Source organism: Mesorhizobium sp. KR9-304 (assembly GCF_040049215.1).
Classification (GTDB): Bacteria; Pseudomonadota; Alphaproteobacteria; order Rhizobiales; family Rhizobiaceae; genus Mesorhizobium_K.
Genome location: NZ_JBDZDN010000001.1, coordinates 221,960 through 278,295 on the forward strand (window position 1 = coordinate 221,960; position 56,336 = coordinate 278,295).

Annotated in this window: 52 protein-coding genes (2 of these 52 running past the window's edge); 31 read left to right on the forward strand and 21 right to left on the reverse strand. The window is 65.3% G+C overall.

The genetic code is table 11. From position 1 onward, the window contains the following. Window positions 1-863, reverse strand: partial view of an S-methyl-5-thioribose kinase gene (mtnK, locus tag ABLE71_RS01120; RefSeq protein WP_348781539.1) — the 5' portion only. The gene continues 412 nt to the left of window position 1, outside the view; only the first 863 of its 1,275 coding nucleotides appear in the window; its start codon is at window positions 861-863; its stop codon lies beyond the left edge, outside the window. 116 nt (window positions 864-979) lie between these two features. Between mtnK and ABLE71_RS01125 the strand changes: the two genes are divergently transcribed. The 3 genes from ABLE71_RS01125 (at window position 980) to ABLE71_RS01135 (ending at window position 4,804) form a co-directional block, all read left to right on the forward strand. Next, a complete protein-coding gene (locus tag ABLE71_RS01125; RefSeq protein ID WP_348781540.1) occupies window positions 980-2,488 on the forward strand; it encodes a sugar ABC transporter ATP-binding protein in 1,509 nt (502 codons plus the stop codon). Between the two features lie 223 nt (window positions 2,489-2,711). Further along, entirely contained in the window at window positions 2,712-3,707 is a 996-nt protein-coding gene (locus tag ABLE71_RS01130; RefSeq protein WP_348781541.1) for an ABC transporter permease, read from the forward strand. Between the two features lie 41 nt (window positions 3,708-3,748). Continuing rightward, window positions 3,749-4,804 (forward strand): substrate-binding domain-containing protein, encoded by a 1,056-nt coding sequence (locus tag ABLE71_RS01135; protein WP_348781542.1) that lies wholly within the window; start codon window positions 3,749-3,751, stop codon window positions 4,802-4,804. Between the two features lie 69 nt (window positions 4,805-4,873). On the opposite strand, the gene ABLE71_RS01140 is transcribed toward ABLE71_RS01135, so the two are convergent. After that, complete coding sequence (locus tag ABLE71_RS01140; RefSeq protein WP_348781543.1) at window positions 4,874-5,311, reverse strand: helix-turn-helix domain-containing protein; 438 nt, start codon at window positions 5,309-5,311, stop codon at window positions 4,874-4,876. A gap of 69 nt (window positions 5,312-5,380) precedes the next feature. Here ABLE71_RS01140 and ABLE71_RS01145 point away from each other — a divergent pair, with 69 nt between their 5' ends. Further along, on the forward strand, window positions 5,381-6,781 hold the full coding sequence (locus tag ABLE71_RS01145) for an MFS transporter (protein ID WP_348781544.1): 1,401 nt from the start codon (window positions 5,381-5,383) through the stop codon (window positions 6,779-6,781). Between the two features lie 9 nt (window positions 6,782-6,790). Here the strand turns inward: ABLE71_RS01145 and ABLE71_RS01150 are convergent, their stop codons facing one another. From ABLE71_RS01150 to ABLE71_RS01190, 9 genes are all read right to left on the reverse strand, one after another. Then, window positions 6,791-8,845, reverse strand: a complete 2,055-nt coding sequence (locus ABLE71_RS01150) for a bifunctional aldolase/short-chain dehydrogenase (protein WP_348781545.1) — start codon at window positions 8,843-8,845, stop codon at window positions 6,791-6,793. Between the two features lie 84 nt (window positions 8,846-8,929). Next, window positions 8,930-9,895: a sugar-binding transcriptional regulator gene (locus ABLE71_RS01155; RefSeq protein WP_348781546.1), complete on the reverse strand. Its 966-nt coding sequence runs from the start codon at window positions 9,893-9,895 to the stop codon at window positions 8,930-8,932. Between the two features lie 62 nt (window positions 9,896-9,957). Then, the gene (locus tag ABLE71_RS01160; protein ID WP_348781547.1) at window positions 9,958-10,557 is read right to left on the reverse strand and encodes a VOC family protein; all 600 of its coding nucleotides are present in this window, start codon (window positions 10,555-10,557) and stop codon (window positions 9,958-9,960) included. Between the two features lie 81 nt (window positions 10,558-10,638). Then, window positions 10,639-11,454, reverse strand: coding sequence for an ATP-binding cassette domain-containing protein (locus ABLE71_RS01165; protein WP_348781548.1), 816 nt, complete (start codon window positions 11,452-11,454; stop codon window positions 10,639-10,641). Beyond that, window positions 11,447-12,325, reverse strand: a complete 879-nt coding sequence (locus tag ABLE71_RS01170; protein WP_348781549.1) for an ABC transporter ATP-binding protein — start codon at window positions 12,323-12,325, stop codon at window positions 11,447-11,449. Before ABLE71_RS01170 ends, ABLE71_RS01165 begins: the two co-directional genes overlap by 8 nt. Further along, window positions 12,322-13,173 (reverse strand): ABC transporter permease, encoded by an 852-nt coding sequence (locus ABLE71_RS01175; protein ID WP_348781550.1) that lies wholly within the window; start codon window positions 13,171-13,173, stop codon window positions 12,322-12,324. Before ABLE71_RS01175 ends, ABLE71_RS01170 begins: the two co-directional genes overlap by 4 nt. Further along, window positions 13,166-14,173, reverse strand: a complete 1,008-nt coding sequence (locus ABLE71_RS01180; RefSeq protein ID WP_348781551.1) for an ABC transporter permease — start codon at window positions 14,171-14,173, stop codon at window positions 13,166-13,168. Before ABLE71_RS01180 ends, ABLE71_RS01175 begins: the two co-directional genes overlap by 8 nt. Before the next feature lie 74 nt (window positions 14,174-14,247). Continuing rightward, window positions 14,248-15,777 carry an ABC transporter substrate-binding protein gene (locus tag ABLE71_RS01185; RefSeq protein ID WP_348781552.1) on the reverse strand — a complete coding sequence of 510 codons (1,530 nt, stop codon included), beginning with the start codon at window positions 15,775-15,777 and terminating at the stop codon, window positions 14,248-14,250. 108 nt (window positions 15,778-15,885) lie between these two features. After that, window positions 15,886-17,460 (reverse strand): NAD(P)/FAD-dependent oxidoreductase, encoded by a 1,575-nt coding sequence (locus ABLE71_RS01190; RefSeq protein WP_348781553.1) that lies wholly within the window; start codon window positions 17,458-17,460, stop codon window positions 15,886-15,888. Window positions 17,461-17,576: 116 nt separating this feature from the next. On the opposite strand from ABLE71_RS01190, the gene ABLE71_RS01195 reads away from it, so the two are divergent. The 16 genes from ABLE71_RS01195 to ABLE71_RS01270 all read left to right on the forward strand — a co-directional run bounded on the left by ABLE71_RS01195 (window position 17,577) and on the right by ABLE71_RS01270 (window position 36,437). Beyond that, window positions 17,577-18,368, forward strand: coding sequence for a cyclase family protein (locus ABLE71_RS01195; RefSeq protein WP_348781554.1), 792 nt, complete (start codon window positions 17,577-17,579; stop codon window positions 18,366-18,368). 28 nt (window positions 18,369-18,396) lie between these two features. After that, window positions 18,397-19,956 (forward strand): NAD(P)/FAD-dependent oxidoreductase, encoded by a 1,560-nt coding sequence (locus ABLE71_RS01200; RefSeq protein ID WP_348781555.1) that lies wholly within the window; start codon window positions 18,397-18,399, stop codon window positions 19,954-19,956. After that, window positions 19,956-20,438: a MarR family transcriptional regulator gene (locus ABLE71_RS01205; RefSeq protein WP_348781556.1), complete on the forward strand. Its 483-nt coding sequence runs from the start codon at window positions 19,956-19,958 to the stop codon at window positions 20,436-20,438. The genes ABLE71_RS01200 and ABLE71_RS01205 overlap by 1 nt, the downstream gene beginning before the upstream one ends. A gap of 36 nt (window positions 20,439-20,474) precedes the next feature. After that, window positions 20,475-22,628, forward strand: coding sequence for an indolepyruvate ferredoxin oxidoreductase subunit alpha (locus ABLE71_RS01210; RefSeq protein ID WP_348781557.1), 2,154 nt, complete (start codon window positions 20,475-20,477; stop codon window positions 22,626-22,628). Next, a complete protein-coding gene (locus ABLE71_RS01215; protein WP_348781558.1) occupies window positions 22,621-24,261 on the forward strand; it encodes an indolepyruvate oxidoreductase subunit beta family protein in 1,641 nt (546 codons plus the stop codon). Before ABLE71_RS01210 ends, ABLE71_RS01215 begins: the two co-directional genes overlap by 8 nt. A 134-nt stretch (window positions 24,262-24,395) precedes the next feature. Continuing rightward, the gene (locus ABLE71_RS01220; protein WP_348781559.1) at window positions 24,396-26,693 is read left to right on the forward strand and encodes a bifunctional salicylyl-CoA 5-hydroxylase/oxidoreductase; all 2,298 of its coding nucleotides are present in this window, start codon (window positions 24,396-24,398) and stop codon (window positions 26,691-26,693) included. After that, a complete protein-coding gene (locus ABLE71_RS01225; RefSeq protein ID WP_348781560.1) occupies window positions 26,690-27,463 on the forward strand; it encodes an SDR family NAD(P)-dependent oxidoreductase in 774 nt (257 codons plus the stop codon). Before ABLE71_RS01220 ends, ABLE71_RS01225 begins: the two co-directional genes overlap by 4 nt. After that, the gene (locus tag ABLE71_RS01230) at window positions 27,457-27,927 is read left to right on the forward strand and encodes a MarR family transcriptional regulator (protein ID WP_348781561.1); all 471 of its coding nucleotides are present in this window, start codon (window positions 27,457-27,459) and stop codon (window positions 27,925-27,927) included. The genes ABLE71_RS01225 and ABLE71_RS01230 overlap by 7 nt, the downstream gene beginning before the upstream one ends. A gap of 23 nt (window positions 27,928-27,950) precedes the next feature. Further along, window positions 27,951-28,754: an enoyl-CoA hydratase family protein gene (locus ABLE71_RS01235; RefSeq protein WP_348783621.1), complete on the forward strand. Its 804-nt coding sequence runs from the start codon at window positions 27,951-27,953 to the stop codon at window positions 28,752-28,754. Beyond that, on the forward strand, window positions 28,754-29,911 hold the full coding sequence (locus ABLE71_RS01240) for an acyl-CoA dehydrogenase family protein (protein WP_348781562.1): 1,158 nt from the start codon (window positions 28,754-28,756) through the stop codon (window positions 29,909-29,911). Before ABLE71_RS01235 ends, ABLE71_RS01240 begins: the two co-directional genes overlap by 1 nt. 23 nt (window positions 29,912-29,934) lie before the next feature. Next, window positions 29,935-30,387: a cupin domain-containing protein gene (locus tag ABLE71_RS01245; RefSeq protein ID WP_348781563.1), complete on the forward strand. Its 453-nt coding sequence runs from the start codon at window positions 29,935-29,937 to the stop codon at window positions 30,385-30,387. Between the two features lies 1 nt (window position 30,388). Next, window positions 30,389-32,008, forward strand: coding sequence for a benzoate-CoA ligase family protein (locus ABLE71_RS01250; RefSeq protein WP_348781564.1), 1,620 nt, complete (start codon window positions 30,389-30,391; stop codon window positions 32,006-32,008). Then, window positions 32,005-33,198, forward strand: a complete 1,194-nt coding sequence (gene kynU / locus ABLE71_RS01255) for a kynureninase (protein ID WP_348781565.1) — start codon at window positions 32,005-32,007, stop codon at window positions 33,196-33,198. The genes ABLE71_RS01250 and kynU overlap by 4 nt, the downstream gene beginning before the upstream one ends. Further along, entirely contained in the window at window positions 33,195-34,034 is an 840-nt protein-coding gene (gene kynA, locus ABLE71_RS01260) for a tryptophan 2,3-dioxygenase (RefSeq protein ID WP_348781566.1), read from the forward strand. Before kynU ends, kynA begins: the two co-directional genes overlap by 4 nt. A gap of 22 nt (window positions 34,035-34,056) precedes the next feature. Further along, entirely contained in the window at window positions 34,057-34,452 is a 396-nt protein-coding gene (locus ABLE71_RS01265; protein WP_348783622.1) for a RidA family protein, read from the forward strand. Between the two features lie 68 nt (window positions 34,453-34,520). Continuing rightward, entirely contained in the window at window positions 34,521-36,437 is a 1,917-nt protein-coding gene (locus tag ABLE71_RS01270) for a 3-hydroxyacyl-CoA dehydrogenase NAD-binding domain-containing protein (RefSeq protein WP_348783623.1), read from the forward strand. Here ABLE71_RS01270 and ABLE71_RS01275 read toward each other — a convergent pair. The 5 genes from ABLE71_RS01275 to ABLE71_RS01295 are packed head-to-tail and all read right to left on the reverse strand — an operon-like array spanning window position 36,434 to window position 41,330. Continuing rightward, window positions 36,434-37,900, reverse strand: coding sequence for an aldo/keto reductase (locus tag ABLE71_RS01275; RefSeq protein ID WP_348781567.1), 1,467 nt, complete (start codon window positions 37,898-37,900; stop codon window positions 36,434-36,436). The genes ABLE71_RS01270 and ABLE71_RS01275 overlap by 4 nt on opposite strands. Then, window positions 37,884-38,879 (reverse strand): branched-chain amino acid ABC transporter permease, encoded by a 996-nt coding sequence (locus ABLE71_RS01280; RefSeq protein WP_348781568.1) that lies wholly within the window; start codon window positions 38,877-38,879, stop codon window positions 37,884-37,886. The genes ABLE71_RS01275 and ABLE71_RS01280 overlap by 17 nt, the downstream gene beginning before the upstream one ends. Further along, entirely contained in the window at window positions 38,876-39,787 is a 912-nt protein-coding gene (locus ABLE71_RS01285) for a branched-chain amino acid ABC transporter permease (RefSeq protein WP_348781569.1), read from the reverse strand. Before ABLE71_RS01285 ends, ABLE71_RS01280 begins: the two co-directional genes overlap by 4 nt. Then, entirely contained in the window at window positions 39,784-40,533 is a 750-nt protein-coding gene (locus tag ABLE71_RS01290) for an ABC transporter ATP-binding protein (protein ID WP_348781570.1), read from the reverse strand. The genes ABLE71_RS01285 and ABLE71_RS01290 overlap by 4 nt, the downstream gene beginning before the upstream one ends. Next, on the reverse strand, window positions 40,533-41,330 hold the full coding sequence (locus tag ABLE71_RS01295; RefSeq protein ID WP_348781571.1) for an ABC transporter ATP-binding protein: 798 nt from the start codon (window positions 41,328-41,330) through the stop codon (window positions 40,533-40,535). Before ABLE71_RS01295 ends, ABLE71_RS01290 begins: the two co-directional genes overlap by 1 nt. Before the next feature lie 158 nt (window positions 41,331-41,488). On the opposite strand from ABLE71_RS01295, the gene ABLE71_RS01300 reads away from it, so the two are divergent. The 4 genes from ABLE71_RS01300 (at window position 41,489) to ABLE71_RS01315 (ending at window position 44,937) form a co-directional block, all read left to right on the forward strand. Beyond that, window positions 41,489-42,205, forward strand: coding sequence for a GntR family transcriptional regulator (locus tag ABLE71_RS01300; RefSeq protein WP_348781572.1), 717 nt, complete (start codon window positions 41,489-41,491; stop codon window positions 42,203-42,205). Then, window positions 42,198-42,545, forward strand: coding sequence for a TIGR04076 family protein (locus ABLE71_RS01305; RefSeq protein ID WP_348781573.1), 348 nt, complete (start codon window positions 42,198-42,200; stop codon window positions 42,543-42,545). Before ABLE71_RS01300 ends, ABLE71_RS01305 begins: the two co-directional genes overlap by 8 nt. Before the next feature lie 10 nt (window positions 42,546-42,555). After that, window positions 42,556-43,602: an aldo/keto reductase gene (locus ABLE71_RS01310; protein ID WP_348783624.1), complete on the forward strand. Its 1,047-nt coding sequence runs from the start codon at window positions 42,556-42,558 to the stop codon at window positions 43,600-43,602. A 75-nt stretch (window positions 43,603-43,677) separates the two neighbouring features. Further along, complete coding sequence (locus ABLE71_RS01315) at window positions 43,678-44,937, forward strand: ABC transporter substrate-binding protein (protein ID WP_348783625.1); 1,260 nt, start codon at window positions 43,678-43,680, stop codon at window positions 44,935-44,937. Window positions 44,938-44,992: 55 nt separating this feature from the next. On the opposite strand, the gene ABLE71_RS01320 is transcribed toward ABLE71_RS01315, so the two are convergent. Both ABLE71_RS01320 and ABLE71_RS01325 read right to left on the reverse strand, forming a co-directional pair. Beyond that, complete coding sequence (locus ABLE71_RS01320; protein WP_348781574.1) at window positions 44,993-45,511, reverse strand: flavin reductase family protein; 519 nt, start codon at window positions 45,509-45,511, stop codon at window positions 44,993-44,995. A gap of 9 nt (window positions 45,512-45,520) precedes the next feature. Then, a complete protein-coding gene (locus ABLE71_RS01325; protein WP_348781575.1) occupies window positions 45,521-46,645 on the reverse strand; it encodes an LLM class flavin-dependent oxidoreductase in 1,125 nt (374 codons plus the stop codon). 119 nt (window positions 46,646-46,764) lie between these two features. Between ABLE71_RS01325 and ABLE71_RS01330 the strand changes: the two genes are divergently transcribed. After that, window positions 46,765-47,358 carry a winged helix DNA-binding protein gene (locus ABLE71_RS01330; protein WP_348781576.1) on the forward strand — a complete coding sequence of 198 codons (594 nt, stop codon included), beginning with the start codon at window positions 46,765-46,767 and terminating at the stop codon, window positions 47,356-47,358. A 44-nt stretch (window positions 47,359-47,402) separates the two neighbouring features. Continuing rightward, window positions 47,403-47,759, forward strand: a complete 357-nt coding sequence (locus tag ABLE71_RS01335) for a cupin domain-containing protein (RefSeq protein ID WP_348783626.1) — start codon at window positions 47,403-47,405, stop codon at window positions 47,757-47,759. A 4-nt stretch (window positions 47,760-47,763) separates the two neighbouring features. On the opposite strand, the gene ABLE71_RS01340 is transcribed toward ABLE71_RS01335, so the two are convergent. After that, window positions 47,764-48,855 carry an LLM class flavin-dependent oxidoreductase gene (locus ABLE71_RS01340; protein ID WP_348781577.1) on the reverse strand — a complete coding sequence of 364 codons (1,092 nt, stop codon included), beginning with the start codon at window positions 48,853-48,855 and terminating at the stop codon, window positions 47,764-47,766. A 121-nt stretch (window positions 48,856-48,976) separates the two neighbouring features. Between ABLE71_RS01340 and ABLE71_RS01345 the strand changes: the two genes are divergently transcribed. From ABLE71_RS01345 to ABLE71_RS01365, 5 genes are all read left to right on the forward strand, one after another. Next, window positions 48,977-49,768 carry an aldolase/citrate lyase family protein gene (locus ABLE71_RS01345; RefSeq protein ID WP_348781578.1) on the forward strand — a complete coding sequence of 264 codons (792 nt, stop codon included), beginning with the start codon at window positions 48,977-48,979 and terminating at the stop codon, window positions 49,766-49,768. A gap of 197 nt (window positions 49,769-49,965) precedes the next feature. Beyond that, complete coding sequence (locus ABLE71_RS01350) at window positions 49,966-51,171, forward strand: pyridoxal phosphate-dependent aminotransferase (RefSeq protein WP_348781579.1); 1,206 nt, start codon at window positions 49,966-49,968, stop codon at window positions 51,169-51,171. Window positions 51,172-51,247: 76 nt separating this feature from the next. Next, on the forward strand, window positions 51,248-52,045 hold the full coding sequence (locus tag ABLE71_RS01355) for an ABC transporter substrate-binding protein (protein ID WP_348781580.1): 798 nt from the start codon (window positions 51,248-51,250) through the stop codon (window positions 52,043-52,045). Between the two features lie 67 nt (window positions 52,046-52,112). Continuing rightward, window positions 52,113-52,784 carry an amino acid ABC transporter permease gene (locus ABLE71_RS01360; protein ID WP_348781581.1) on the forward strand — a complete coding sequence of 224 codons (672 nt, stop codon included), beginning with the start codon at window positions 52,113-52,115 and terminating at the stop codon, window positions 52,782-52,784. A gap of 31 nt (window positions 52,785-52,815) precedes the next feature. Next, on the forward strand, window positions 52,816-54,090 hold the full coding sequence (locus ABLE71_RS01365; protein WP_348781582.1) for a cysteine desulfurase-like protein: 1,275 nt from the start codon (window positions 52,816-52,818) through the stop codon (window positions 54,088-54,090). 46 nt (window positions 54,091-54,136) lie between these two features. On the opposite strand, the gene ABLE71_RS01370 is transcribed toward ABLE71_RS01365, so the two are convergent. Further along, the gene (locus ABLE71_RS01370) at window positions 54,137-55,564 is read right to left on the reverse strand and encodes an aldehyde dehydrogenase family protein (protein ID WP_348781583.1); all 1,428 of its coding nucleotides are present in this window, start codon (window positions 55,562-55,564) and stop codon (window positions 54,137-54,139) included. 117 nt (window positions 55,565-55,681) lie between these two features. Further along, on the reverse strand, window positions 55,682-56,336 hold the 3' portion of the coding sequence (locus ABLE71_RS01375) for an amidohydrolase (protein ID WP_348781584.1). It continues 233 nt past the right edge of the window; the window shows 655 of its 888 coding nt (coding positions 234-888); its start codon lies beyond the right edge, outside the window; it ends in the stop codon at window positions 55,682-55,684.

The window sequence follows — 56,336 nt, forward strand, 5'->3', positions numbered from 1 at the left end:
CCATCCTCTTCGTGGCCGGACTGCGAAAAATAGGCCATCCAGAAATTCGCGAGCAGCATGCCAACGTCGAATGCCATCGGGCCGTAGAAGGCAAACTCAGGATCGATGATACGGGTCTCGCTGTCGGTGACCATGATCGAGCCGGAATGCAGGTCGCCATGCACCAGTGTCTCGGCGTTGGCGGCGAACATATGCTTCAGCTTCTGGGCCTCGACCTTGAGGTCGCGATCGGCGCGCAGTTCGGCAACGAGCCCATCGAGCTGCGGCGAGGTGTGGCGGTTGAGCGTGGCCTCGTAGTACGGATCGGTGAAGACGAGGCTCTCGGTGATGTCGCAGAGTTCGGCATTGTCGGCAAAGAGAGCAAGGTCCTCCTTGCGGGCGCGCGCCTTCATCGACAGGTCGGAGCCGCGGAAGAGCGTGCGAGCCATGAACAGGCCGAGGTCGCGGGCGATCTTCGGCAGTTGCCGTCCCTCGATCAGCGCGCGCCTGAGGATGACGTGCGGCGTCAGATACTCCATGACGATGAGCGCCTGCGCCTCGTCGAAGTGGTAGATCGCGGGAACGGTCCCGGCGCCAGCGCGCGCTTCCTGGCGGGTCAGCGCGTGATATTCGAAGAAGGATCGTTTCAGTGGCAGCGGCCAGCTCTCGCCGACGAGGCGCACATAGGGCAGCGCCTGCTTGACGACCGCGCTGCCCTTGTCGCCCTTGACGATGAAAACGAGGTTGAGATTGCCGTCGCCAACCTCGCGCACATCCCAGGAAGCGGAATCGCCGCCGATCCGGGATGCAAGCGCCTCAACACCTACCAGACGGGTCGGCAGAGTCTCGACCGTCAGGGCCTGAAAAGCCGCAGCTTTGCTCATGCGATTCCTCCCTTTCGGCCTCCCAGTTCGGCGCGAAACTAGGCAGCACTCTGGCAATTGTCAATCGTATTGACAATTGCCGACTTACTTCCTAGCGTACGGTTCTGGGAGGAAGAATGGCAGATGCCGTGTTCCGCATAGCGGACCTGAGGAAATCCTTCGGTCCGACACAGGTGCTTGGCGGCGTCAGCCTGGAACTGCACGCCGGCGAGGTGACCGTGCTGATGGGCGCCAACGGCGCCGGCAAATCCACCCTCGTGCGCATCGTCAGCGGCGTCTATGCCCGCGACGGCGGCGCAATCACGCTTGATGGCAACGACTTCGCGCCGGCCACCCCCGCCGAGGCGATCCGCGCCGGCGTCGTCACCGTGCACCAGAACATCAATGACGGCGTGGTCATCGCGCTCGACGTTGCGACCAATTTGACGCTGGACCGGCTGAACGGCGCCGGCGCAAAGCTCCTTTTGAACCCGCTGAGCATGCGCAGGCAGGCGCGCGAAGTCGCCTCCCGCATGGGTCTCGACGTCGATCTCGATGCCCAAATCAGCGACCTGTCGCTCGCCGACCGGCAGATGGTGGCGATCGCGCGCGCCATGGCGCACGAACCCAAGGTGCTGATCCTCGACGAGCCTACCTCGTCGCTGTCGAGCGCAGAAGCCAACCGGCTTTTCGCTGTGGTCGACAGGCTGCGCGAGCGCGGCGTCGCGATCCTCTATATCTCGCACCGCATGTCGGATATCAGGCGGCTCGCCGACCGTATCGTCAGCCTGCGCGACGGCCGCATCACCGGCCTGTTCGACACCAAGCCGCTCGACTATGAAGGCGCGGTCAATGCGATGCTTGGCCAGAAGATCAACCTCGCCCAGGTCGCCGTAAAGGATGCCGACAAGACTGTGTTTTCGGTCGAGAAGCTGTCACTCGCCGAACACGCGCGGCCGTTCTCACTGAAGCTCGGCGACGGCGAGATCGTCGCGATCACCGGTCTCGTCGGCGTCGGCAAGACGGCGTTCGCCGAGACGCTGTTCGGCCTCAGACAGCCGGTCGCCGGCACGATGAACCTTCGCGGAACGCCATTCGCCCCTCGCTCGACGGCGGACGCCATTGCGGCGGGCGTATTTCTCGTCGCCAAGGACCGCGCCGAGAACGGCATCGTCAAGGACTTCAATCTCTACGAGAATATGAGCCTGCCCTTCCTCGACCGCATCTCGCGCTTCGGCATTTCAAGGCGGCGCGCCGAAAGAGCCGTCGCGCGCGCGGCAATCGCTGATCTCGGCATCGTCTGCCGCTCCGAGAAGGACGAGATGGCTACGCTGTCGGGCGGCAACCAGCAGAAAACGATGGTGGCGCGCTGGATGTCGCAGCCTGCGAATCTCTTCATCCTCGACGAGCCGTTCCAGGGCGTCGACATCGCGGCGCGGCGCGACATAGCGGCGAAGCTGCGCGCGAGCGCGGCCGGCCGCGCGACGCTGATCTTCGTCACCGAGCTCGACGAGGCGCTGGAGACGGCCGACCGCATCCTCGTCATGTCGGAGCACACGATCGTCGGCGAGCACCGCAATGCCGAGGTCGACATCGACAGGCTGCTCGCCGAGATCGCCGGCCAGCATCTAAAGGGTGCGGCATGATGTCGGCATTCGTCCGCGCAAGCACCCCCCTCTGGCCTACCGGCCATCTCCCCCTCAAGGGGGGAGATTCACCTTCACGTGGACTTTTGCCAATCGCCAACCTGTTGAGGAAAGCGGCATCGCTGAAGCTGCCCATCTCCCCCCTTGAGGGGGAGATGTCCGGCAGGACAGAGGGGGGTACTCCCAGGCGCAGACGTGGCGCCGGAAATCCTCAGGCTTCTTCATGACCCTTCGCGACTTCGCCATAAAATACGGCTTCATCGCCCTGCTTCTGGGACTGATCGTCTTCTTCACGCTGGCGACGGACGGTTTCGCCTCGCCGCAGGCTGCCGTGTTCATCTTCCAGTCGGTGGCGATCACCGGCGTGCTGGCGCTCGGCGTGACGGCGACGCTCGTGGTCGGCGGTTTCGACCTGTCGATCGGCTCGGTGGCGACGACGGCGATGATGGCAGCCGCCTACGCCATGGTGGTGCTGGAACAGAACGCTATTGTCGCGGTGGCGATCTGCCTCGTCATCGGCGTCGTGGTCGGGCTGATCAACGGTTTTCTCATCGTCTACATGCGCGTGCCCGACCTGCTCGCGACACTCGGCATGATGTTCCTGCTGGTCGGCCTGCAGCGCATCCCGACCGAGGGCCGCTCGATCGCCACCGGCATGACCATGCCCGACGGTTCGGTGGCAAACGGCACGTTCAGCCCTGGCTTCCTGGCGCTCGGACGGCACCGCTTCGACTTCTTCATCCCCAACCTGATCCCGGTGTCGGTCGTGGTGCTGCTTATCCTCGCGGTGCTGATCTGGTTCTTCCTCGAATACACACGCTTCGGCCGCATGATGTATGCCGTGGGCAGCAACCCGAAGGCCGCCGAACTCGCGGGTGCGCCTGTCAAGGCATATAAAATCTGGGCCTATGTAATCTCCGGAGTTTTTGCCTCGATCGGCGGCATTCTGCTTGCCGCCAGGCTTGGACGCGGCGACATCGCGTCCGGTAATAATCTGTTGCTGGATTCAGTCGCCGCGGCCCTCATCGGCTTCGCGGTGCTGGGTGCGGCAAAGCCGAATGCATTCGGCACCGCAATCGGCGCGCTGTTCGTCGGCGTGCTGCTGCAGGGCCTGACCATGATGAACGCACCTTATTACACGCAGGATTTCGTGAAGGGCGTCGTGCTGGTCGTGGCTCTGGTCTTCACCTTCGCCCTTTCCAACAGGGGCAGGAGCTAGATTACCAACCGACTAAACTGCAAATGAGTGGAGGAAGAAAAATGAAGTTTACGCGTAGAACTCTCGGCAAGGTGGCGATCGGTCTCGCTGCCGCAACCTTTATGACGCAGATGCCTGTCATGGCGCAGGACAAGCCGGCGCCATTCGACAACCCCGGCGCCGTCAAGATCGCGCTGGTGCGCTATCTGTCGACCGGCGATTTCTTCCAGGCCTATCTGTCGGGCGTCGAATCGCAGGCCAAGGCGCTCGGCGTCGACCTGCGCGTGCTCGACAGCCGCCAGGACGCTGCTCTCCAGGCCGACATGGTCGACCAGGCGATCGCGCTCGGCGTGCAGGGCATCATCATCCAGCACGGCCTGACGGAATCGATGAAGGAAGCCGCGCAGCGCGCGGTCGACGCCGGCATCAAGGTCGTGGCCTTCGACGTCAATGTCGAGAACGACAAGATCCCGCAGATCGAGCAGTCCGACCGCGACCTCGCGCGCCTGGCGCTCGAGCAGGCGATCAAGGACAATGGCGAGAGCTGGAAGGCCGGCTATGTCTATGTCGCCGGCATCGCGCCGCTCGACCGCCGCAACGAAACCTGGGTCGAATTCAAGAAAAAGTATCCCGGCATCAACGAAGCGGCGATGTTCGGCACGCTCGACAACCCGATCGCCAACTCGGTCGCCAACCAGGCGCGCTCCGTGCTGACCGCGAACCCTGATATCAAGGTGATGTTCGCGCCCTATGACGAATTCGCCAAGGGTGTGAAGATCGCGGTCGACGAGGCCGGCCTGTCCAAGGATATCAAGATCTATTCGGCCGACATCTCGACCTCCGACATCGCGGCAATGCGCGAGCCCGACAGCGCCTGGGCGGCGACCGCGGCGACCAACCCGGCCGTCGTCGGCCAGGTGTCGGTGCGCGCGCTGGCGCAGCTTCTGGCCGGCGAGGACCCGGGCAAGAGCGTCATCGTGCCGCCGACGCTGATCACCCAGAAGGACCTGATCGACAACGACATCAAGAACATGGAAGAGCTGTCGGCCAAGCTGCCGCAGTTCGCGCATGCCGATGTCGCGATGCCGGCCTGGATGCCGAACCCGAACGCGAAGTAATTTCAGCGGCAAAGCTGGAAGAGAGAGGGCGCTCTTAGGGCGCCCTTTTCTGTTTTTCTCCCATGTTCGCTATCTCCGCCTTGTTTTGACCTCCGGCCGGGCTGTGACAGGTGCCTGCGAATGGGGTGCCAATCGCAGCAGAGCCTGGAATTTAGGGCATTCCATATGCGAAGGCGCCGAGCATTCGGCGACATGTCTTAACACGTTCCTCAAAGTGGTCAGTTTGCGTATCTGGGCGTCGATGTCGTCGGCGCGCTTGTGAAGCGCCTGGCGCGGCAGGCTGGTTACACCGCGCTTGCCGAAGGCGTCCTTGATTTCCTCGAGCGAGAAGCCGGCAGTCTTGCCGAGCGAAATCAAGGCGAGTTGCGTCAATGCCCCCGGGCCGAACTGGCGCCGAAGCCCGCGCCGCCCGAGCGACTCGATCAGGCCGATCTCCTCGTAGTAGCGGAGAGTCGATGCGGGTACGCCGCTCTTTTCGGCGAGCACGCCGATGTCGAGAAGAATCACACTTGACCTCAAGTTGGCTTGAAGTGGCAAACGTAGCAGCCACCATCAACAACGACAAGAGGTGTGGCCATGACGATCATCGCGACAGACGAACTCGAAGCAGAAAAGTCGAGGCCAACATGGCCCGTACTCACCACCCTTGCGGCAGCGACGTTGCTTGCTTCCCTCGGCACCGGCATCGCCTCGGTGGCGCTGCCGACGCTTGCCCAGGCATTCTCGGCATCCATCCCGGACATAAGGTGGGTGGTGCTCGCCTATCTGACGACCGTCACGGCGGCAATCGTGCCGGCAGGCTGGTTCGGCGATCTATTTTCTGCACGACGCGTGCTGATCGCGGGCTTCGTGGTCTTCGCCGCAGCCTCCACGCTATGCGCGCTTGCTCTAACACTTTCCGTGCTGATTGCAGGGCGCACGCTGCAGGGCGCAGGGGGCGCGATCCTCATGGCGCTGCCGATCGCGATTGGACGGCAGGTCGTCGCCAGAGACCGAATGGGAAGCGCCATGGGAATGCTCGGCACCATGTCGGCGATCGGTACAGCGCTTGGTCCGTCAGCTGGCGGCATGCTGATCGCAGGCTTCGGTTGGCGCTCGATCTTCATCCTGCTGGCGGGCGTCGCCGCGCTTCTGAGCGCCTTCGCATCCTTCACGGTCCCCGCTTCGCCGAACCTCGCGCGCGGCGGTATGAACCGTCTCGATTGGCCCGGCGCGGGACTGCTCGCAGCCGCGCTGCTGGGCTACGCAGCAGCGATGGCCGGGACGAACTCCAGCCTCATGGCGCCACTGGCGATCGCAACGCTCATCGCGTTCGTCGTCGTCGAGCACAGGTCTAGGGCGCCGCTGCTGCCCCTGCGCATGTTGCTGGCCCGCGCGACCGCGACCGCGCTCGCTATGAACGTGCTGGTCGCCACGGTGATGATGGCGACGCTGGTGGTGGGGCCGTTCTTCCTGTCCATTGCGCTCGGGCTCGGCGTCGCCAAGACCGGAATGGTCATGGCGGTGGGTCCCGTGATCTCGGCCGTTTCGGGCGTACCGGCGGGCCGCGCCACCGACAGGTTCGGAGTTTATCGTACGCTGATGGTCGGCCTGTTCGTGATCCTAGCCGGTTTACTCATGCTGGCTACGCTGCCCCGCTTGTTCGGCGTTGCGGGTTACATCGCCGCGCTGGCTTTCCTGACGCCGGGCTTCCAGCTTTTCCTTGCCGCGAACAACACCGCCGTGATGGTGGATGCGCCGGAAGAGCGGCGCGGCACGATGTCGGCCTTGCTGGGCCTGTCGCGAAACCTGGGGTTCATGACGGGCGCAGCGGCGATGGCCGCCATATTCGCGATCGCCGCTGGAATTGGCGCGGAAGACACTCTCGCGGCCGCCGACGCCGCGAGCGCCTTTACCACCACATTCCTGGCGGCTGCGGGATTGGTCCCGATCGCCATCGTCCTCGCGAGGATCGGCCGCCCCGGATCGAGACGCTGAACGGCCGGCTCAGCGCAGCGCCGCCGCGATGTTGCCGCCGTCAACGGTGGTTACATCGGCTGTGGTGCGGTCGGCGAGCGCGTGGTGCAGGAAGGCCTGCGCCACGTCATGCGCGGTGACTTCCTGGCCGAGCAGGTTGCCCGACATGTAGTCCTTTTCCGACAGACCGCGCGCGCCGGAGCGGCTGGCGATCATCTGGTCGGTGAGCAGGCCCGAGCGGATGCGGTCGGCGTTGACGGCGTTGGAGCGGATGCCGTCGGCGCCGTAATCGAGTGCGTACTGCCTGGACAGGAACAGCGTCGCGGCCTTGGGCAGGCCGTAGGCGCCGAATTTCGGGCCGGGGTTGACCGCCTGCTTGGAGGTGTTGAAGAGCAGCGCGCCGCCGGTGCCCTGCTCCTTCATGATGCGCACGGCGTTCTGCGCCGCCGACTGGTGGGCGAAAAAGTTGAGCTCGAAGCTCTTCCGCAAGAGCGCGTCGTCAATCTCGCCGATCTTGCCTTCCCATGCGGCACCGGCGTTGGAGACCAGGATGTCGACGCCGCCATAGACGGCGACAGTCTTGTCGAACGCGGCGCGGACCTCAGCCGGGTTCGTGATGTCGGCGCCGACGCCGATCGAGTTGTTGCCGGCCTTCCTGGCCGCTTCCGCCGCCTTGTCGGCGTCGAGATCGACCACCACGACATGCGCGCCGTAGTCCGCGAAGAGCTTTGCGGTCGCAGCACCAATCGCGCCGGCGCCGCCGGTCACCAGCATGACCTGGCCGGTCAGCGGCTTCGGCTTGTTGGAGGCGAGCTTGGCCTGCTCGAGCGACCAGTATTCGAGCGGGAAGAGATCTGCCTTGGAGAGCGGGCGGAAATCGCCGATCGCCTCGGCGCCCTTCACGGCCTCGATCCACATCTCGCCGACATCGGACGCGATCTTGGCGTCCTTCAGCGTGCGGCCGTGGCCGAACATGCCGACGCCGGGCACGAGGCTGAGACGCGGCATCTTGTCGAGCATGGTGCGCTTGACGTCGTCCAGCGCGTCGTAGGTGTCGAAATAGGCGCGGTAATCCCTCGCGAACTGCGCAACATGTTCCTTCACGACCGACCTGTAGTCGCCGAGCTTGCCTGTTACTGGCGCGGGCAGGGCTATCGGGCCGGTCTTGATGCGGATGGAGAGGTCCGGCGTCGAGACGCCGCGCGCCGCGAGTTCGGCGAGTTTGGAGCGGGAAAGGAAGTCGAGGATCGTGTCGGAAACGCGAAAATCGCCGATCATGCGGTCGAAACGCCCCTCGCCCTTGTCGACCGCAACCGCGCCGCGCAGCATCGGCGCAATGTCGGCGGCGGTGGCGACATTGGCGGGCAGCGCGGTCTTGGCCGGCGCTGCCTTGGCGCCCTTGGCTATATACTCCTCCGCCTTGGTTACCGCGTCGATCATGCGGTCATAGGCCTCCTTCGCGCTGTCGCCGAAGGTGAAGATGCCATGCTTGTCGAGGATCAGGCCCTCGACGGAGGTATCCTGCTCGAAGACTTCCGCCGCGGCCCTGGCGAGGTCGAAGCCTGGCATGATGTAGGGCACGAAGCCGAACGTCTTGCCGTAAACTTTGGCGCAGATCTCCTCGCTGTTGTCCTGGTCGACGAGGCCGAGGATGGCGGTCGAATGGGTGTGGTCGACGAATTTGTGCGGCAGGAACGCATGCAGCAGCGTTTCGACCGAGGGATTGGGAGAAGACGGGTCGATGAGGTTGGCGCGCTGCAGCGCCACCATGTCCTCGTCGGAAAGCTTCGGAAGCTTGCGCGCCTTGAGCAGCGCGCCGAGCTTCACTGCCGGCAGGCCCTGCGGCTCGATGACGCCCATGTCCCAGCCGCTGCCCTTGACGCAGAGAACGTCCCATTCGTCGCCGACGAGGTCGACGGCCTTGGTCTTGACGGAGGTGTTGCCGCCGCCATGCAGCACCAGGCGCGGATCGCCGCCGAGCAGGCGCGTCGTGTAGACGCGTAGCGCGAGATCGCGGCCAATGCCCTTGGCGGCGTATTGCTCCACGAGCTTTTCCGCCTCGCCGTCGTTCCACAGGTTCTTCATGATGCCTTGTCCGTTTTCGATCTTGGTTGAAACAGCAGCGCCGCGACAGCCCGATGACAGGGCGGCCGCAGCGGGCGCCCTGCCCTACGACGCCTTGCCCCGCGCTGAGGCTTTCGCATGGTCGAGGAGGCGCGTGGCCATTGCCGCGTTGGTGACGAGATGCGTGCACAAGCCGCCGGCAAGGCCGGCGAGCAGCGGCTCGAACTTGTTCGGTTCCTGCACCACGACCAGACGTTTCGGGATGGCGCGCAGCGAATCCAGGTCGGCCGAGATGCAGCGACGATTGTAACCGCAATCGAGCATAGCGCCGTCCCGGTCGATGATCTGGCCGGCAACGACGCCCGCGGCGCCTTCCTGGCGCAGGGCATCCATTTCGCTTGCCGTAAGCGCGCCGCATTTGACGACATGGCTGTCGGCGTCGATCGTGCCGATCGAATAGAGTGCGAGGTCGCAGTCGGAAATGCCGGCAAGCTGCTCGCGGATGACGGGCTCGTTGCGCAGCTGCTCAGCCAGCGCCTCTGTGGAGAGCACCAGCGGCGCATAGAAATTGAGGCCCTTGGCGTTGAGACGACGGGCGATCTCCATGGTGCACTGGTCGGGACGGTAGGCGAAAGGCGCGCCGAGATTGCCGCAGAGCTGCACCACGGTGACGTCCTGCAGGTCGGCATAGGACATCACATCGGCGATGGCATAGACGGTCTGGCCCCAGGCGACGCCGATCTTGTCGCCCTTCCTGACCAGTTCGAGGAAGACACCGGAGGCGAGCACAGGAACTTCCGCCGCCGGATCGACATGGTCGCCATGCGGCGCGATCCAGACGGCGTCGAGACCGAAAGCGTCCTCGATCTGGCGCGCCATCACATCGTCGGTGAAGAGCTGCGTCGAGGTCGATATGTTGACGATGCCGGTCTCGCGCGCCTTGCGCAGATACATAGCGACGGAGGCGCGCGAAATGTTAAGCTGCTGCGCGACCTGATCCTGCCTCAAGCCGTGCGCGTAGTAGAGCCACGCGGCCTTGTGCACGATCTGGTCTGCCGGTCGGATTGCCATTCCCGACAATAGTCATGACGGCTGACAAAAGTCAATTTGCCGAGATGACCCTGACCCAAGCCCTATTTCGCGGGATCCTTCGGGCTCCAAAGCACGGTTTCGGCGTCCTTCTCGTAGGCCATGCCGTCAGGATAGCTGATTGCCTCGAACTGCAGGCCCCATGGCGCCTGGAAATACATGATGGTCTGGCCGGCGGCGGGACCCTCGTTGACCGGCAGCGGTCCCAGGCGGGTGGCGACGCCCTTGCCCTCCAGATAGGTCTTGGCCGCGGCGACATCGTCGACGTAGAAGGCGATGTGATAGCCGCCGATGTCGCTGTTCTTCGGCGTCGCGTCCTTCTGGTCGGGCGCTGTATATTTGAACAGCTCGACATTCGAGCCGAAGCCGCAGCGCATGAGCGTGATCTCCTCGATCACGGCCTTGGGATCAACGCCGAGCAGGTCCTGCATGAAGGTGCCCTTGTCGTCGGCGAACGGCCCGAACGACATCGCCTTCTGGCAACCGATGACATTGGTGAAGAAGTCGACCGCCTGCGCCATGTCGGGGACGGTCACGCCGGTATGGTCGTGGCCGCGCATGCCGGGAATGGAATCGGCGGAGGCCGTTGCGGTCCCGGCAAGCAGGGTCGCTGCGAGTAATGTATTGCGGACAAGGTATTTCATGTGACGTCTCCCATAAGCGGGCCGTTCCCATTTTGCCGCGTCGGCGCCCGCCGGGCCGACGCAGTTGAAAATCCGCTTGCGCTATCCTGCCTTCAGCCAGTCGGCGTCGATCTCCGGCAGCGCGATTGCCGCAATGAGATCGCGCGTGTAGGCGTGCTTCGGATTGGCGAACAGCGCGTCGGTCGGACCCTGCTCGACGATCTCGCCGTTCTTCATCACGATCACATGTCTGCAGAGCCGCCGGATGACGGAGAGATCGTGGCTGATGAAGGCGACCGTCAGCCCCATATCGTCGGCCAGCCTTTCCAGCAGCGTGAGGATCTGCGCCTGCGTGGAGACGTCGAGACCCGACACGATCTCGTCGGCAAGCACGAAGTCGGGCGACAGCGCCAGCGCCCGGGCGATGCCGACACGCTGGCGCTGCCCGCCGGACAGTTCGTGGCGATAGCGTTTGGCGAAATTTACGGGCAGGCCGACGCGTTTCAGCGCGTCCGCCACCCGCGCGTCGAGATTGTCGCCAAGCCCGTTCTGCCCGAGCGGCGCTGCGATAATCGCGCCGATCGTGCGGCGCGGGTTGAGCGACGACATCGGGTCCTGGAAGATCATCTGCAGATTGCGCCTGAGCGGCCTCAGTTCCGGCTCCGGCAGGTGCGCGATGTCGCGGCCTTCGAACAGGATACTGCCTTCGCTGGGCTCGATCAGCCGCACCAGGGCGCGGCCGAGCGTCGACTTGCCCGAGCCGGATTCGCCGACAATGCCCGTCACCGAACGGCGGGGCAGTTCGAAGTCCAACCCTTTCAGGATCTCCACCATCGGCGCACGCCCGATCAAGGGTTTGCGCGTCATGTCGGGCAGCGCGACCTTGAGGCCCTCGACCTTGAAAAGCGGTTCAGCCATGGCCGGCCTCCCAGCGACGGTCGGCGTCGGCGATCTCAGCGGCAAGCCCGGCGAGCACGGTCTCGTCCACCGGCAGCAGCGAGGCGAATGGATCGGTGTAGCGCGGCGTCGCCGCCATCAGCGCGCGCGTATAGGGATGCCGCGGATCGGCGAAGAGCCTCGTTGCATCGGCCTCCTCGACCACCTTGCCGGCATAGAGCACCGTCACCTTCTGGCTGATCTTGGCGACCACGCCGAGGTCGTGTGTGACGAAGAGGATCGCCGTACCATGCTCCTTCTGGAGCAGCGCGATCAGCCTCAGGATCTGCTTTTGCACCGTCACGTCGAGCGCTGTGGTGGGTTCGTCGGCGACGATCAGGCGCGGCTCGGCGGCGAAGGCCGCGGCGATCAGCACGCGCTGGCGCATGCCGCCCGACAGTTCGTGCGGATAGGCGCGCATCACCCGGTCCGGCTCGCGGATGTGAACCTCGTCCAGCAGTTGGCGCACGCGCCTGTCAGCACGGTCGCCGGCCCAGCCGAGGATGTGGACCAGCCGGTCGGTCATCTGCGGGCCGACGCGGCGCGAGGGATTGAGCGCCGTCAGCGGGTCCTGCGGAATCAGCGCGGTCTTCGCGCCGATGACGCGGCGGCGATCTCTTGGCGACAGCGCGCCGAGGTCCTGGCCCTCCAGGCGGATCGAGCCTTCGACGATCCGCACGCTTGGGGGCAGCACGCCGAGCACGGCCTTGCCGATCATGCTCTTGCCTGCGCCGCTTTCGCCGACCAGCGCGCGCACCTCCCCGGGCTCGACCGTCAGCGACACCGACCGCAGGATGCGCCGCCCGTCGCCGAGCGTCGCGCTGAGGCCCGATATGTCGAGACAGGCGGTCATCGCAGCACCGGGTCGAAGCGGGTCTTCAGCCCCTCGCCGAACTGGCTGAATGAAAGCACCGTCAGGAACAGCGCGACCAGCGGGAAGACCAGCACCCACCACGCCTGGTGGATCGACAGCCGGCCCTCGGCGATGATGCCGCCCCAGGTCGGGTCGTCGGTCGAGATGGAGAGGTTGACGAAAGAAAGGATCGCCTCGACGATCACCGCGATGCCCATTTCCAGCGACAGTAGCGCGACGATCGACGGCAGCACGTTGGGCAGCACTTCCGCGACCATGATGCGCAGGCGTCCGAAGCCTGCGATCCTGGCATTCTCCACATAGTCCATGCGCGCCTGGCTCATCGCCTCGGCACGGATGACGCGGCAGAAGCGCGTCCAGTCGATCACCGCGATGGCGATGATGACCGAGCCGAGGCCCGTGCCGAACACCGCGACCAGAAGGATGGCGAAGAGCACCGGCGGGAACGCCATCCAGATATCGACGACGCGCGAGATTATGCGGTCCGGCCAGCCGCCGAAATAGCCTGATATCAGCCCCAGCGTCGAGCCGACGAGGCAGGCGGCGAACGCCGCCGCGAAAGCGACGATGAAGGCGACGCGCCCGCCGTAGATCAGCCGCGAAAGGAGGTCGCGGCCGAGGCTGTCGGTGCCGAGCCAGAAGCCAGGTTCCGCGCCCTCCATCCAGAACGGCGGCAGCCGCTCGAACATCAAATCCTGCGCCAGCGGGTCCTGCGGCGCGATGACAGGCGCGAAGATCGCCGCCAGAAGCGCCAACAGCAGCCAGCCGCCCGCAAGCCACAACCTGATATCGAAGCGGCGGCGGGGGCGAATGCGCGCCTCAGCCATGCCTGAGCCTCGGATTGAGCAGCGCATACATCATGTCGACGGCGAGATTGATCAGCACGAAGATGAGCGCGAAGACGAGCACGATGCCCTGGATCAGCGGCAGGTCGCGGTTGATCACGGCGTCGATCGCCATGTTGCCGAGCCCTTCATAGGAAAACAGCCGCTCGATGATGACGGTGCCGCCGATCAGGAAGGTGAACTGCACGCCGACCAACGTCAGCGTCGGCAGCGCGGCGTTCTTCAGCGCCTCGCGCAGGATCACCGCTGTTTCGGAGAAGCCTTTGACGCGCGCAAGCGTCACATAGTCGAGCGTCATCACCTCCTTGAGCGAGATCTTCAGCAGTTGCGAGACGATTGCCGCGAGCGGCAGGGCCAGCGCCAGCGCCGGCATGAACATGTGGCTGAACAGGTCCTTCGCCAGATCGAAGCGCAGCCGCAGGATGCTCTCAAAGAGATAGAATTGCGTCACGAAGGGCAGTTCGAGCCTGGGCGAAACGCGACCCGAGATCTCGAAGATCGGCCAAAGCACGCCAAACAGAAGGATGAGCGCCAGCCCCCACAGGAAGTCCGGTATGGAAAGGGCCGCGCCGTTGGCCACGTCGATGCCGGCTTCCACCGCCGTGCCCTGCTCGCGCGCCCCGATGACGGCGAGCGGTCCGCCGATGGCGAGCGCGATGAGAAGCGCCACGACGGAGAGTTCGAGCGTCGCCGGCAGCCGGCTCAGAACCAGACTCATCACGTCCTGGCGCAGCGAGATCGAAGTGCCGAAATTGCCTTGCAGCACGCCCGACAGCCAGATGAAATACTGTTCGACGATCGAGCGGTCGAGGCCGTAGAGCGCGCGCAGCCGGTCGATGTCGGCCTGAGTCGCGCCGGGCGGCAGCATCATGGCGATCGGGTTTCCCGGCGCCACGCGGATGATGACGAACACCACCACCGACACGCCGAGCAGCGTGACGCCCATGGTGAGCAGGCGGACGAGGAAACGCTGGAGGATCATTTGCGCGACGCCATCAAAAGCTCGCGCGCCGGCTTCAAATCGAAGCGCGGCGCGCGGTCGAACTCAGGCAGCCATCAAGCCGGCGACATCAGCGCGGGCAGCAGCGCACCCGACTTGTGCGGCACAACCTTCACGGTCTCCGAATACACGACCGGCTGAGCGTACTGGATCAGCGGCAGCACATAGGCCTCGTCGGCGATGAGCTTGCTGACGGCCTTCCAGCCGGCGATGCGCTTGGCCTGGTCCGGCTCGCCCCACAGCGGGTTGATGGCGTCGATCACGTCCTGACCGTCCCAAACCGAATGCGGGCTGGGCCCGTACATGGCGAAGCCGGTCGAGGTGGTGGGGTCGCCGATCGAGTTGCCCCAGTTGTAGAAGGCGGCAGGCGCCAATTGGTCGGCGCCACGCAGCTCGTAGTGCTTGGCGATCTCGTAGACCTCGATGTTGGCCTCGATGCCGACCTTGCGCCACATGCCGACGATCGCCTGGATCATCTCGTAATCCTTCGGCTTGAAGCCGCGCGTCGTCTGGATGGTGAACTTCACCGGATTCTCGGTGGAATAGCCCGAGGCCTTGAGCAGCTCCACGGCCCTGTCCGGATTGTACTCGACCTTGATGGAGGGATCGAAGGCGTCGTATTCCGGCGTCTCCAGCGTGTCGAGCGGCAGGCCGTAGCCGCGCAGCAGGCGGTCCACGAGCAGCTTCTTGTCGACCGAGAGCACGGCAGCCTGACGCACGTTCTTGTCCTTCATCACGTCGATGTCGTTGAAGAATATCATGCCGATGTCGGAGACCGTGTCGGCGGTGCCTGCAAGCCCGCCCTTGGCGATCAAGCGGTCGTATTCCTCATAGGGGATTTCGAGCGTCACCTGCGAGGAGCCGGACTCGATTTCCGCCACCCGGCTCGCCGCGTCGGTGACGAACTTGATAGTGACGTTTTCGAAGGCCGGCTTGTCGCCCCAGTAGTTGGGATTGGCCTTGAGCCGGACGAAGGCGTTCTGCTCGAAGCGGTCGACCATGTAGGGGCCGGTGCCGATCGGAGCCTTCTCGAAACCTTCGGCGCCGACCTTCTCGTAATAGGCCTTGGGCAGCACGTAGCCGGTCAGGAACGACATCCACTTGAAGTAGGTTGGGTCGAAGCCGACGACGTCGCCGGTGATCTTGTTGCCGTCGATCTTGAAATTGTTGACGTTCTTCCAGACGAACTGAATGGGATTGCCGGTCTCCTCCTTGCCGGCGCGCTCCAGCGACCAGACGATGTCCTCGGCGGTGAAGGGCGAGCCGTCATGCCAGGTGACGCCTTCGCGGACCATCATGTGGACGGTCTTGAGGTCGTCGGAAAATCCCCATTCGGTGAGCAGGCCGGGCGCCTGCGTCAGGTCGGGCTTCTGCAGGATGAACTGGTCGAACACCGACTGATAGATGCCCTGGATGGTCGGGTTCACCGCCGAAGGGCCGGTGGTCGGGTCCCAGGAAGGCAGGTTGACGTTGTAGGCGATGACGAGTTCGTTCGCCTGCGCCGAGGCCATCCTCGGCATGCCGATTGCGGCGAGGCCGAGCGCTGAGGCGCTGTATCCGAGCATCTGTCGTCTGTTGATTGTCATGATCGTTCCCCATTTCTGTTGCTTCGTTGTGGTCGGGACCCGAGCCGGTCCCTGCCTGTTATGGTCGTCGATACTTTTTTGCCGTCCCGCGCGGCCAATCAGCGGCCTTCACCTCCCGCCGAGCTGTTGAGCGAGCATATATCCGGAGCCTGCACCCGTTCCGGCGCCGGGCCAAGTGGCGGCGCCTATGAGATGCAGGTTCTGGACGGGCGTATTCCAGCGCGCGAAGCCGCGCGCCGGTCTGAACAGGAAATTCTGCGCGATATTGTGGCTGCCACAGATCTGGTCGCCGCCAACCAGGTTCGGGTTCTCGCGTTCGAGATCGATGGGCGAGAACACGACACGCCCGAGGATTTTCTCCGCCAACCCCGGCGCATGCGCCTCGATCAGAGCGATGGCGCGGTCGGCGTAGCGCTCCTTGATGGCGTCCCAATGGTCAGGCGCGATCTCGCCCGCCGCATCGTCCTTGACCTCAGCCGGCAGCACGCGCACCTGCACCCACAGCACATGCTTGCCTTCAGGCGCGCGCGACGGATCGATCGCGGTCGGCTGTCCCACGACCAGCACCGGCTCGTCCGGCAGTAGGCCGGCGATTGCCTGCTGGTAGGTCCTTGCCATCTGGTCGAGCGACGGCGCGACGTGGACATAGGCGAAGCTCTTCAGCTCCGCCCCGGCGGACCAGTCGGGCAGGCTGTCCAGCGCCAGATGGATCATCATCGTGCCAGGCGCATGGCGGAATTTCTTCATCGCCGTATCGAAGCCGGCGTTGCCCGAACCGCCGGGCAGCAGTTTTCCCGCCAGCGCACCCGGCGCGACGCCAGCGATGACGGCTTTTGTCGCAGTATGCGTCTCGCCGCTAGACAGGCGCACGCCGGTCGCCTTGTCTCCGGAAGTGGTGATCTCCACTACTTCTGCACCCGAGAAGATTAGTCCACCCGCATTGGCGACCATGTTCTCCAGTGCGTAGATCATGGTGTCGGCGCCGCCTCTGCCCAGCACCATGCCGAAACTCTGGTTGGCCATGGATTCGAGGTAGGGGAAGACCGCGCCGCCGGCGATGTCGGGCGCGAAGTCGAGATGCATACCCCAGGCGGCGAGCGTCGCCTTCACCTGCGGCGAGACGAAAGTTTCGTCCAGCCAGGCGCGCGGCGAAGACAGGAGCAGCTTGGCGGTGTCCAGCGCGCCCAGAAAACCCTTCTTGCGCCAGAGGTTCCAGCCGGTGCCGGCGAGCGCGCGGCCGCTCATCGGCGAGCCGAGGAGGCGGAACAGATGTTCGGCCTCGCCCATGAAGCCGCCGGCTAGGTTGCGCCACGTCTCGGCGTCCTCCGAAGAGAACGCGGCCAGCCGCGCAACGGTCTTCTCGATGTCGGTGCTGACGCCGAACCAGCGTCCATCGGGGAAGACCGAAGCGAAACAATCGGCAACCGGGGCGAACTCCAGCCCGGCCGCATTCAATTCATTTGCATACTTCTTGTGAAAGGCCGAGCCCGCGAAGAGGCTCAGATTCATCGCGCCGAGGTCGTGCCGGAAACCTGATAGCGTAACCTCGCGCGTCTGCACCGCGCCGCCGATAACCGGATTCTTCTCGAAAACCGCGATTTTCCAGCCCTTGAGCGCCAGATGCGCCGCACCGGCCAGACTGTTGTGGCCGGCACCGACAAAGATGGCGTCGAAATCGCTCACGCCCCCAATCCCATTCCTTTAGGCTTAAAGATAATTGCAGATGCATATGTTTTCGTCTAGTAGCATATTGCAGGCCGGCAAGAGCCTCGGACGCTTTCGACAAGGGGATACCGTACATGGACACGCAGAAACTTCTCGGCGAACTCGCCACCCAGCTTCTCTCCGGAGGCATCGAGGTCGTCGACCTCTCCGCCGTGCTTGGGCCGGACACCCCGCTCATCAAGCTGCCGCCGGAACTCGCGGTCGACACCCCCAAGATCGAGATCCACGCGATCTCCGCCTATGACAAGAACGGGCCGTGGTGGGCATGGAACTGGCTGAAGCTCGGCGAGCATTCCGGCACCCATTTCGACGCACCGATCCACTGGATTTCCGGCAAGGACTATGCCGACGGCTCGACGGACACGCTGCCGGTGCAGAAGCTGGTCGGCCCGGTCAACGTGCTCGACTTCTCGAAAGAAGCCGCGGCCGATGCGGATTTCCTGCTCACCGTCGATCACATAAAGGCCTGGGAAGCCAAGCACGGCCCGATCATGTCAGGCGAATGGGTGGTGATGCGCACCGACTGGTACAAGAAGAACGGCTCCGAGGCGGAGTTCCTCAACGCCAACGAAACCGGCCCGCATACGCCGGGACCTACCGCCGAGGCGATCATGTACCTGATCGAGAAGGACGTGGCGGGGTGGGGCTCCGAGACGATCGGCACGGATGCCGGCAAGGCGGGAGGAATGGAGCCGCCGTTCCCCGCGCACACGCTGATGCACAAGGCCAACAAGTATGGCCTCGCCAGCCTCTGCCAGCTCGACCGGCTGCCGCCCAAGGGCGCGATCCTGATCGCTGCCCCGCTGAAGATCCAGAAGGGCACCGGCAGCCCAATCCGCGCGATCGCGCTGGTGCCGAAGAAATAGGCGAGTGGCAGGCGGAGGCCATGCTTACATGACCGCCCCCGACCATATCATCGTCGGCAGCGGGATTAACGCGCTGGTCTGCGCCGCCCTTCTCGGCGGCAAGGGCCGCAAGGTGCTGGTGCTGGAACGCAACGATCGCATCGGCGGCTGCATCCGCACCGAGGAGATCACCGCGCCGGGCTTCGTGCACGACGTGATGGCGACGACCTTCGTGCTGTTCATCACCTCGCCGGCCTATGCAGCACTTGCCGCTGAACTTGGCCGCCACGGGCTGGAGTTCTGCAACACCAGCGCGCCGACCGGCGTGCTCAGGCCCGACGGCAGCCACCTGATCCAGCGCATGGACCGCCAGGCCAACGTCGCCGCATTCCGTGACGATGGCGCGCAATATGCCGCCGATGTCGGCGACATCGAGAAGAACGCCGGGCTGCTGTTTGGTTTGCTCGGCGGTGGCCTATGGACATATCCGACCTTCAAGCTGCTGGCGGGAGAGGCCTGGCGCAGGGGACCGCGCGGGCTCGCCGCCTTCCTCGGCGACGCCCTTACCCCGGCGCGCGGCTGGCTCGAAACCTCATACAAATCCGACCTCTCCCGCGCGCTTTGGGCGCCCTGGGTGCTGCATGCCGGCCTCGGTCCCGAGGACGCCTTCTCCGGCCAGATCGCCAAGGTCATCGCCTTCGCGCTGGAGGCCGCGGGCGCGCCGATCGTCAAGGGCGGCGCGAAGAATCTGCTCGCCGCCTTCGAGGCGCTGATCACCGAGAAGGGCGGCGTGATCCGCACGGAGGCCGACGTCGATTCCATTATCGTCGAGGGCGGTCGCGCGGCCGGGGTGCGTCTTGCCTCGGGCGAGACGATCACGGCGGCGAAGAGCGTCGTCTGCTCGGTGACGCCGACGCAGCTTTACGAGCGCCTGCTCGGCAGGGCGGCCCCGGAGGCCGATGTCGCGGCGACGAAGAAATACCGCTACGGCAAGGGCAATTTCCAGATTCACTACGCCCTCGACCGGCCGCCAGCCTGGCGCGACGCCGCGCTCGGCGAGGTCGCGCTGCTGCACCTGACGCCCGGGCTCGACGGCGTGTCGAAAGCCTGCAACGAGGCGGCGCGCGGCATGCTGCCGGAGACGCCGACCATCTGTGTGGGACAGCCGCATGCGCTCGACCCGTCGCGCTGCCCGCCCGGCACGGCGATCCTCTGGCTGCAGCTTCCCGAAGCGCCGCGCCACATCAAGGGCGACGCATCAGGCAAGCTCGCCGTGCCTGCCGACGGCAAATGGACCGACGACTTGCGCGAGGCCTATGCCGACCGCGCCGAGGAAATCCTCGCCAGCCACATCGACGCCTTTTCCGCGACGGTAATCGGCCGCCGCGCCTATTCGCCCGCCGACCTCGAGGCGATGAACATGAATCTCGTCGGCGGAGACCCCTATGGCGGCTCGTCGACCATCGACCAGTCTTTCCTGTGGCGTCCCTTCAAGTCCAGCCGCAACCACGAGACATCGATCAAGGGCCTCTACCACATCGGTGCGTCGACCCATCCGGGCGCGGGCCTGGGTGGCGGCTCCGGCTTCCTTCTGGGGAGCAAATTGTGATGGACCAGAAAGTCCAGGAAAAGCGCGAGCGCATCTCCACACTCGGCCAGATCGGGCTGCAGCAGTTTGCGCCCTATCTGATGAACCGCATCATGGGCCGCTACAACGCCACGCTGCGCGAGGCTTTCAGCCGCGAGGGCCGCACCGTGCCGCAGGTGCGCACGCTCGCCGTGCTGTCGGTCAGCGACGGCGTCACCGTCGGCGATCTTTCCGTCTACACCGTCATCGAACAGTCGACTTTGTCGCGCACGCTCGACGCATTGGAGGCTCAGGGCCTGGTGCGCCGCGAATCCGGCGAGACCGACAGCCGCGTGCGGAAAGTCTTTCTCACCGACGAAGGCCGCGCCGAGTTCAACCGCGCCTGGCCGGCCATGCACGACGCCTTCGAGGCGATGTTCGACGGCATCGACGACGCCGAATATTCGGCGCTGGTGGTGACGCTGCAGAAGATGCTCAGGAACATCCGCAAGCACGACATCTGAGTACGCACGCCGCGATGCGGCAACGGAGTAGCGACAATGGCTGAACGGTCATTCGCCAAGGAAGTCGAAAAGCTGAGGCTGGGCGACGGCGAGGAATTCGCCGGCGAAGGCATCCTCGCCATCACCAAGGCGCTGCTGCAATGCGGCGTCGGTTATGTCGGCGGCTACCAGGGCGCGCCGATCAGCCATTTGATGGACGTGCTGGCCGATGCGCAAGACATTCTCGGTGAACTCGGCGTGCATTTCGAGGCCTCCGCCTCGGAGGCGACGGCCACAGCCATGCTCGCCGCCTCGGTGCATTATCCGATCCGGGGCGCGGCCACCTTCAAGTCGACCGTCGGCACCAATGTCGCTTCCGATGCGCTTGCCAACCTGGCGTCCGGCGGCGTCACCGGCGGCGCGCTCATCATCGTCGGCGAGGATTACGGCGAGGGCTCCTCCATCATGCAGGAGCGCAGCCACGCCTTCGCCATGAAGAGCCAGGTGTGGCTGCTCGACCCGCGCCCTAACCTGCCGTCGATCGTCAAGGCGGTGGAAGACGGCTTCGAGCTTTCCGAAGTGTCGAACACGCCGGTCATGCTCGAAGTCCGCATCCGCTGCTGCCATGTGCACGGCAAGTTCATCGCCAAGGACAACAAGCGCCCGGCCATGACCGTCGCCGACGCGCTGGACTCGCCGCGCCGCGACACCGGCCGCATCGTGCTGCCGCCCGCCTCCTTCCTGCACGAGAAGGAGAAAATCTCGAAGCGCTGGCCGGCCGCCGTCGACTTCATCCGCTCCCGAAAGATCAACGAGTTCTTCGGCCCGGATCACGGCTCGGTCGGCATCGTCATGCAGGGCGGCATGTACAACGCCGTCATCCGCGCGCTGCAGCGCCTCGGCCTCGCCGACACCTACGGCGAGACGGACATCCCGCTTTACGTGCTCAATGCCGTCTACCCGCTGATCGACGACGAGTTCCTGTCCTTCTGCGAAGGCAAGGACGCCGTGCTGATCGTCGAGGAAGGCCAGCCCAACTATATCGAGCAGGCCTTCGCCTCCATGCTGCACAAGGCCGGGCGCGGCACCAGGCTGGTCGGCAAGGAGCATCTGCCGATGGCTGGCGAATATACCGGCCAGGTCATGCTCGACGGCCTAGGCTCCTTCCTGCGCGCCGAAGCGCCGTTTCTGCTCTCCTCGGAAGTGCGCGCGCCGAACAAGACAGGGCAGGGCGAGGAGATCCCGGATCTCACCCGCGTCGTTCCCGGCCGTCCACCGGGCTTCTGCATCGGCTGCCCGGAGCGGCCGATCTTCGCCGCGACAAAACTCGTCGAGCAGGAGCTCGGCAAGCACCACATCGCCTCCGACATCGGCTGCCATCTGTTCTCGATCATGCCGCCCTTCGAACTCGGCGCTACCACAATGGGCTACGGCCTCGGTCCGGCCTCTGCCTCGGCCTTCAACTCGCCGGATGCGAAGCGCCGCTCCATCTCCTTCGTCGGCGACGGCGGCTTCTGGCACAACGGCCTGACCTCCTCGATCGGCAACGCAGTCTTCAACAAGAACGACGGCGTCATCGTCATCGTCGACAATTTCTACTCGGCGGCGACCGGCGGGCAGGACATTCTGTCGTCTCGCGCGGGCAACAAGACCAAGTCGACCAAGCACCCGATCTCAAAAGCGGTCGAAGGCATGGGCGTGAAATGGCTGCGCCACATCGACCGCACCTACGATGTCGGCAAGATGCAGGAGACCTTGCGCGAAGCGCTGACCACCGACGAGAAAGGCCCGAAGGTCATCGTCGCCTCCTCGGAATGCATGCTGAACCGCCAGCGCCGCGAGAAGCCGTTGGTCGACAAGGCGATCAAGGGCGGCGAGCGTGTGGTGAAGCCGAAATTCGGCGTCGACGAGGACATCTGCACCGGCGACCACGCCTGCATGCGCCTGTCCGGCTGCCCGTCGCTGTCAGTGAAGTCTCTCGACGATCCACTGCGCGACGATCCGGTCGCGCATATCGACCAGAATTGCGTCGGCTGCGGCAATTGCGGCGAGGTGGCGGACGCCGCGATTCTTTGTCCGTCCTTCTACCGCGCCGATGTGGTGCATAACCCGAGCCGCTGGGATCGCTTCCTCGAATCCGTGCGCGGCGCCGTAATCGGCTTCCTGCAACGCCAGCGCGAAGGCCGCAGGCTGAACTTCGCCGATGCTTGATGCAGTCTCGCCATTGCAGGCAGGAAGCGCCGACGGCGACGGCGGCGTCATCAAGCTTGCCATTCTTGCGGTCGGCGGACAGGGCGGCGGCGTGCTTGCCGACTGGATCGTCGATGTTGCCGAGCGCAACGGCTTCCTGGCCCAGTCGACCTCCGTGGCGGGAGTGGCCCAGCGCACCGGGGCGACCATCTACTACATCGAGATGTGCCGCGATGCCGGCCGGATGCCTATCTTCGCGCTGTCGCCCTCGCAGGGCGACGTCGACATACTGATTGCCGCCGAGTTGATGGAGGCGGGCCGCGCCATCATGCGCGGCTTCGTCACGCCGGAGAAGACGACGCTGATCGCTTCGTCCCACCGCATCGCCGCCGTGTCCGAGAAGATCGAGCCGGGCGACGGCCGTGCCTCCTCGGCCAAAGTGCACGAGACGGCGGAGCTTGCGTCGAAACGTTTCATCGCCTTCGACATGGAGAAGATCGCGGTCGAGAACGGTTCGATGATCTCGGCGAGCCTGCTCGGTGCGCTGGCGGGTTCGGGCGTGCTGCCGTTTCCACGTGAGACTTACGAGAAAACGATCCTCGCTTCCGGGCGCGGGGTGAAGGCGAGCCTCGCGGCATTCGCCGGCGGCTTCGAGGGCGCGCGGGGCGGCGTGTCTTCCGTCGCGCGGCCGGTCGTTCCCGGCAGTCCCGCCGACAAGGCCGCTGAGCATAGCTCTGTCAGTTCGGCAACGGCGACGGGGCCAGCCGAGCCCACGCCCGACGCAGGTGAAGGTCCGCATGTCGACGGCCCGCGAAAACTGCTCGCCGGCTGGCAGGAGCTCACCGCCCGCATCGAAGAGCTTCCGCCTGCGATCCGCGACATGGCGTTGCGGGGCTTGCGCAAAGTCGTCGACTTCCAGGACACGCGCTACGGCGTCGAATATCTCGACCGGCTCGACCGCGCCGTGGCGATAGATGCGGAGGAGCATGGCTATGGCCTGTCGATCGCCGCCGCCAAACATCTCGCCAATGCCATGTGTTACGACGACATGATCCGCGTCGCCGATTTGAAGACACGCTCGACGCGCGGCGCCCGGGTCAGGCGAGAAGTCGGCGTGCAGGGCGACGCCATCCTGCAGACGACGGAATATTTCCATCCCCGCGTCGAGGAATTCAGCGGCGCAATGCCGGCCGGCATCGGCCGCTACATCGAGAGCCGTCCGAAGCTCGCCGCCTTCATCGACCGCCGCATCAACCGGGGACGCCGCATCCGCACCGACAGTTTTTCCGGCTTCGCCGCGCTCTGGCTGGTCGGCGGCATGCGCCGCTGGCGGCGCGCGCTTCTGCGTCATCAGGTCGAGCAGGCGCATCTCGACCGCTGGTACGACTTGGCACTGAACACTGTTGCGGAAGACTATGCGCTGGCGGTGGAGATTCTGAATACCCGCCGGCTCATCAAGGGTTACAGCGATACCCACGTCCGCGCACAGTCGAAATTCGACCGCGTGCTGTCGGCTCTACCGATGCTGACGGGCCGCGCCGACGCCGCCGACTGGCTGCGACGGCTGCGCGAGGCGGCGCTGAAGGACGAGAAGGGCGACATGCTCGACGGCGCTCTGAAGACTGTCGCAACGCTCGGTCAGGAGCCGGATTGATCGCGTCCCCGGCTGGCGGAATCGGCTGGAACCTCCCGCCCACAGGAAATTGACTCAACATGAAAGTTTAAGCTTGAAATAATTTGCCGCCGGCGCGATAGTCGCCTCCAAGCGAAGAGTGAGGAGATCGCACGATGAAGGTTGCGGTTCTCGGCGGTGGACCCGCCGGCCTGTATTTCGCGATCTCCATGAAGCTGCGCAACTCCGCGCACGACATAACCGTCGTCGAGCGCAACAAGCCCGACGACACGTTCGGCTGGGGCGTCGTGCTGTCGGCCGAAACGCTCGACAATCTGAGCCGCAACGACCCGGTCAGCGCGGTCTGGATCAAGCGCTACTTCGCCTATTGGGACGATATCGCCGTCGTCTACAAGGGCGTGCGCACCCTCTCCACCGGCCACGGCTTCTGCGGCATCGGCCGCAAGCGGCTCCTGATGCTCCTGCAGCGCCGCGCACGAGAGCTCGGCATCAACGTCGTCTTCGAGACCGAGGTGCCGGACCCCCGCCCCTACATGGATACCCACGACCTCGTGGTGGCCGCGGACGGGCTCAACTCGCGCTCGCGGGCTACCTTCGCGGAGGTCTTCAAACCCGACATCGATACCCGCAAGTGCAAGTTCGTGTGGCTCGGCACGCGCCAGAAGTTCGACGACGCCTTCACCTTCATCTTCGAGAAGACCGAGCACGGCTGGGTGTGGGCGCACGCCTACCAGTTCGACAAGGACACGGCGACCTTCATCGTCGAATGCAGCGAGGAGACCTGGGAGAAATTCGGCTTCGGCGCGATGAGCAAGGAAGAATCGATCGCCACTTGCGAGACGATCTTCGCCAGGCATCTGAGCGGTCATGAGCTGATGACCAATGCCGGCCACATCCGCGGCTCGGCGTGGATCAATTTTCCGCGTGTCCTGTGCGAGCGCTGGTCGCACAAGAACCTTGCACTGATGGGCGACGCCGCCGCTTCCGCCCATTTCTCGATCGGCTCGGGCACCAAGCTCGCGCTCGAAAGCGCGGTGGCGCTCGCCGACTACGTGCACTCCGAGCCCGACCTCGCGGCCGCCTTCCGTAAATACGAGGATGCGAGGCGCACCGAGGTGCTGAAGCTGCAGTCGGCGGCGCGCAACTCGCTCGAATGGTTCGAGGAGGTCGAGCGCTACCTCGACCTCGATCCGGTGCAGTTCAACTATTCGCTTTTGACGCGCTCGCAGCGCATCAGCCATGAGAATCTGCGCATGCGCGACCCCGAGTGGCTCGGCGGCGCGGAGGCATGGTTCCAGCGCGAGGCCGGTGCGCCGGAGCAGGACTGGAAGCGCGCGCCGATGTTCGCGCCGTTCAAGCTGCGCGAGATGAAGCTGATCAACCGCGTCGTCGTCTCGCCGATGGCGCAATACAAGGCGGTCGACGGCTGCCCGACCGACTGGCACTTCACCCATTATGCCGAGCGCGCCAAGGGCGGCGCCGGGCTGGTCTATATCGAGATGACCTGCGTCAGCCCTGAAGGCCGCATCACGCCCGGCTGCCCCGGTTTCTATGCGCCGGAGCATGAAGTCGCCTGGAAGCGGCTGGTCGACTTCGTTCATCGTGAAACGCAAGCGAAGATCTGCGCGCAGATCGGCCATGCAGGCCCGAAAGCCTCGGTCCAGGTGCCTTGGGAAGACGACGGCATGCCGCTGACGGAGGACAACTGGCAGATTCTCGGCCCTTCCACCGTCGCGTGGTCCGACGGGCACCAGATGCCCAAGGCGATGACCCGCGCCGACATGGACATGGTGCGCGACCAGTTCGTGGCGTCGGCCGAGATGGCCGACCGCTGCGGCTTCGACATGCTCGAAATCCACGCCGCGCACGGCTACCTGCTCTCCGCCTTCATCACGCCGCTGACCAACAAACGCACCGACGACTATGGCGGGTCGCTCGAGAACCGCATGCGCTACCCACTGGAGATTTTTCATGCGGTGCGGGAGGCCTGGCCGCTGCACAAGCCGATATCGGTGCGCATTTCGGCCAACGACTGGGTCGGCATCGAGGGCGTCACGCCGGCCGACGCGGTCGAGATCGCCAAGATGCTCTCCGCGGCCGGCGTCGACATTTGCGACGTCTCCGCGGGCCAGACCTCGATCCGCGCCAAGCCTGTCTATGGCCGCATGTTCCAGACGCCGTTCTCCGACCGCATCCGCAACGAGACCGGCATGGCGACGATGGCGGTCGGCAACATCTACGAGCCGGACCACGTCAACTCGATCCTGATGGCCGGGCGTGCCGACCTCGTCTGCCTCGCGCGGCCGCATCTCGCCGATCCCTACTGGACGCTCCACGCGGCGGTGACGCTCGGCGACCGCGGCGTGAAATGGCCGGATCCGTATTTGCCCGGCCGCGACCAGGCTTATCGGCTTGCGGCTCAGCGCAACGCGGCGGCGGAGTTCAAGGTATGATCGGGGGCCAAAAGGTTCTCGGCCGTCATGCGCTCGTCACCGGCGGCGGCTCCGGCGTCGGGCGCGAGATCGCGCTGGCGCTGGCGCAAGCCGGCGTCGACGTGACGATCTGCGGCCGGCGGGCGGACGTGCTTGACGCGGTTGCCGCCGAGAGCAGCCGCATCCACGGCATCGCCGCCGACATCACCGACGAACACGCGGTGTCGGGGCTTTACGAAAAGGCGGAAGCGGCGCGCGGGCCGTTCGACATCGTGATCGCCAACGCCGGCGCCGCCGACAGCGCGCCCGCGCACAAGGTTTCGCTCGCAGACTGGCGCAGGACGCTCGACGTCAACCTCACGGGCGCGTTCCTCACCGTGAAGCCGGCGCTTTCAAGCATGGCCGCGCGCAAGGCAGGCCGCATCGTCTTCATCGCCTCGGTCGCCGGTCTCAGGGGTTATGCCTATGTCGCGCCCTATGTCGCGGCCAAGCACGGCGTGATCGGGCTGATGCGGGCGCTCGCCGCCGAGACCGTCAAGACGGGCGTCACCGTCAACGCGGTCTGCCCGGGCTATGTCGAGACGGACATGCTCGACCGGTCGGTGAACAACATCGTCGAAAAGACCGGGCGTTCGGCGGAAGAAGCGCGCTCGATCCTCGCCGCCGCCAATCCGCAGAACCGGTTCATCCAGCCGGACGAAGTCGCGGACACCGTGCTCTGGCTCTGCGGAGAAAAGGCCGGCTCCATCACCGGCCAGGCGATCTCCATCTCCGGAGGCGAGACATGGTGAGCGCGCCGCTTTCCGCGATCTCCAAGGACAGCAAGGAGAGGCTGCGGCTTTGGATCAGGATGCTGCGGGCGTCGCGCACCATCGAGGCGGAGCTGCGCGAGCGTCTCAGGCGGGAATTCGACACCACGCTGCCGCGCTTCGACGTGATGGCGGCGCTCTATCGCGTGCCGGAGGGGATGCTGATGAGCGGCCTGTCGAGCTTCCTGCTCGTCTCCAACGGCAACGTGACCGGCATCGTCGACCGCCTCGTATCGGAGGGTCTGGTGACCCGCGCGCGGCGCAACGGCGACCGCCGCACCTCCATGGTGAAACTGACGGATGCCGGCAGGGCGCAGTTCGAGGCGATGGCTGCGGCCCACGAGGGCTGGATCGGCGAACTGCTCGGCGGGGTCGGCGAGGAGGACACAAGGCGGCTTGCGACCATGCTGAAGTCGTTCCGTAGCAACTGGGAGGGGCGCGAATGAAGAACCCCGGTACAGGTTTTGGGATGGCCGGGCTGCAGCCGAAACACTTCGTCTGGAAGGTCGACGGCAGGATCGCGACGATCCGGCTCGACCGGCCGGAACGCAAGAACCCGCTCACCTTCGGGTCCTATGCCGAGCTGCGCGACCTCTTTCGCGATCTCGTCTATGCCGACGATGTCGACGCGGTCGTATTCCTGCCGAACGGCGGCAATTTCTGCTCGGGCGGCGACGTGCACGACATCATCGGGCCGCTGGTCAAGATGGACATGAAGCAGTTGCTGGCCTTCACGCGCATGACCGGCGATTTCGTGAAGGCGATGCTCAACTGCGGCAAGCCGATCATCTCGGCGGTGGACGGCGTGGCCGTCGGCGCCGGCGCGATCATCGCCATGGCCTCCGACATCCGCATCGCCACCCCGGAGGCCAAGACCGCCTTCCTGTTCACGCGCGTTGGGCTCGCCGGCTGCGACATGGGCGCCTGCGCGATCCTGCCGCGCATCATCGGCCAGGGCCGCGCGGCGGAGCTTCTCTACACCGGCCGCACGATGAGCGCTGCCGAAGGCGAACGCTGGGGGTTCTACAACCGGCTGGTCGAGGCGAGTGCGCTGGAGGCCGACGCGATGGAGCTGGCCGGACGCATCGTTTCGGGTCCCACCTTCGCCCACGGAATCACCAAGACCCAGCTCAACCAGGAATGGTCGATGGGTCTCGACCAGGCGATCGAGGCCGAGGCGCAGGCGCAGGCGATCTGCATGCAGACCAAGGATTTCGAGCGCGCCTACAAGGCGTTCGTGGCCAAGGAAAAGCCTGTGTTCGAGGGGGATTGATGCCTGACCGCTCGTTCCTCGACTGGCCGTTCCTGGAAGCCCGTCATCGGGATTGGGCAGAGAGGCTCGAGGCATGGTGCGCGAAAAACCTCCCCGTCGATCACCATGACGTGGACTCTGCCTGCCGGGCGCTGGTCGCACAGCTCGGACAGGACGGCTGGCTGAAGCCGACGGCGGTCGACACCGCTGACCCCGCCCCGCTCGACGTGCGCACGCTCTGCATCACCCGCGAGACGCTTGCCAGGCACGACGGCCTCGCTGACTTCGCCTTCGCCATGCAAGGGCTGGGCACCGGCGCGATCAGCCTGTTCGGTACGGACGGACAGAAGCAGTGGCTCACGAAGACGCGCGCCGGCAAGGCGATCGCGGCCTTCGCGCTGTCGGAGCCGCGCGCCGGCTCCGACGTCGCCAATATGGACATGACGGCGACGAAAGACGGCGACTTCTACGTGCTGTCAGGCGAAAAGACCTGGATATCCAACGGCGGCATCGCCGACCTCTACACTGTCTTCGCCCGCACCGGCGAAGCGCCCGGCGCAAAGGGAATTTCGGCCTTCCTCGTGCCCGCGGACACGAAAGGTCTTAATGTCGCCGAGCGGCTGGAAGTCATCGCGCCGCATCCGCTGGCGCGGCTCTCCTTCGAGGGGGTCCGCGTTCCCTCCTCGGCCATGATCGGCAGGCCGGGCGACGGCTTCAAAATAGCGATGTCGGTGCTCGACGTGTTCCGCTCGACGGTCGGCGCCGCGGCGCTCGGCTTTGCGCGCCGCGCCTTCGACGAAAGCCTCAGCCGGGCCACCGAGCGAGAGCTGTTCGGCGCGCCGCTTGCCGAGCTGCAGATGGTGCAGGGTCATCTCGCCGAGATGGCGCTCGACATCGATGCCGCAGCCCTACTGGTCTATCGCGCCGCCTGGACGAAGGATTCGGGTGCGGCGCGTGTCACGCGCGAGGCGGCGATGGCCAAGCTTTATGCGACCGACAAGGCGCAGGACGTCATCGACAAGGCGGTGCAGCTCCATGGCGGCGACGGCGTGCGCAAGGGCCACATCGTCGAGAGCCTCTATCGTGAAATCCGCGCGCTCCGAATCTACGAAGGCGCGTCCGACGTGCAGAAGGTCGTCATCGCGAGGCAGGTACTCGCGGAGATGCGAAAATCATAAATCCAGAGGGAAAGGGCCTACGTATGACAAAGGAACTCGCCAAAGGCATTACCGCGAACGGCGCCGGCTTCGACGGCGTCAAATGGAACATTCTCGGCCAGGTTTATTATCCGAAGGCGGCGTGCGAGAGCAGCTTCGCCTTCGAGACGAACAGTGCGCCCGGCCAGTTCGTGCCTGTTCATATCCACCCCGACCAGGACGAATTCATCCTCGTGCAGGAGGGTGAACTTTCGCTCAAGCTCGATGGCGTGTGGACGAGCGCGAAGGCGGGAGACCTCGTGCGCATGCCGCGCGGCATCCCGCATGGCTATTTCAACAAGTCCGACAAGCCCTGCCGCGCGCTGTTCTGGGTTTCGCCGGCCGGCCGCCTGAAGGAACTGTTCGAGAATTTGCACGACAAGAGCGACATCCCCGAGATCATCAAGCTTTCCGCCGAGCACGATGTCGACTTCCTGCCGGAGGAGGCGAACGCCTGAGATGCTCGGCCTCTCCGCACACACCGACACCTTCGCTCGAGATAATCTGCCGCCCCCCGAACACTGGCCGGATTTCCTGCTCGACGGCTTCGACTATCCGGAGCAGCTGAACGCGGCCGTCGAGCTGACGGACCGCCTCGTCGAGCAGGGCTTCGGCGACCGTACCGCGCTGATCGGCAACGGCCGGCGGCGCACCTACAAGGAGCTGTCGGACTGGACGAACCGGCTGGCGCACGCGCTGGTCGAGAACTACGGCGTCAAGCCCGGCAACCGCGTGCTGATCCGCTCCGCCAACAACCCGGCCATGGTTGCCTGCTGGCTCGCCGCCACCAAGGCCGGCGCGGTCGTGGTCAACACCATGCCGATGCTGCGCGCCGGCGAACTGACGCAGATCGTCGACAAGGCCGAGATCGGGCTGGCGCTTTGCGACACGCGACTGATGGACGAGATGATCGCCTGCGCCAAGACCAGCCGCTTCCTGAAGCAGGTGGTCGGCTTCGACGGCACCGCCAACCATGACGCCGAACTCGACCGCGTCGCGCTCAACAAGGACGTCCGCTTCGAGGCGGTGCCAACCGGCCGCGACGATGTCGCGCTGCTCGGCTTCACCTCGGGCACGACAGGCGTGCCCAAGGCGACGATGCATTTCCACCGCGACCTTCTCATCATTGCCGACGGCTATGCGAAGGAGGTGCTCGGCGTCACCCCTGATGACGTGTTCGTCGGCTCGCCGCCGCTCGCCTTCACCTTCGGCCTCGGCGGGCTGGCTATCTTCCCGTTGCGCTTCGGCGCGGCCGCGACGCTGCTCGAAAACGCGACGCCGCCGAACATGGTCGAGATCATCGAGACCTATCGCGCGACGATCAGCTTCACCGCGCCGACCGCGTATCGCGCGATGCTCGCGGCAATGGACAAGGGCGCCGATCTCTCGTCGCTCAGGATCGCCGTCTCCGCTGGCGAGACCTTGCCCGCGCCTGTCTTCGAGGACTGGACGAAAAAGACCGGCAAGCCGATCCTCGACGGCATCGGCGCCACCGAGATGCTGCACATCTTCATCTCCAACCGGCTGTCCGACATGGCGCCCGGTCGCACCGGCAAACCGGTGACCGGCTACGAGGCCAGGATCGTCGACGAGGAAATGAAGGAGGTGCCGCGCGGTACGATCGGGCGGCTCGCCGTGCGCGGACCGACCGGTTGCCGCTACATGGCCGACATCAGGCAGAAGAACTATGTCCGCGGCGGCTGGAACCTGACCGGCGATTCCTTCCTCCAGGACGAAGACGGCTTCTTCCACTTCGCCGCGCGTTCTGACGACATGATCATCTCGTCGGGCTACAACATTGCCGGACCGGAGGTCGAGGCTGCGCTGCTCGCCCACGCGCATGTCAGGGAATGCGCCGTCATCGGCGCGGCCGACCCCGACCGCGGCCAGATCGTCGAGGCGTATGTCGTGCTGGTCGAGGGCATTGAGGCGGACGACCTGACGCGCAAGATCTTGCAGGACCACGTCAAGGCGACCATCGCCCCTTACAAATATCCGCGCTCGGTGAAGTTCGTCGACGCGTTGCCGAAAACGCAGACCGGCAAGATCCAGCGCTTCCGGCTGAGAGAGAAGAAATGACCGACTTCGCCCGGACCCGAAAACTGTTCGAGATACCCGACGGGATGATTTATCTCGACGGCAATTCGCTCGGGCCGCTGCCCATCGCAGCCAAGGCGCGCGTCGCAGACATGCTGGCCAACGAATGGGGCAAGCACCTGATCAAGGGCTGGAACCTTTCCGGCTGGATCCACCAATCGCGCCGCATCGGCGACCGCATCGGCAGGCTGATCGGCGCGCCGGAAGGTACCACGATCATGGGCGACACGCTGTCGATCAAGGTCTATCAGGCGCTGGCCGCCGCGCTCGACCTCAATCCGGGCCGCAAGATCGTGCTTTCCGACAGCGGGAACTTCCCGTCCGACCTCTACATGGCGCAAGGCCTGATCGGCTCGCTCGGGCGCGGGCTGGAGTTGAAGGTCGTCGAGCCGGACGCGGTCGAAGACGCAATCGACGATGGCGTCGCGGTGCTGATGCTGACGGAGGTCGACTACCGCACCGGCCGCCTGCACGACATGAAGGCGCTGACGGCAAAGGCGCATGCCGCCGGCGCGCTCACGGTTTGGGATCTCGCCCATTCCGCCGGCGCGTTGCCGGTGGATGTGCTTGGCGCCGGCGCGGATTTCGCGGTCGGCTGCACCTACAAATATTTGAACGGCGGGCCAGGCGCGCCGGCCTTCATCTATGTCGCGTCGCGCCATCTGGAGACCGCCCGCCCCGCCCTCTCCGGCTGGCTAGGCCACGAGGCACCGTTCGCCTTCGACCTCGACTACCGCGCGGGAACGGGCATCGACCGCATGCGCGTCGGCACGCCGCCGGTGATCGCGCTCAGCGTGCTCGACGCCGCGCTCGACGCATGGGATGGCGTGTCGATGGATGACGTCCGCGCCGCCTCGATAGGGCTCTGCGACCTGTTCATACGCGAGGTGGAAGGCCGCTGCCCGGAACTGACGCTCGCCACCACGCGCCACGGCCATGCGCGCGGCAGCCAGGTCTCGTTTCGCCATCCACAGGGTTACGCCATCATGCAGGCGCTGATCGCTAGAAACGTGATCGGCGATTTCCGCGCGCCTGACGCGATCCGCTTCGGCTTCACGCCGCTCTATATTGGCGAAGAGGAGGTTCTGGGTGCGGCCCGCGCGCTGGAACGCATCATGAAGGAGCGGCTCTGGGATGCGGCGGAGTATCAACGAAAGGCGCTGGTGACATGAGCGGAAAGCCCTACGATCCCGCTCAGGAAGGCGCCGAGATGTCGTTCGCCGGACGCATGTCCTATGGCGACTACCTGCACCTCGAACGCGTTCTCGACGCGCAGGAGCCGCTATCGTCGGCGCATGACGAGCTGCTTTTCATCATCCAGCACCAGACCTCGGAACTGTGGATGAAGCTCGCGATCCACGAGATCAGGGCGACGATCGCGGCGATCCGCGAAGACCGTCTGGAGCCTGCCTTCAAGATGCTGAGCCGGGTCGCGCGCATCTTCGAACAACTGACCGGCGCGTGGGATGTGCTGCGCACGATGACGCCCAGCGAATACACCGAGTTCCGCGGCTCGCTCGGCCAGTCATCGGGGTTCCAGTCCTGGCAGTACCGCGCCATCGAGTTCCTGGCCGGCAACCGCAACCTGGCGATGCTGAGGCCACACGCGCACCGGCCGGAGATCACCGCCAAGCTGGAAGAAATCCTCGCCGATCCGAGCCTCTATGACGAAGCGTTGCTTTTGCTTGCGCGCAACGGCTTCGACATTGGCGAGGAAGCTCAGCGCGCCGACTGGCGCGAGACTCGGACGGAGAATCCCAAGGTGCTGGAAGCCTGGAAAATCGTCTACCGCGATCCGCAGACGCACTGGAAGCTCTACGAGCTTGCGGAAAAGCTGGTCGACTTCGAGGATTATTTCCGCCGCTGGCGCTTCAACCATGTCACCACGGTCGAGCGCATCATCGGGCTGAAGCGCGGCACCGGCGGCACGGCCGGCGTCTCCTACCTGCGCCGGATGCTTGATGTCGAGCTGTTCCCGGAACTGTGGAAGGTGCGGACGGAGCTTTAGAATGAACCCAGTGGGGGATTTGATGCATGAGATCCTGCAGCCGGAAGGCTGGGCGAAGCCGGTCGGCTACGCGAACGGCGTCGCCGCGCGCGGACGGCTGGTCTTCGTCGGCGGCCAGGTCGGCTGGAACGGCCAGCAGCATTTCGAGACCGATGATTTTGCCGGCCAGGTCAGGCAGACGCTGGAGAACATCGTCGCCATTCTCGCTGAGGCCGACGCGAGGCCTGAGCACATCACCACGATGACCTGGTACTTCACCTCGAAGGGCGAATACCTCGCCAACCTGAAGGGCGTCGGGCAGGCCTATCGCGAGGTGATCGGCAAACATTTCCCGGCGATGGCGGCCGTCGAGGTGACGGCGCTGGTCGAAGACCGCGCCAAGGTCGAGATACAGGCGATGGCGGTGGTGCCCGAATAGGCACGCAAAGGGCTGACGACGTGAGCGTAGAATTTTCCGAAACCGTTTCCGCCGTCGTCACCGACGGCATGCTGGTCGTGACGGTCGACAATCCACCTGTCAACGCAGCATCGGCCGATATGCGGCAGGGACTGTTCGCAGCGATCGACCATGCGGCCACAGCTGACGAAATCATCGGGGTCGTGATTACCGGCGCCGGAAAAACCTTCGTCGGCGGGGCCGACATTCGCGAGTTCGGCAAACCGATGGCCGAACCGCTGCTGCCGCAACTGGTCAACCACATCGAGGCGAGCGAAAAGCCTGTCGTGGCGGCGATCAATGGGGCAGCACTCGGCGGCGGGCTTGAGATCGCACTCGGCTGCCACCATCGGATCGCGGCACCGGTGGCCAAGCTCGGCCTGCCCGAGGTGAAGCTTGGCATCGTGCCCGGCGCCGGCGGCACGCAGCGCTTGCCGCGGCTTGCCGGCGTCGTTGCGGCCGCCGAGATGGCCGCGACCGGCCGCATGGTCGGCGCAGAGGAAGCCCGCGCGCTCGGCATCGTCGACGCCGTCGCCGATGGCGATCTCGTCGCGTCGGCGGTTGCCGCCGCGCGCGATCTGGCCGGCAGGCCGCCGCGCCGCACAGGCGGTCTACCCGTACCCGCTGTTGATGGCGAGGCCTTCGACAGGATGGCGACAAAGGTGCTCACCTGCGCGCGCGGCCAGGATGCGCCCGGCGAGGCGCTGCGGCTGATTCGGTCCGCAGCCGACCGCGGCCTGGCCGAAGGACTGGTGGACGAGCGCGCGACTTTTATTCGCCTGCGCGATTCCGAGCAGGCCAAGGCGCTCAGGCATGTCTTCTTCGCCGAACGTGCGGCCGCCAAGGTCGACGGGCTGGAGGGCATCGAACCGCTGTGGGTGGCGCACATCGGCATCGTCGGCCTCGGGCTGATGGGCTCGGGCATCGCGATCGCCGCACTCGACGCCGGCTACGCCGTGACCGGCGTGGAAACGACCGCCGAGGCCGCCGCGAAAGGCCGCGAGCGGATCGCCGGGCTGCTCGACCGCAACGTCGCATCGGGCCGGCTCGACGCGGCCGGCCGCGAAAAACGGCTAGCGCGGCTGACGGTCTCGGACCGCATGGAGGACCTCGCCGAGGTCGATCTGGTCATCGAAGCGGTGTTCGACGACCTCAAGGTGAAGACGGAGCTTTTCAAGCGGCTCGACGCCAGCGTGCGGCCCGACGCGATCCTCGCCACCAACACCAGCTATCTCGACCCCGACGTGCTCGCCGCCGCGACGTTGCGGCCCGAGCGCGTCGTCGGCCTTCACTTCTTCTCCCCGGCCAACATCATGCGCCTCGTCGAGGTGGTGCGTTGCGCGAAGACCGCGCCGGACGTGCTGGCGACCGGACTCGCGGTGGCCAAGAGACTCGGCAAGCTGCCTGTCGTCTCCGGCGTCACCGAAGGCTTCATCGGCAACAGCATTTTTTCCGCCTATCGGCGCGAGGCCGAATTTCTGCTTGAAGACGGCGCGCTGCCGCAGGAGATCGACGCGGCGATGGAGAGCTACGGCTTCGCCATGGGGCCGTTCGCGGTGTTCGACCTCACCGGGCTGGAGATCGCCTGGGCGCGGCGCAAGCGCCAGGCGGCGACGCGCGATCCGAACGAGCGCTATGTCGAGATCGCCGACCGGCTCTGCGAAGCCGGCCGCTTCGGCCAGAAGGCCGGACGTGGCTGGTATGCCTATCCCGATGGCAAGCGCACGGTCGACCGGGAGGTGACGGCGCTGATCGAGGCGGCGCGTGCGAAAAAAGCCATAGTTCCCCGCCCCATCGAGGCCGACGAGATCGTCTCACGCCTGCTCGGCGCAATGGCCGCCGAGGGCGACAGGCTGCTCGCGAACAGGATTGCCCAGCGCGCCAGTGACATCGACCTCGTGATGATCAACGGCTACGGTTTTCCCGCGCACAAGGGTGGCCCGATGTTTGCGGCGGGACGAACCTAAGACGCCTCGTCTACCACCGCTTCGGCCTCGATCTCGACCTCGTAGTCGCCGATCAGATCGCCGGCCTGGACCATGGTGTTCGCGGGCATCACCTCCCCGAATACCCGGCCGTGGGCGCGCGAGGCCGGCTCCCATTTCGCGGCATCCTTGAGGTAGATGCGCGTGCGCACGACATCCTCGATCGAACCCCCGAGTGCGGAGATCGATGCCGCGATCTTGTCGAGGATGTAGGTCGTCTGCGCGGCCGGATCGCCCGGCGCGACGCAGCGGTCGCCGCCATGCGTCGCCGTAGTCCCGGAAACGCGGATCATGTCCTTCACGCGCACGGCGCGGCTGTAGCCCGCGATCGGCTCCCATACGCTGCCGGACGAGACTCGCGAGCGGTCCGGCCGGCCGGGCACGTTCACCGCCTTGAAGACCGAGGGGATGGCGTCGAGATGGTGGCTGAGATCGCCTGACGCGGTTAGGTAGGGCGGTTTGCGGTATTCGTCGCCGCAATCGCCAGGGATCGGCTTCGTCGCTGCGAAGGCGGCGTCGAGCCGCGCGCGATCCTCGCCGTCGAGCGCGAAATCAAATACCTTCAGATTATCATCACGATGCTCGCTTTCGCCAAGCCGCGCGCCGACGATCGCAGCCGCCACCGCCTCATGCTCCAGCACCCAGCGCGTGGCGACGTTGGAGATCGAAACAGCGTGCTTGCGGCCGATCTCGGACGCGGCGGCGAGAATGCCCTGAAACGCCTGCCAGCCGCCGGCGACGTCGATGAAGCGCTTGTATTTCGAGCGGCTCCAATCGGGAATTTCAGTGGGCTTGGGCTTGCCCAGCCATTTCTCCGAAAGGAATCCGCCGCACAGCGTGCCGTAGGCGAGCAGCCTGACGCCCTTCTCGCGGCAGAGCGCGGAAAGATCGCCTGCCGCGCGGCGGTCGACCAGCGAGAACGACACCTGGTTGGTGGCGAGCGGAATGCCGTCGGCAATCGCCACGCGCAGGTGCGCAGCGTCGAAATTGGTGACGCCGATCGCGCCGATCAGCCCCTCCTCCTTCAGCCCAGCCATCTCGTGCAGCGCGTCGAGCCAGGCGGGATGCTCGAAGGTCCACCAGTGGAACTGCAGGAGGTCGACCTTCTCGACGCCCAGCCGGTCGAGCCGCTCCTGCACACCCCTGCGCACGACATCTGATGTCATCGGTCCCGGCTCGGGGCACCATTTGGTGAAGGCGAGCGGCCGCTCCGCCGGATAACGCGCGAGCAGCCGGCCGGTGATGATCTCGGCGCTGCCATAGTGATCGGCCATGTCGAACGTTTCGAAACCGGCCCTGGCATAGGCTTCCAGCGCATCGGCGCCGCGTTCCGGATCGATCGTCTCGCCTGATTTCTCGATGTCGGCGACCTGCCAGAGGCCGCAGACAAGCCGGCTGATCGAGAGGTTCTCGGCAAGCGCCGTGCGGTCAGGAATTCTTGGCATCGGATGTCTTTCCATCGGTTGGCAAGCGCGGGCCGCCGAGGTGCCGCGAAACGACGCGCTCCTCGCCGAGCAGGCCGCGTGGACGCAGGAGCAGGATGGCGCAGAGCGCGACGCCGATCATGACGATCTGGAGCGCCGCGGCGCGCGCCTGCTGGCCGGGCTGAAATATCCCCGAGACGGCGGCCGCGGACGCCGCCCATATGCCCCAGACCAGCACGGCGCCGAGGATGGCGCCCTTGTTGTTGCCGGAGCCGCCGACGATCAGCATCGCCCAGACCTGGAAGGTGAGCATCGGCACATAGTTGTCAGGCGCGATGAAGCCGATGAAATGCGCCTGCGCCGCTCCGGCGAGACCCATGATGCCGCCGCCGATGGCGAAGGCCTGCCGCCGGAATTTCACCGCGTTCTTGCCCAACGCCAGTGCGGCCTGCTCGTCCTCGCGGATGGCGCGCAACACCCTGCCCCACGGGCTGCGCGCCAGCCGCTCCAGCACGAGGTACAGAGCGAGCACGATGGCGGCGACCACGCCGAGATTGGCGAGGCTGAAGAACAGGGGATCGCCGGCGTAGTCGGCGAAGGGCCGCGGGATGAAGCCGATGCCGAACGGCCCGCCGGTGACGGGCTCCAGGTTCAGTGCGACGAGTTGCACCACGACCGCGGCGCCGAAGGTCGCGATGGCAAGATAGTCCGCGCGCAGTCTTATCGTCAGCGCGCCGATCAGGAAGGAGACGAGGCTGGTGGCCAGCGCCCCACCCACCCAGCCGACCGCGATCGGCAGGCCGAACCCGCCGAGCCGGTTCGGGTCGTCGGGCGTGGTGAGAATGGCCGAGACATAGGCGCCGATGGCGACGAAGCCCGCTATGCCGACGTTGAACAGGCCGGTCTGTCCCCACTGCACGTTGAGGCCGAGGCAGATGATGCCGTAGGTCAGCGCCATGGTCAGGAAGAAGGCCCCGTAGCTCAGCAGGTCGAGGCTCATTCCTCCCTCCCGAAGAGGCCCTGCGGGCGCAGCAGCAGCACAAGCACGAGGATGACGAAGGCGACCGCCGCGCGCCATTCGGCGCCGATAAGCTGGACCGCGAAGGCTTCCGACAGGCCGACGATGAGACCGGCCAGCATCGCGCCGGGCACAGAGCCGATGCCGCCGAGGATCGCGGCGGCGAACAGCGGCAGCAGCAGGTCGAGGCCCATTTGGGGGCGGATCTGAACCAGAAGCCCGGCGCTGATGCCGGCGACGCAAGCGAGTGCTGCCCCAAGCAGCCAGACGATGCGGATCACCTTGCGCACCTCGACGCCGGCGACGCCGGCGAGTTGCGGGTTTTCCGAGACCGCGCGCATGGCGCGGCCGATCGCGGTGCGCGACAGGAGCAGATGGACGGCTACGACCAGCACGGCGGCGACGGCGAGCGACAGCAATTGATCCGGCGTGGCACGTATGCCACCGGCGAGCGGCACGGCGATCTGCAGCGCCTTGGAGAAATAAAGCGGCTGCGAGGTAAAGACGAATTCGAGCAGGCTGCGCAGCGTAAGCGCCGCGCCGAAGCTTGCCATCACCATGATGATGACCGTGCTTTTCTGTGCCCGCAGGCGGCCGAAGAGCAGCCGGTCGACAAGAAGCGCCAGCCCGCCATTCAGCGCCACCGCGAGGATCGTCGCGACGATCAGCGCCCAGCCGAACGAGAATGGGCCGATCGGGGCCGACAGGCTGCCCGATAGCGCGCCCAGCGCGCCGGCGATCACCAGCGCGAAGTATGCGCCCCAGGCGACGAACTCGCCATGCGCGAAATTGGCGAAGCGCAGGATCGAATAGGTCAGAGTGACGCCGACGGCGCCGAGCCCGATCATCGAGCCCGCCACCAGCCCGTCCATCAGCGCCTGCGGGTTCATGGCGCGACCTTCCCGTGGTGCCGCGCGCCGAGATAGAGCTCGGCGATCAGCGGATCGTCGGCGAGGCCGGCGGCCGTGCCTTCGTGGCGCAATTGGCCTTCCACCAGGATGACGGCTCGGTCGGCGATGGCGAGCGCCGCCTTCACGTTCTGCTCGACCAGCACGATGGTCACGCCCTCGCCGTTGATCTCCTTCAACCGCGCAAAAACCTCCGCGACTATTTTCGGCGACAAGCCGGCCGACGGCTCGTCGAGGATCAGCACGGACTGCTCGACGACCAGCGCGCGGGCGACCGCCAGCATCTGCCGCTGGCCGCCCGACAGCGCGCCGGCGCGCCGCGAGGGTCGCTCGGCAAGGTCGGGGAACATGGCGTAGAGTGCGGCGATGCGCTCGCCTCGCTTCTCCTTTGGCAGGATGTCCGCCGCGAGCAGCAGATTGTCGTGGATCGAGAGCGTCGCGAATATGTTCTCGGTCTGCGGCACGAAGGCGAGGCCATGCCTGATCTTCTTATGCGCCGGCACATCCGTGATGTCGATGGTGCCGAGCCGCATCGTGCCGGAATGGACCGGCACCAGACCGGCGATCGCCTTGACGAAGGTCGACTTGCCGGCGCCGTTCGGACCCAGCACGACGACCAGTTCGCCGGAGCGGACGGCAAAGTCGACGCCGCGCACGATCGGCAGGTCGCGCTCATAGCCGGCGACGAGCGCCGACGTGGACAGAACTATGGTCTTGTCAGAGGCCATCAGGCGACCCCACCGAGATAGGCATCGACGACGGCGGGGTCCCTGGCGATGTCGTCAGGCGCGCCCTCTGTCAGATATTGCCCCCCAGCCATGACGACGACGCGCGAGCAAAGCTGCGCCACCATATCCATGTTATGTTCGATGAGCAGGATCGACGTGCCCTGCGCGTTGAGTTCGAGCACGCGATCAATGATGAATTGCAGCAGCGCCGGGTTGACGCCGGCGGCTGGCTCGTCGAGCAGGATCGTGTCCGGGTCGGCCATGAGGATGCGGGCAAGTTCGAGCAGCTTGCGCTGTCCGCCGGAGAGTATTCGCGCCGGCTCGCCCTCGAGCTTAGACAGGGTGACGAAGTCGAGCAGCGCCCTCGCCTTGTCGACCGCGGCACGTTCCTCGGCCGCGACGCGGCCCGGCCGCACGATGTTCAGCCAGGCGCGCTCGCCCGACTGACGCTGGCCGCCGGTCAGCACGTTTTCCAGCACCGTCATCTCGGCGAAGGGCCGCGGGATCTGGAACGTGCGGCCGACGCCGTTGGCGATGCGCGCCTCCGGGCCGGCACGTGTCATGTCCGCTCCGTTGATCAGGATGCTGCCTGCGCTCGGTTTCAGGCTGCCGGCAAGCAGGTTGAAGAGTGTCGTCTTGCCGGCGCCGTTCGGCCCGATCAGGCCGAGCAGTTCGCCGCGCTGAAGCGCGATCGACATGCCGTCGACGGCGCGTAGGCCGCCGAAAGCCTTGATCAGCCCGCGCGCTTCCAGGGGCGGGGTCGAGAGCGTGTGGGCAAGGTCCGTGGCAGGCTGCATCGCACCCAGAAAACTTGATCCGTGATGTTTGATCAAACTTTACAACCGGCAAATTTGCAACTACAAAATTGCGGGCAGCAGGAAGGCGGCGTTCGAATGTCGGTGTCGAAGTCAGTGTCCGTGCCATGTTTTCGGCCATCTTCTTGGAAGGTTTCCGGGTGAACCCCCGCGGCGCCCTTTCGCCCGTCGGACGCGAGACGCTGCACGACCGCGTCTATGCCGAGCTCCGCCGCTCGCTGATCCACGGCATGCTCGACGCGGGCGCTTCGTTGCGCATCCAGGACCTCGCCGAAACCCTGCAGACCAGCACGATGCCGGTGCGCGAGGCGCTTGGCCGGCTGGTGTCGGAACAGGCGCTGGAATCGCTGCCCAACCGTACCGTGCGCGTGCCTGTCATCACCCGCGAAAAGCTCGACGATCTCGCCCGCGCACGCTGCCTCATCGAGGGCGAGTTGACCGCGCTGGCGCTGCCAAAACTTTCGGTGGAGGATTTCGAGCGGCTGAGGTCGCTGACCATGGAGTGCGAAGCCGCCTTCACCAGCGATGATCCCGACAAGCCGCACCATACCTCCGAGCTCAACCACGCCTTCCACTTCTACATCTACCGCGCGGCTGGCTCGGCGGTGCTGATCCCCGTGGTCGAGAGCCTGTGGCTGCAGTCCGGACCCTATGTGCGCGCCGCCGCGCAGATCCACGACGAGTTGCGCGACATGTCCGGCACCCATCACCACTGGGCGCTGATCGAGGCGCTGGAGCGCGGCGACAAGGCTCGAGCCGTCAAGGCGCTGAAGAACGACATCACGCGTTCCTTCAACCTGGTGCGGCGCAGGCTGGCCGACACGGAGAATGGCGAGGAGGCGCGCGCCTATGGCTGACGGGAAGGACGATACGTTCGAGCTGTTCGACCTGCGCGTCGAAGTGGTGGCCGACGAAGGCGCGAAAATCTATTGCGGAGCCAAGGTCGGCGACCATTTCGAGCTGCGCGGCGAGATGCTGCACCTGCCTGCCGGCCAGGGCATATCCATCTATTCGCTGTCATCCGTGCTGCCGCTGCTCGCGGCCAAGCAGCGGCCCACCCACAAGAACGACTGGATGACCACCGACGCGGAGATCGCCTGCCCCGACCCGCACTGCGGCTCGCGCCTCAGGATCACGCGGTTGGGCCTCCGCAAATTCAGCCACGCCGAAACGACCGCGGTGCCGCTCGATGACTGACGTGCCTTCCATGCAGCGCACAAAGCTCGCGCCCGACTATGAGATTTCCTGCGTCATCCGCGGCGGCTGGCAGCTCGCCAGCGGACACGGCGCGGTGAAGAGCGACGATCCGGTGGCCGATATGATCGCCTTCGCCGACGCCGGCATAACCACCTTCGACTGCGCCGACATCTACACAGGCGTCGAGGAGCTTATCGGCCGCTTCCGACTGCACTATCGCGAGTTGCGCGGTGAGGACGCGCTGGCGCGCATCAAGGTGCACACCAAGTTCGTGCCCGACCTCGACGTCCTGAAGCGCATCACCAAGAGCTACGTCGAAGGCGTGATCGACCAGTCGCTGCGGCGGCTGAAGCTGGAACGCCTCGACCTCGTGCAGTTCCACTGGTGGGACTATGCCGCGCCGATGTGGCTGGAGACCGCCCAGTGGCTAAACGAGCTCAGGCTCGCGGGTAAGATCCACAAGGTCAGCGCCACCAATTTCGACACCGACCGCATGCTGCTCATGGTGCGCGGCGGCGTTCCGCTGACCTCGATGCAGGTGCAGTACTCGCTGCTCGACGCCAGGCCAGCCAAGCGCATGGCCGAGGCAGCCATCGCAAACGGCGTCGCGCTGTTCTGCTACGGCACCGTGGCGGGCGGCTTCCTCGGCGACCGCTGGCTCGGCCAACCGGAGCCGCAAGACTTCGAAAACCGCTCGCTGATCAAATACAAGCTCATCATCGACGATATTGGCGGCTGGGATTTCTTCCAGGCGCTGCTTAAGGCGCTGCGAGGGATCGCCGACCGGCACGGCGTCGACATCGCCACCATCGCCAGTGCGGCAATGCTGCCGAAGAAGGCCGTGGCGGCCGTCATCGTCGGCGCGCGCAACCGCTCACACCTCGCCTCCAACCTCGCCATATCGAGCGTTTCGCTGACCGCGCAGGATCAGGCCGAGATCGACGCCGTACTGGCGCAGGCGAACGAGCTCGACGGCGACGTCTACACGCTGGAACGTGATCGCGACGGCCGCCACGGCCAGATCATGAAATACAATCTGAACAAGGGAGCCGCCTGAACTCCACGATTTCAACGCCTGACAACAACCGAAGCCGCTCCGGGAGAGCGTCGAAACCAAAAAGGGGAATGCATGATGAAAAAACTTCTGCTCGCTTCAACGCTGCTCGCAACGGCGTTCGCGCTGCCCGCCGCCGCGCAAGACTGCAACGTGACCGTGGGCGTCGTCATGGAACTGACCGGACCGGCCGGCGCCTACGGCCAGGCCGGCGCCAAGTCGGTCGAGATGGCGTTCCGCGACTTCAACGAGGCCAGCAGCGCCGATGGCTGCAAGCTGTCCACCGATACGCGCGACAGCCAGAGCCAGGGCACGGTCGCCGTCGACCAGGCGACGCAGCTCGTCAACATCAAGAAGGTGCCCGTCATCATCGGCGGCATCATCTCCTCGGTGTCGATCCCGATCCTGACCTCGGTGACCGCGCCGGCCGGCGTCGTGCAGGTCTCGCCCGCTTCCTCCTCGCCTACGCTGACGGCGCTCGGCCGCGAGGGCAAGACCAACGGCGTCTTCTTCCGCACCATCACGTCGGACGCGCTGCAGGGCACGGCAGCGGCGAAATACGCCATCGACCAGGGCCTGAAGAAGCTCGCCATCATCCACGTCAACAACGACTTCGGCGTCAACATGGTGCGCGAGTTCGCCGCCGCCTTCGAGAAGCTCGGCGGCACGATCACGTCGACGACGCCGTACAACGAGAAGCAGGCGAGCTATTCTTCCGAAGCCAGCGCTGCCATGTCCGGCGAGCCAGAGGCGCTCTACCTCGTCAGCTACCCGGTCGACGGCGCGACGATCGCCCGCGCCTGGATTTCCGGCGGCGGACCGGCGAAGTTCCTGCTCAACGACGGCATGAACTCGCAGGAGTTCGTCGACGCAGTCGGCGCGCAGTATCTGAACGAAGCGTTCGGCACCTCGTCGGGCACTTCGAAGACCGCCTCGACCGACTATTTCTACGGCGCCTACGAAGCCTTCTCCGGCGGCATCAAGCCGGACGCGCCGGCCGCCGACCGCTCCTACGACGCGGGCGCCATCGTTGCGCTGGCGATCGCCAAGGCCGGCAGCGGCGACGCTGCCAAGATCAAGGCGGCCATCCCCGAAGTGGTAGCTGCCGGCGGTGAGCCGATCCCTGCCGGCAAGGACGGGTTCGCAAAGGCGCTCGGCCTGATCAAGGAAGGCAAGCCGATCAAATATGAAGGCGTCATCGGTCCGATCAGCTTCGACCAGTATGGCGACATCACCGGCCCGTTCCGCCTCTGGAAGATCACCGACGGCGCGGTGACGACGGTCGGCGAGATGAGCGCCGAGGATGTCGTCAACCTCAAGGCCGAACTGGCCAAATAGGTCCAGTCGAGCGCATAAGTGGCCGGCCGTCCGAAAGGGCGGCCGGCTTTTCCGTTCAGCTGTCGAAGCGGGTCGGCCGGTAGGCGCCGCGCCAGTAGAGCAGCGCCTCGCCCTTGTCGTCGGTGCGCACCGCCGCGACCGAACCGACGATGATCGAGTGCGAGCCGCGGTCTATCATCTCGTCCAGCCGGCAGTCGAACACCGCCGTCGCGCCTTTCAGCAGCGACGCGCCCGTCTCCAGGGTGAACCACTCGGCGCCGGCATAGCGATCGGCGCCCTTGATCCCGCCGAAGCCGGAAAAGCGCTCCGCCACCGGCTGGTGGTCGGCGGCCAGCGAACTCACCCCGAAATGGCCGTAGCGCTCGATCACCGGCCAGGTCGATGACGACCTGTTGACGCAGGCGATCACCGTTGGCGGATTGGCCGACAGCGACACCATCGAGATCACCACGAGGCCGGTGCGGTCGTCGCCGACGCCGGCGGTGATGACGCTGACGTTGCCGACGATCATGCGCATGGCCGCGCGGAAGTCGGCGACGTCGACCACCGCTCCCTGCAATGCGGCTTTGGTCATGCCGGTCACCTATGCGGCCGCGGCCGAGATCGGCAGGGGCATGCGGATGCCGCGCTGCTCGAGAAGCGGCAGCACGTTGTCCCTGAAATAAGGGAACTCCTCGACATAGTCGACGAAGGACAGCGTCGTGCCGCGGAAACCTGCGGCGTGCAGCGAGGCGATGCCGTCGGCCACCTGGTCCGGCGTGCCGGTCAGCGGGAAACCCCCATGCCCTGCCGCCATGCGGTCGCGGATCAGCGCCAGCAGGTCGTGCGGGAAGGATTGCGCATGGGCGAACTGCAGGCGGACCAGATTGTCCACCGCCGCCCAGTCGGCGTTGTCCTGGCCGAAATGCTGGAGATAGTTCTTAGCCTCCTTCTCGGTCGGGCGGCAGACGACGTGGCTGAAGGTCAGCACGTCGACGTCGCGGCCGGCGGCTTTGCCTTGCGCTTTGAGCGCCGCGATCTCGTCCTTGGAGCGGTCGAGGTCGATCGCCGGGGTGAACAGGAAGTCGGCGTTGCGCACCGCGAACTTGCGCCCCTCTTCCGAGCCGGCGGCGTTGAGGATGGGCAGCGGTGTGGACGGGCGCGGATCGCCGAGAACGTTCTTCAGCTGGAAGAATTTTCCGTCCCAGTCGAAGGCCTCGTCGCCGCTCCACAACGCCTTGACGATATCGAACCACTCCTGAGCGTAGCTGTAGCGCGTCTCGTGATCGTCGGGCAGCGTGAGGCCCAGCGCCTCGTATTCCGGCTTGTTCCAGCCGGCGACGATGTTGAGGCCGATGCGGCCGCCGCTGATCTGGTCGATGGTGGCAAGCTGCTTGGCGACGACGACGGGATGGTTCGCCGCCGTATGGGTGGTGGCGAAGACGGTTATGTCCTTGGTGTGGGCCAACAGCCCGGCCGCCCAGGTGATGGTCTCGAGCACGCTGCCGTGGAAGTTGGTCTCGCCGCCATAACCGATCCAGCGGGCGATCGGCAGCATGAAGTCGATGCCGGCGTCATCGAGCAGTTTTGCGAGCCTGAGATTGTTGTCCCAGGTGCTCTTCCAGCGCTCCGGCAGCTTGGTGACGGTCATGCCGCCCGAACAGTTGGAGGCGAATGTGCCGAGCAGGAATTGGTCACGATTGAACATGCTGTTGCGTGGCGAAACCATCGCGTTCTCCTCTTGGATTGAACCCCGGTATTTTCTGATTTATTTTATGATAGAAAGTCTATTTGAAAATCGAGATGGACGCAAGCCGGCCCCTGATGCAGTTTCGTGGTGGAGGTTCCATGCCCAACCGCAGTCAGCCCGAGACGCCGAAATCGCTCGACCGGTCCTGGCATCTTGCCCGGACACCGGAGGAGATGGACGTCGCCGACATCGAATACGCGCTGATCCGCTGCTTCGAGGCCTTCGGGCACTGGCAGGCCGAATGCCTTGCGTCGGTGGCCGAGTTCTCAGCGAGCGGGCCGGAGAATGCACTGCTTCACATGATCCGCGCCAACGACCGTCCGAAGAGCGTGCGCGACCTCGCCCACATGGCCAACAGGCAGGACATTCCCAACATCCAGTACAGCCTGCGCAAGCTGATCAAGGGCGGGCTCGTGGCGAAGAGCGGCAGCGGGCGCTCGGGCGTGACCTATGAGACGACACAACTCGGGCGCAACGTCTGCGACCGTTATGCCGACGTGCGGGCCGGCCTGCTCATCGATTCCGTCGGGCGGCTACCGGAGCTGGCGAAGCGGCTGCCGGACGCCGCGCATACGCTCGACCTGATGACCGGCATCTATGAACAGGCGGCGCGCCAGGCCGCCACCCACCGGCACAGGCCGGGCCGTTTCGGCGCGGAGCCGCCGACCAAATCATCGCAGAGGAGGAAATGAGGATGTCTCCGACCTTGAGGGTGGCGGTTACAGCGTTCGCCGTCATGCTCGTCCCGGCTCCGACGCTGGCCAAGGAGTCGCCGCCCGGCATCAAACGCACGCCGCTGCAAGCGATCGAGTTTCCTGACGGCTACAAGACGGTCACCGGGCTTGCCGAAATCGCGCCGGGAGGCGCGTCCGGCGCGCATACACATCCAGGCATAGAGACCGGCTACGTACTCGAGGGCGAGGTGCAGATGATCGTCGAGGGGCAGCCCGACCGCACGCTCAAGGCCGGCGATTCCTACATGATCCCGGCCGGCGCCAAGCATGACGTGAAGAGTATCGGCAGCGTGCCGGCCAAGGCGGTCAGCGTGTTCGTGGTGGACAAGTCGAAGCCGCTGGCGAGCCCGGCGAAGTAGCCCCCTACTCCCTGTACCCCGCTTCCTTCAGCAGCGGCAGCACGCGGTCGCAGAAGTAGGGCAGTTCCTGCGTGTAGTTGACGAAGGACAGCGCGATGCCTTCGTAGCTCTGGTTCGCGATGGCGATCATCTCGTCCGCGATCTTCTCCGGCGTGCCGACCAGCGGATAGGTCCCCGCCCCGCCGGCGAAACGCTGGCGGTAGCGGTCATAGGCATGCGCGTCGTGCGACTGCGAAAACTCCTTCTTGCCCGCCATATGCACATCGACCGCGGCGTGATCCGCCATCGTCACCGCGTAGCGCGTGTAATAGGCCTCCGCCTCCTCTACCGTCTCGCGGCAGACGACATGCGCGACGGTGTAGCAGCCGACCGTGCGACCAGCCTTGTCGGCGCGTTCGCTAATGTCGGCGACGTGTTTTCCGGCGTCGGCGATCTCGGAGAAGGTCGTGAAAAGATAGTCGCAATGGGCGGAAGCGAAGTCGCGCCCCGGTCCGCCGAAGGCGGCGTTCATCGTCACCGGGCGCGGTGACTGCAGGCTCGCCGGCCGGCTGACCGCTTCCTTGAGGTGATAGTAGGTTCCATCGTAATCGATCGGTTCGTCGGAGGCGTAGAGCTTTTCGACGATCTCGATCCATTCGGCAGCCTGGTCATAGCCCTTCTCGACCAGCGGCGTGCCGAACATGCCGAACTCCTTGGGATTCCAGCCGCAGACGATGTTCAAGCCCGCGCGCCCGTGGCTGATGTGGTCGACGGTCGCCAAAGCCTTGGCCGCATAGAGCGGATGCACCAGCGGCACATGCACGGTCATGAACAGGCCGATGCGCTCGGTCGCCGCCGCCAGACCCGCCGCCCATGTGAAGGTCTCGAAGGAATGTTCGCGCACGCGGTTCTTGCCGCCAAAGCCGCGCCAGCGCGCGATCGGCAAGAAGAAGTCCAGCCCGGCACGGTCGGCGATCTGCGCGGCGGTCAGGTTGTCGTCCCAGCTTGCCAGCCAGCGTTCCGGCACATCGGTGATCGCAAGCCCGCCATCGGCGTTTGCCGAAAAGACGCCGAGCTTCAGTTTGTTTCGACCCTTCAGAGGGTGCTGCTTGTTCATGCTGGTCCTCCCGACCAGCCGCACGCTACGGTGGCAGGAGAATATTTCAAGCCTGAAATAGCGCGGCGCTTCGCATGGCGGATATTTGCCGCTATGCCTTGGCACTTCTGTGGGAGGAAGCATGAAAGATTTTTGCGCTAACGCCGTCGCCGGCGTCCGCCTGATCGGAACCTTCGCCGAGATTCCGCATCCGGTCGCCATCGAGGTGATGGCGCAGGCGAAGCCCGATTTTATCTGCATCGACTGGGAGCACGGGCAGATCGCGCGCGACACGATCGAAAACCTGGTCAGGGCCTGTGACGTGCATGGTGTGCCGACGATGGTGCGCGTGCCCGGCCATGCGCCGGAAGCGATCGCGGCGGCGCTCGACAGCGGCGCGCGCGGCATCCTCGTGCCGCGCGTCTCGACTGCCACGCAAGCCGCGGCGGCGGTGAAGGCCTCGCGCTACCCACCGCTGGGCGAGCGCGGCGTCGGCCCCGGCCGCGCCGCCGGCTACGGCTACCGCATCTTCGATTACCTCGCCGAGGCCAACCAATCGATCGTCGTCGCCGTGCAGGTCGAGACCGCCGAGGGTCTGGCCAATGTCGACGCCATCGCCGCGACCGCGGGCGTCGACGTGGTCCTCGTCGGTCCGGGTGATCTCTCCGTCTCGCTCGACGCCTACCGTCCGGAGAGCGCACAAAAACTCGCAAAGGCGATCGGGAAGATCATCGCGACAACACTGAAGCACGGCAAGACATCAGGCATCTTCTGCGGCAGGCCGGATGACGTCGCCGCATGGGCCGCAAAAGGCGTGAGCTTCTTCATCCTTGCCAGCGACACGATGTTTCTCGGCGCGGCCACTGCTTCCGGCCTTGCCGATGCCCGCAAGGCGCTGAAACCCGCCAAAGGCAAGCGAAGCGCTCACATATAATTATTTAAGCTTAAAACTTTTGCCTTGAAAAGCACTGTGCTTCGGATAGCATCGCCTCTACAACTCGCGTGAGACATCGGCCCCGGACATGGCTTGGGGCGGTCGCACGCGGTGTAACCTGAAGCGATTCCAGCAAAAGTGTTCGGCGGTCTTGCGTCTGGAATTGCGTGTAGTTCGTGTGCGCAAAGGGTCCGGTCTTGTCGTTCCTGCCACCGCAATCGTCATCTTCGGCGAAAGCCAGATACGCTTTCGACGGCATCCGCGCCCAAATCCGCGACCTGCACACCGAGACCATCGCCAACCTCGCTTTGCGCGCCCGCGAGATCGGCGACGTCATCGCACTCTGGTACGGCGAAGGCGATCTGGTGACGCCGGCCTTCATCCGCGACGCCGCCAAGGCGGCTTTCGACGAGGGGCTGACCTTCTACATCCCCAACATGCGCGGCTATCCGCCGCTTAACGAGGCGCTGTCGGACTACCAGACGCGGCTGCACGGCCAGCCGATCCCGGTCGCGCGCACCACGGTGACGCCTGGAGGCATGCAGGCGGTCTACATGGCGCTTGAGCTCATCGTCGATGTCGGCACCAACGTCGTCTATGTCGCGCCGCAATGGCCGAACATCCACAACGCTATCCATCTGATCGGCGGCGAGCCGCGCCCCTTCGCGCTCGATTTCGACGGCGACTGGAAACTCGATCTCGACCGGCTGTTCGCCACCTGCGACGCGCGCACGCGCGCCATCTTCCTCTCCACGCCGTCGAACCCGACCGGCTGGACGGCGACGCGCGCCGAAATGGAGGCACTACTCGACTTCAGCCGCCGCACCGGCATCTGGATCATCTCCGATGAGGTCTACAACCGCCTCTATTTTGACGGCGGCGTTGCGCCTTCCATTCTTCAGGTCGCCGAGGACGGCGACCGCGTGCTCTCGGTCAACAGCTTCTCGAAAGCATGGGCGATGACCGGCTGGCGCGTCGGCTGGCTGACGCATCCCTCTGGTATCGCCGACCAGCTCGGCGCGATGACGCAATACATCAACAGCGGCACGGCAGGGCCCATCCAGGCTGGTGCGGCCGCCGCCCTCACGCAGGGCGAGCCGTTGGTCGAGGAAATCCGGCAGCGCATCAGGACCGGCCTCGACCTCGCCTATGACAGGCTCGCGCAGATACCGGATATCGTGCTGCCCAAAAAACCACGCGGCGGCATGTACACCTTCTTCGCCATGCAGGGCGAAAGCGATTCCCGCCTGCTCTGCGCCGACATTCTCGAAAAGGCGCATGTTGGGCTGGCGCCCGGCTACCTGTTCGGCAGTTCGGCAAACGCCTTTGTCAGGATGTGCGTCTACCGCGACGCCGGCCAGATCGAAATCGCGCTCGAGCGCATGCTCGCCATGAAGAATTGACGCCACGCGAAGCAAGCGAGGCGGCAAGAAAACCGGCGGGGAGGACTCGTCCGGATCAACACCAGAGGGAACGAACATGAACCTTACCCGTCGCAATCTTCTCGTCTTCGCCGCCGCCGTCGGCTTCGCCGCCGGCCCGGTTTGCGCTTTCGCCCAAGAGGTGCTCAACGTCGGCTCCTATCCGAACAACCCGCCCTTCGAATTCAAGGCCGAGAGCGGCAACTTCGAGGGCTTCGAGGTCGATATCGTCACCGAGGCGGCCAAGCGCGCCGGCATGACCGTCAACATCGAAGGCTACGACTTCCAGCCGCTCTTCGCGGCGACCAGTTCGAAGCGCATCGACGTCGCCATCTCCTCGATCACCATCACCGCGGAGCGCCTCGGCTCGCAGTCCTTCACCCAGCCCTATTATGATTCCGACATGGGCATCGCAGCCAAGACCAACGGCGCGGTGAAGACGCTCGCCGACCTGAAGGGCAAGGTCGTCGGCGTGCTCTCCGGCTCGACCGGCGAGAAATGGTCGAAGGAAAACCAGGCCGCCCAGGGCTTCTCCGACGTCAAGGGCTACAATACCCAGCAGGAAGTGCTGCTCGACCTCGCCGCCGGCCGCGTCGACGGCGTGGTCAGCGACGTCCCCGGCATGGAGTACGCCTTCACCAAGATGAAGGGCCTTGCCGTCGTCGACCGAATCAAGACCGGCGAACAGTACGGGCTGATGATGACCAAGGACCATCCGATGCTCGGTAAGATCAACGACGCGCTGACCGAGATGAAGAAGGACGGCACCATGCAGTCGATCCACAAGAAGTGGTTCGGCACCGACGCGCCGGCCGATTCCTCGACGGCCAAGGAAGCGCCGCTGCCCAAGGCCTGATAAAACGCTACCGCGCGGTTGATCGTGCCGGCGCAACGCCGGCACGATTTTTTCAGGGGGACGCAGGATGACGTTGCTCGATACATTCTTCAACGGCCAGGTCATGCTCTCGGCCTTTCCGGCCCTGATGCGCGGCTTCTTCAACACGCTGCTGCTGGGCGCGCTCGCCATCGGCATCGGCATCCCGGTCGGGCTGGCGATCAGCCTGGTGCGGCTCTACGGGCCAAAGCCGTTCCGCTGGCTGGTCATCGGCTATATCGACATCTTCCGCGCCATGCCCGTGCTGGTCGTCCTGATCCTGATCTATTATGCCTTGCCGTTTGTCGGCATCCGCTTCTCGTCGTGGGTGTCGGCGACGCTGGCCTTCACCTTCATCATGTCGGCCTATTCGGCGGAGGTTTTCCGCTCCGGCATAGAGAGCATCCCCAACGGCCAGTTCGAAGCGGCTCACGCGCTCGGCCTGACCTTCCTGCAGACGCTCTACAAGGTCATCCTTCCGCAGGCGGTGCGTGTCGTCATTCCGCCTGCAACCAGCAACTGCGTGTCAATGTTCAAGGACACGTCGCTGGCTTCCACGGTCGCCCTGCCCGAGCTCCTCAAGGAGGCCAACGACGCGCAGGCGCTCTACGCTAACCCATCACCCCTGATCGGCGCCGCGCTCGTCTATCTCGCCTTCCTTTGGCCGATGGTGCGCCTCGTCGGCTACCTGGAGAAGCGCAGCAAGGCCGCCGTGCGCTAGCGCAATCAGACAAAAGACCAGAGGATTTCACGTGAACCAGCACCGATCCGCCGCCGACTCCTTCCCGGTCGAGAAAATCCGCGCCATGTTCCCTGCCCTGCAGAAGGCCGGCGATTTCATCTTCCTCGACAACGCCGCCGGTGCGCAGATCCCGCAGAGCGTGCTCGACGCGGTGACCGACCATCTCGTCTCGCACAACGTGCAGCGCGGCGGCCGCTACGGGCGGAGCGTCAAGGTCGACCAGTCGGTCGCCGAAGCGCGCGAGAGCGTGGCGCTGCTCATCAACGCCCAGAACCCGGCCGAGATCTGTTTCGGCATGAACGCCACCTCGTTCATCCGGCTGGTCAGCCTCGGCATCGGCCAGATGATCGCCCGTGACGGCCGCCGCGACGAAATCATCGTCACCGACATGGATCACGACGCCAACATCGCGACATGGCTGGCGCTCGAAGCGCAGGGCGCGAAGTTTGTCTGGTGGCGCATGCGCGAGGACGGCAATTTGCATGTCGACGATCTGAAGCCGCTGGTCGGCGACCGCACGCGGCTCGTCGCCTGCACGGTGACGGCGCATTCGATCGGCTCGATCGTCGATGTTGCTTCGGTTGCGAAGATCGCGCACGCCGCGGGCGCCGAAGTGTTCCTCGACTGCGTGCATTACGGGCCGCACGGGCTGATCGACGTGCAGGCCTGGGACTGCGACTATCTCGTCTGCTCGGGCTACAAGAATTTCTCGCCGCACATGGGTTTCCTGTGGGGCCGCTTCGACCTCCTGAAGCGGCTGCCGACCTTCCGCGAGGACTTCATTCCCGACGAACCGCCCTACAAGGTCGAGGCCGGCACATTCGTCTACGAGAATGTCGCCGGCATGGACGCGGCCGTGCATTATCTGGAATCGATCGGCCGCAACTTCGCGCCCTCGAACAACCGCACGCGGCGCGAGAACATCGCCGCCGGCATGGGCGCCATTCGCGCCTATGAACTGGTGCTGGCGCGGGCGATGATGAAGGTGCTCAAGGAATGCGGCGCGACCATCTACGGCGTTGCCGACGAAGCGCGTCTCGACGAGCGCGTGCCGACCTTCTGCTTCAACATCGGAACACTGTCGCCGCAGCGGATAGTCGAGGAGATGGCCAGCCGCGAGATCGGCATCCGCGACGGACACATGTACGCGCCCAGGTTGATGAAGCGGCTGAACCTGTCGATGGACTCCGGCGCCATCCGCGCCTCGCTGGTGCACTACAACACGCTCGACGAGGTCCGCCGTTTCGGCGAGGCGCTGAAGGCTGTGATCGCCAAGCTGGGGTGAGCGGCGCCCGGCCACCCCTTCCCCTCGAGGGCGAGAGAGAGCGCTTCTACTCCCCGTAGCCGATGATGCCCTTAATCTCGAGGAAATCGTGGATCGCCCAGTCGGCATATTCGCGGCCGTTGCCTGACTGCTTGTAGCCGCCGAAGGGCGCGAAGGTGTCCCACTCGGGATAGTTGATCGAGACCTGGCCGGCGCGCAGCCGCAACGCGACCGCGCGGGCATGCTCGATATTCTTCGACTGGACATAGGCGGCCAGCCCGTAGACCGTGTCGTTGGCGATCTTCACCGCGTCATCCTCGTCCTCGTAGGAGACGACCGAAAGCACCGGCCCGAAGATTTCCTCCTTCTCGATCGTCATGCCGGGCTTCACATGGCCGAACACGGTCGGACGCACATAATAGCCGCGATTGAGGTGCTCCGGCCGGCCGGGACCGCCGGTCACCAGCGTCGCGCCCTCCGCGATGCCCTTCTCGATCAGGCCCTGGATCTTGTTGAACTGGATCTCGCTGACCACCGGCCCAAGCTTGGTGTCCTCGGAACGCGGGTCGCCGACCTTGTGGGATTCGGCCGATTTCTTGGCGATCTCGAGCGCCTCGTCGTGGCGCGCGGCGGGCACCAGCATGCGCGTCGGCGCGTCGCAGGACTGGCCGCTGTTGCCGAAGCATCCCTCGACGCCCTTGCGCACCGCGCGTTCGAAATCGGCGTCGGGCAGGATGATGTTGGCCGACTTGCCGCCGAGCTCCTGCGCGACGCGCTTCACCGTATCCGCCGCCGTCTTGGCGACGATGATGCCGGCGCGGGTGGAGCCGGTGAACGAGACCATGTCGACGTCGGGATGACCGGCCATGACCTGGCCGACATCCGAGCCGGTGCCGTTGACCATATTGTAGACGCCCTTTGGCACGCCGGCGGCGTCCATCACCTCGGAGAAGACGATGCCGGAGATCGGCGCGACCTCGGAGGGCTTCAACACCATGGTGCAGCCAGCTGCGATCGCCGGAGCCACCTTGCAGACGATCTGGTTGAGCGGCCAGTTCCACGGCGTGATCAGCGCGCAGACGCCGATCGGTTCCTTGACCACCATGGTGGTGCCGCGGCGTTCGCTGAACTCGTAGTCCTCAAGCGCCTTGATCGTCGATTCCATATGCGCCCTGCCCGCCCAGGCCTGCGCGTCGCGCGCCCAGCTAATGGGCGAACCGTTTTCGTAGCTGACGGCCTGCGCGATGTCCTCGTAGCGCTCGTTGTAGACTTCGAGGATGCGGCGAAGCAGCGCCAACCGCTCTTCCTTGGTGGTCAGCGAGAACGTCGGGAACGCCGCCTTGGCCGCCGCCACGGCGCGATCGACATCGGCCTTCGCACCGACCGAAATCTGGGTATAGGCCTCCTCGGTCGAGGGATCGATGACGTCGAGCAGTTTCGGTGCGGCCGGGTCGACCCATTTGCCGTCGATGTAGAATTTCTGGTGGTTGCTCATGGACTGCATGCCTTTTCGATCGTTTCCGGCGACGACTTAGCACTAGGCCGCGCCTATAGCGCAACAAGCGCGTCCGTGCCATGTCGCCGCCACGACAATCGGCCTTGCAAGAAGGCGTCAGGCCGGACGATAGACACGCTCGGCCGTGTTCCAGAAAATGTCGGCTTCGGCCTTCGGTCCATGCCTGGCGACCGCCGCGCGGTGGGCGGCGATCAGCGCGGCATGGCTGGTCCAGAGCTTCTCGATCGGGAAGTTGGACCCGAACATCAGCCGGTCGCTGCCAAGTATCTCGATCGCGTTGTCGATCACGGTGCCTATGACCTCAGGATCGTTGCGATGGGCGAAGGTGCCGAGCCCGGAAAGCTTTGCGTAGAGGTTCGGCGCCTTGGCGAGCGTCCGTAGCCCGGCCTTCCACTCCTCGACGACAGGCTCGGCGAGATCGGTCAGCATGCCAGTATGGGTGAGTATGAAGTCGGTCTCGGGATTCTCGCCGACGAGCTCGAGCCCGTCCTTCATCTGCGCAGGGAAAAGCTGGAGATCGAAGGAGAGGCCGTAATCCTTCAGCCGCGCGACGTTCTTTTTCACCACCGGATCGATCACCTGGTCGGCCGACTTGGCGAAGCGGAAGGCCGGCGTCTCGTGCCAATGAAGCTGCATGCGAACGCCGCGAAGCAGCGGATATTTCTTCAGCCTGTCGATTTGCGGGCGCACGTCGTCCACGGTCATGTCTGCATAGCCTACAATCGCATGCGGCCAGCCGCTTCGCTTCGCG

Bases quoted from the DNA above. Each gene is read 5' to 3' on its own strand.
- ABLE71_RS01315 (WP_348783625.1), top strand. From the start codon at position 43,678: ATGAAAAAACTTCTGCTCGCTTCAACGCTGCTCGCAACGGCGTTCGCG.
- ABLE71_RS01240 (WP_348781562.1), top strand. From the start codon at position 28,754: ATGCCTGACCGCTCGTTCCTCGACTGGCCGTTCCTGGAAGCCCGTCAT.
- ABLE71_RS01180 (WP_348781551.1), bottom strand. From the start codon at position 14,173: ATGATCCTCCAGCGTTTCCTCGTCCGCCTGCTCACCATGGGCGTCACG.
- ABLE71_RS01160 (WP_348781547.1), bottom strand. From the start codon at position 10,557: ATGAAATACCTTGTCCGCAATACATTACTCGCAGCGACCCTGCTTGCC.
- ABLE71_RS01325 (WP_348781575.1), bottom strand. From the start codon at position 46,645: ATGGTTTCGCCACGCAACAGCATGTTCAATCGTGACCAATTCCTGCTC.
- ABLE71_RS01215 (WP_348781558.1), top strand. From the start codon at position 22,621: ATGCTTGATGCAGTCTCGCCATTGCAGGCAGGAAGCGCCGACGGCGAC.
- ABLE71_RS01145 (WP_348781544.1), top strand. From the start codon at position 5,381: ATGACGATCATCGCGACAGACGAACTCGAAGCAGAAAAGTCGAGGCCA.
- ABLE71_RS01285 (WP_348781569.1), bottom strand. From the start codon at position 39,787: ATGAACCCGCAGGCGCTGATGGACGGGCTGGTGGCGGGCTCGATGATC.
- ABLE71_RS01335 (WP_348783626.1), top strand. From the start codon at position 47,403: ATGCTCGTCCCGGCTCCGACGCTGGCCAAGGAGTCGCCGCCCGGCATC.
- ABLE71_RS01370 (WP_348781583.1), bottom strand. From the start codon at position 55,564: ATGAGCAACCACCAGAAATTCTACATCGACGGCAAATGGGTCGACCCG.
- ABLE71_RS01295 (WP_348781571.1), bottom strand. From the start codon at position 41,330: ATGCAGCCTGCCACGGACCTTGCCCACACGCTCTCGACCCCGCCCCTG.
- kynA (WP_348781566.1), top strand. From the start codon at position 33,195: ATGAGCGGAAAGCCCTACGATCCCGCTCAGGAAGGCGCCGAGATGTCG.
- ABLE71_RS01345 (WP_348781578.1), top strand. From the start codon at position 48,977: ATGAAAGATTTTTGCGCTAACGCCGTCGCCGGCGTCCGCCTGATCGGA.
- ABLE71_RS01330 (WP_348781576.1), top strand. From the start codon at position 46,765: ATGCCCAACCGCAGTCAGCCCGAGACGCCGAAATCGCTCGACCGGTCC.
- ABLE71_RS01290 (WP_348781570.1), bottom strand. From the start codon at position 40,533: ATGGCCTCTGACAAGACCATAGTTCTGTCCACGTCGGCGCTCGTCGCC.
- ABLE71_RS01280 (WP_348781568.1), bottom strand. From the start codon at position 38,879: ATGAGCCTCGACCTGCTGAGCTACGGGGCCTTCTTCCTGACCATGGCG.
- ABLE71_RS01310 (WP_348783624.1), top strand. From the start codon at position 42,556: ATGCAGCGCACAAAGCTCGCGCCCGACTATGAGATTTCCTGCGTCATC.
- ABLE71_RS01320 (WP_348781574.1), bottom strand. From the start codon at position 45,511: ATGACCAAAGCCGCATTGCAGGGAGCGGTGGTCGACGTCGCCGACTTC.
- ABLE71_RS01150 (WP_348781545.1), bottom strand. From the start codon at position 8,845: ATGAAGAACCTGTGGAACGACGGCGAGGCGGAAAAGCTCGTGGAGCAA.
- ABLE71_RS01175 (WP_348781550.1), bottom strand. From the start codon at position 13,173: ATGGCTGAGGCGCGCATTCGCCCCCGCCGCCGCTTCGATATCAGGTTG.
- ABLE71_RS01225 (WP_348781560.1), top strand. From the start codon at position 26,690: ATGATCGGGGGCCAAAAGGTTCTCGGCCGTCATGCGCTCGTCACCGGC.
- ABLE71_RS01245 (WP_348781563.1), top strand. From the start codon at position 29,935: ATGACAAAGGAACTCGCCAAAGGCATTACCGCGAACGGCGCCGGCTTC.
- ABLE71_RS01195 (WP_348781554.1), top strand. From the start codon at position 17,577: ATGGACACGCAGAAACTTCTCGGCGAACTCGCCACCCAGCTTCTCTCC.
- ABLE71_RS01200 (WP_348781555.1), top strand. From the start codon at position 18,397: ATGACCGCCCCCGACCATATCATCGTCGGCAGCGGGATTAACGCGCTG.
- ABLE71_RS01270 (WP_348783623.1), top strand. From the start codon at position 34,521: ATGCTGGTCGTGACGGTCGACAATCCACCTGTCAACGCAGCATCGGCC.
- ABLE71_RS01235 (WP_348783621.1), top strand. From the start codon at position 27,951: ATGGCCGGGCTGCAGCCGAAACACTTCGTCTGGAAGGTCGACGGCAGG.
- ABLE71_RS01360 (WP_348781581.1), top strand. From the start codon at position 52,113: ATGACGTTGCTCGATACATTCTTCAACGGCCAGGTCATGCTCTCGGCC.
- ABLE71_RS01340 (WP_348781577.1), bottom strand. From the start codon at position 48,855: ATGAACAAGCAGCACCCTCTGAAGGGTCGAAACAAACTGAAGCTCGGC.
- ABLE71_RS01305 (WP_348781573.1), top strand. From the start codon at position 42,198: ATGGCTGACGGGAAGGACGATACGTTCGAGCTGTTCGACCTGCGCGTC.
- ABLE71_RS01210 (WP_348781557.1), top strand. From the start codon at position 20,475: ATGGCTGAACGGTCATTCGCCAAGGAAGTCGAAAAGCTGAGGCTGGGC.
- ABLE71_RS01170 (WP_348781549.1), bottom strand. From the start codon at position 12,325: ATGACCGCCTGTCTCGACATATCGGGCCTCAGCGCGACGCTCGGCGAC.
- ABLE71_RS01265 (WP_348783622.1), top strand. From the start codon at position 34,057: ATGCATGAGATCCTGCAGCCGGAAGGCTGGGCGAAGCCGGTCGGCTAC.
- ABLE71_RS01355 (WP_348781580.1), top strand. From the start codon at position 51,248: ATGAACCTTACCCGTCGCAATCTTCTCGTCTTCGCCGCCGCCGTCGGC.
- ABLE71_RS01125 (WP_348781540.1), top strand. From the start codon at position 980: ATGGCAGATGCCGTGTTCCGCATAGCGGACCTGAGGAAATCCTTCGGT.
- ABLE71_RS01130 (WP_348781541.1), top strand. From the start codon at position 2,712: ATGACCCTTCGCGACTTCGCCATAAAATACGGCTTCATCGCCCTGCTT.
- ABLE71_RS01250 (WP_348781564.1), top strand. From the start codon at position 30,389: ATGCTCGGCCTCTCCGCACACACCGACACCTTCGCTCGAGATAATCTG.
- ABLE71_RS01220 (WP_348781559.1), top strand. From the start codon at position 24,396: ATGAAGGTTGCGGTTCTCGGCGGTGGACCCGCCGGCCTGTATTTCGCG.
- ABLE71_RS01275 (WP_348781567.1), bottom strand. From the start codon at position 37,900: ATGCCAAGAATTCCTGACCGCACGGCGCTTGCCGAGAACCTCTCGATC.
- ABLE71_RS01185 (WP_348781552.1), bottom strand. From the start codon at position 15,777: ATGACAATCAACAGACGACAGATGCTCGGATACAGCGCCTCAGCGCTC.
- ABLE71_RS01155 (WP_348781546.1), bottom strand. From the start codon at position 9,895: ATGGCAATCCGACCGGCAGACCAGATCGTGCACAAGGCCGCGTGGCTC.
- ABLE71_RS01135 (WP_348781542.1), top strand. From the start codon at position 3,749: ATGAAGTTTACGCGTAGAACTCTCGGCAAGGTGGCGATCGGTCTCGCT.
- ABLE71_RS01205 (WP_348781556.1), top strand. From the start codon at position 19,956: ATGGACCAGAAAGTCCAGGAAAAGCGCGAGCGCATCTCCACACTCGGC.
- ABLE71_RS01230 (WP_348781561.1), top strand. From the start codon at position 27,457: ATGGTGAGCGCGCCGCTTTCCGCGATCTCCAAGGACAGCAAGGAGAGG.
- kynU (WP_348781565.1), top strand. From the start codon at position 32,005: ATGACCGACTTCGCCCGGACCCGAAAACTGTTCGAGATACCCGACGGG.
- ABLE71_RS01165 (WP_348781548.1), bottom strand. From the start codon at position 11,454: ATGGCTGAACCGCTTTTCAAGGTCGAGGGCCTCAAGGTCGCGCTGCCC.